Annotated in this window: 49 protein-coding genes and 1 tRNA gene (2 of these 50 only partly in view); 33 read left to right on the top strand and 17 right to left on the bottom strand. The window is 63.6% G+C overall.

The genetic code is table 11. The features are described from left to right. A protein-coding gene (locus NKJ80_RS10595; RefSeq protein WP_352497543.1) for a Na/Pi cotransporter family protein crosses the window boundary here: on the bottom strand, positions 1-1653 show its 5' portion. The gene continues 12 nt to the left of window position 1, outside the view; only the first 1653 of its 1665 coding nucleotides appear in the window; it begins with the start codon at positions 1651-1653; the stop codon falls past the left edge of the window. Positions 1654-2041: 388 nt separating this feature from the next. Between NKJ80_RS10595 and NKJ80_RS10590 the strand changes: the two genes are divergently transcribed. The 5 genes from NKJ80_RS10590 to NKJ80_RS10570 all read left to right on the top strand — a co-directional run bounded on the left by NKJ80_RS10590 (position 2042) and on the right by NKJ80_RS10570 (position 7894). Beyond that, positions 2042-2410, top strand: a complete 369-nt coding sequence (locus NKJ80_RS10590; RefSeq protein WP_023672444.1) for an RcnB family protein — start codon at positions 2042-2044, stop codon at positions 2408-2410. Between the two features lie 171 nt (positions 2411-2581). Then, a complete protein-coding gene (dnaG, locus tag NKJ80_RS10585; RefSeq protein WP_023683795.1) occupies positions 2582-4522 on the top strand; it encodes a DNA primase in 1941 nt (646 codons plus the stop codon). Positions 4523-4934: 412 nt separating this feature from the next. Further along, a complete protein-coding gene (gene rpoD / locus NKJ80_RS10580) occupies positions 4935-6959 on the top strand; it encodes an RNA polymerase sigma factor RpoD (RefSeq protein ID WP_023672446.1) in 2025 nt (674 codons plus the stop codon). Between the two features lie 191 nt (positions 6960-7150). Next, a complete protein-coding gene (locus NKJ80_RS10575) occupies positions 7151-7444 on the top strand; it encodes a GYD domain-containing protein (protein WP_023672447.1) in 294 nt (97 codons plus the stop codon). Between the two features lie 69 nt (positions 7445-7513). Continuing rightward, a complete protein-coding gene (locus tag NKJ80_RS10570) occupies positions 7514-7894 on the top strand; it encodes a thiol-disulfide oxidoreductase DCC family protein (RefSeq protein ID WP_023697082.1) in 381 nt (126 codons plus the stop codon). A gap of 45 nt (positions 7895-7939) precedes the next feature. On the opposite strand, the gene NKJ80_RS10565 is transcribed toward NKJ80_RS10570, so the two are convergent. After that, entirely contained in the window at positions 7940-8197 is a 258-nt protein-coding gene (locus tag NKJ80_RS10565) for a DUF2798 domain-containing protein (RefSeq protein ID WP_023672449.1), read from the bottom strand. Between the two features lie 272 nt (positions 8198-8469). On the opposite strand from NKJ80_RS10565, the gene NKJ80_RS10560 reads away from it, so the two are divergent. Further along, positions 8470-9147, top strand: a complete 678-nt coding sequence (locus NKJ80_RS10560) for a PadR family transcriptional regulator (RefSeq protein WP_023672450.1) — start codon at positions 8470-8472, stop codon at positions 9145-9147. A 101-nt stretch (positions 9148-9248) separates the two neighbouring features. Continuing rightward, positions 9249-9545 (top strand): HlyU family transcriptional regulator, encoded by a 297-nt coding sequence (locus NKJ80_RS10555; protein ID WP_352497542.1) that lies wholly within the window; start codon positions 9249-9251, stop codon positions 9543-9545. Between the two features lies 1 nt (position 9546). Here NKJ80_RS10555 and NKJ80_RS10550 read toward each other — a convergent pair whose 3' ends face one another. The 3 genes from NKJ80_RS10550 to NKJ80_RS10540 form a co-directional block, all read right to left on the bottom strand. Beyond that, complete coding sequence (locus NKJ80_RS10550) at positions 9547-12123, bottom strand: polynucleotide kinase-phosphatase (protein ID WP_352497541.1); 2577 nt, start codon at positions 12121-12123, stop codon at positions 9547-9549. After that, complete coding sequence (locus NKJ80_RS10545; protein WP_245260141.1) at positions 12120-13553, bottom strand: 3' terminal RNA ribose 2'-O-methyltransferase Hen1; 1434 nt, start codon at positions 13551-13553, stop codon at positions 12120-12122. The genes NKJ80_RS10550 and NKJ80_RS10545 overlap by 4 nt, the downstream gene beginning before the upstream one ends. A 110-nt stretch (positions 13554-13663) precedes the next feature. Next, positions 13664-14299, bottom strand: a complete 636-nt coding sequence (locus NKJ80_RS10540; protein WP_023672454.1) for an FMN-dependent NADH-azoreductase — start codon at positions 14297-14299, stop codon at positions 13664-13666. 109 nt (positions 14300-14408) lie between these two features. Between NKJ80_RS10540 and NKJ80_RS10535 the strand changes: the two genes are divergently transcribed. Then, a complete protein-coding gene (locus NKJ80_RS10535; RefSeq protein WP_352497540.1) occupies positions 14409-15365 on the top strand; it encodes a LysR family transcriptional regulator in 957 nt (318 codons plus the stop codon). Here NKJ80_RS10535 and NKJ80_RS10530 read toward each other — a convergent pair. Continuing rightward, the gene (locus NKJ80_RS10530) at positions 15298-15924 is read right to left on the bottom strand and encodes a TetR/AcrR family transcriptional regulator (protein WP_023701145.1); all 627 of its coding nucleotides are present in this window, start codon (positions 15922-15924) and stop codon (positions 15298-15300) included. The two genes, NKJ80_RS10535 and NKJ80_RS10530, sit on opposite strands and share 68 nt — an antisense overlap. A 66-nt stretch (positions 15925-15990) precedes the next feature. Between NKJ80_RS10530 and NKJ80_RS10525 the strand changes: the two genes are divergently transcribed. Continuing rightward, entirely contained in the window at positions 15991-16416 is a 426-nt protein-coding gene (locus NKJ80_RS10525; RefSeq protein WP_023672457.1) for a VOC family protein, read from the top strand. 94 nt (positions 16417-16510) lie between these two features. Then, positions 16511-17422 (top strand): arginase family protein, encoded by a 912-nt coding sequence (locus NKJ80_RS10520; RefSeq protein ID WP_023672458.1) that lies wholly within the window; start codon positions 16511-16513, stop codon positions 17420-17422. A 4-nt stretch (positions 17423-17426) separates the two neighbouring features. On the opposite strand, the gene NKJ80_RS10515 is transcribed toward NKJ80_RS10520, so the two are convergent. Next, positions 17427-18377 carry a S1C family serine protease gene (locus NKJ80_RS10515; RefSeq protein WP_023672459.1) on the bottom strand — a complete coding sequence of 317 codons (951 nt, stop codon included), beginning with the start codon at positions 18375-18377 and terminating at the stop codon, positions 17427-17429. Between the two features lie 169 nt (positions 18378-18546). On the opposite strand from NKJ80_RS10515, the gene NKJ80_RS10510 reads away from it, so the two are divergent. The 3 genes from NKJ80_RS10510 (at position 18547) to NKJ80_RS10500 (ending at position 21123) form a co-directional block, all read left to right on the top strand. Further along, positions 18547-19419, top strand: coding sequence for a S1C family serine protease (locus NKJ80_RS10510; RefSeq protein WP_352497538.1), 873 nt, complete (start codon positions 18547-18549; stop codon positions 19417-19419). Positions 19420-19427: 8 nt separating this feature from the next. Continuing rightward, the gene (locus NKJ80_RS10505) at positions 19428-20138 is read left to right on the top strand and encodes a helix-turn-helix transcriptional regulator (RefSeq protein WP_196813812.1); all 711 of its coding nucleotides are present in this window, start codon (positions 19428-19430) and stop codon (positions 20136-20138) included. Positions 20139-20256: 118 nt separating this feature from the next. Next, entirely contained in the window at positions 20257-21123 is an 867-nt protein-coding gene (locus NKJ80_RS10500; RefSeq protein ID WP_023744356.1) for an SDR family oxidoreductase, read from the top strand. 129 nt (positions 21124-21252) lie between these two features. On the opposite strand, the gene NKJ80_RS10495 is transcribed toward NKJ80_RS10500, so the two are convergent. Together NKJ80_RS10495 and NKJ80_RS10490 are read right to left on the bottom strand one after the other, a co-directional pair. Further along, positions 21253-21768: a TIGR00645 family protein gene (locus tag NKJ80_RS10495; protein ID WP_023672463.1), complete on the bottom strand. Its 516-nt coding sequence runs from the start codon at positions 21766-21768 to the stop codon at positions 21253-21255. Between the two features lie 326 nt (positions 21769-22094). Then, entirely contained in the window at positions 22095-24305 is a 2211-nt protein-coding gene (locus tag NKJ80_RS10490; protein WP_023689763.1) for an OmpA family protein, read from the bottom strand. A 202-nt stretch (positions 24306-24507) separates the two neighbouring features. Here NKJ80_RS10490 and NKJ80_RS10485 point away from each other — a divergent pair, with 202 nt between their 5' ends. Both NKJ80_RS10485 and NKJ80_RS10480 read left to right on the top strand, forming a co-directional pair. Next, positions 24508-24954 carry a YcgN family cysteine cluster protein gene (locus tag NKJ80_RS10485; protein ID WP_023672465.1) on the top strand — a complete coding sequence of 149 codons (447 nt, stop codon included), beginning with the start codon at positions 24508-24510 and terminating at the stop codon, positions 24952-24954. Between the two features lie 220 nt (positions 24955-25174). Beyond that, positions 25175-25519 carry a hypothetical protein gene (locus NKJ80_RS10480; protein WP_023672466.1) on the top strand — a complete coding sequence of 115 codons (345 nt, stop codon included), beginning with the start codon at positions 25175-25177 and terminating at the stop codon, positions 25517-25519. A gap of 268 nt (positions 25520-25787) precedes the next feature. Here NKJ80_RS10480 and NKJ80_RS10475 read toward each other — a convergent pair whose 3' ends face one another. Next, positions 25788-26498, bottom strand: coding sequence for an SIMPL domain-containing protein (locus NKJ80_RS10475; RefSeq protein WP_023672467.1), 711 nt, complete (start codon positions 26496-26498; stop codon positions 25788-25790). A 134-nt stretch (positions 26499-26632) separates the two neighbouring features. Here NKJ80_RS10475 and NKJ80_RS10470 point away from each other — a divergent pair. From NKJ80_RS10470 to NKJ80_RS10430, 9 genes are all read left to right on the top strand, one after another. Then, a tRNA-Ile gene (locus tag NKJ80_RS10470) sits at positions 26633-26708 on the top strand. An 835-nt stretch (positions 26709-27543) separates the two neighbouring features. Further along, complete coding sequence (locus tag NKJ80_RS10465; RefSeq protein WP_352497537.1) at positions 27544-28983, top strand: NAD(P)-binding domain-containing protein; 1440 nt, start codon at positions 27544-27546, stop codon at positions 28981-28983. A gap of 21 nt (positions 28984-29004) precedes the next feature. Then, positions 29005-30180 (top strand): acyl-CoA dehydrogenase family protein, encoded by a 1176-nt coding sequence (locus tag NKJ80_RS10460; RefSeq protein WP_023670851.1) that lies wholly within the window; start codon positions 29005-29007, stop codon positions 30178-30180. 13 nt (positions 30181-30193) lie between these two features. Next, entirely contained in the window at positions 30194-31549 is a 1356-nt protein-coding gene (locus NKJ80_RS10455) for an LLM class flavin-dependent oxidoreductase (protein ID WP_352497536.1), read from the top strand. A gap of 10 nt (positions 31550-31559) precedes the next feature. Then, positions 31560-31901, top strand: a complete 342-nt coding sequence (locus NKJ80_RS10450; protein WP_023670853.1) for a DUF3088 domain-containing protein — start codon at positions 31560-31562, stop codon at positions 31899-31901. A 4-nt stretch (positions 31902-31905) separates the two neighbouring features. Continuing rightward, positions 31906-33087, top strand: coding sequence for an acyl-CoA dehydrogenase family protein (locus NKJ80_RS10445; RefSeq protein WP_352497535.1), 1182 nt, complete (start codon positions 31906-31908; stop codon positions 33085-33087). After that, positions 33084-34439: an LLM class flavin-dependent oxidoreductase gene (locus tag NKJ80_RS10440; RefSeq protein ID WP_352497534.1), complete on the top strand. Its 1356-nt coding sequence runs from the start codon at positions 33084-33086 to the stop codon at positions 34437-34439. Before NKJ80_RS10445 ends, NKJ80_RS10440 begins: the two co-directional genes overlap by 4 nt. Before the next feature lie 74 nt (positions 34440-34513). Then, a complete protein-coding gene (locus tag NKJ80_RS10435; RefSeq protein ID WP_352497533.1) occupies positions 34514-35608 on the top strand; it encodes an LLM class flavin-dependent oxidoreductase in 1095 nt (364 codons plus the stop codon). Positions 35609-35659: 51 nt separating this feature from the next. Then, complete coding sequence (locus tag NKJ80_RS10430; RefSeq protein ID WP_352497532.1) at positions 35660-36520, top strand: NADPH-dependent oxidoreductase; 861 nt, start codon at positions 35660-35662, stop codon at positions 36518-36520. Between the two features lie 6 nt (positions 36521-36526). Here the strand turns inward: NKJ80_RS10430 and gcvA are convergent, their stop codons facing one another. After that, positions 36527-37537 carry a transcriptional regulator GcvA gene (gene gcvA / locus NKJ80_RS10425; RefSeq protein WP_352497531.1) on the bottom strand — a complete coding sequence of 337 codons (1011 nt, stop codon included), beginning with the start codon at positions 37535-37537 and terminating at the stop codon, positions 36527-36529. Between the two features lie 335 nt (positions 37538-37872). Here gcvA and NKJ80_RS10420 point away from each other — a divergent pair, with 335 nt between their 5' ends. Together NKJ80_RS10420 and NKJ80_RS10415 are read left to right on the top strand one after the other, a co-directional pair. Beyond that, positions 37873-39468, top strand: a complete 1596-nt coding sequence (locus NKJ80_RS10420) for an ABC transporter substrate-binding protein (RefSeq protein WP_352497530.1) — start codon at positions 37873-37875, stop codon at positions 39466-39468. A 94-nt stretch (positions 39469-39562) separates the two neighbouring features. Beyond that, positions 39563-41158: an ABC transporter substrate-binding protein gene (locus NKJ80_RS10415; protein WP_023733276.1), complete on the top strand. Its 1596-nt coding sequence runs from the start codon at positions 39563-39565 to the stop codon at positions 41156-41158. Between the two features lie 80 nt (positions 41159-41238). On the opposite strand, the gene NKJ80_RS10410 is transcribed toward NKJ80_RS10415, so the two are convergent. Next, on the bottom strand, positions 41239-42693 hold the full coding sequence (locus tag NKJ80_RS10410) for an FAD/NAD(P)-binding protein (RefSeq protein WP_352497529.1): 1455 nt from the start codon (positions 42691-42693) through the stop codon (positions 41239-41241). A gap of 197 nt (positions 42694-42890) precedes the next feature. Here NKJ80_RS10410 and NKJ80_RS10405 point away from each other — a divergent pair, with 197 nt between their 5' ends. Both NKJ80_RS10405 and NKJ80_RS10400 read left to right on the top strand, forming a co-directional pair. Continuing rightward, positions 42891-44249: an LLM class flavin-dependent oxidoreductase gene (locus NKJ80_RS10405; protein WP_352497528.1), complete on the top strand. Its 1359-nt coding sequence runs from the start codon at positions 42891-42893 to the stop codon at positions 44247-44249. Further along, positions 44246-45292 (top strand): rhodanese-like domain-containing protein, encoded by a 1047-nt coding sequence (locus NKJ80_RS10400; RefSeq protein ID WP_352497527.1) that lies wholly within the window; start codon positions 44246-44248, stop codon positions 45290-45292. Before NKJ80_RS10405 ends, NKJ80_RS10400 begins: the two co-directional genes overlap by 4 nt. Before the next feature lie 31 nt (positions 45293-45323). Here the strand turns inward: NKJ80_RS10400 and NKJ80_RS10395 are convergent, their stop codons facing one another. From NKJ80_RS10395 to NKJ80_RS10375, 5 genes are all read right to left on the bottom strand, one after another. Continuing rightward, on the bottom strand, positions 45324-46586 hold the full coding sequence (locus tag NKJ80_RS10395; protein ID WP_031215075.1) for an FAD-dependent oxidoreductase: 1263 nt from the start codon (positions 46584-46586) through the stop codon (positions 45324-45326). Between the two features lie 8 nt (positions 46587-46594). Next, positions 46595-47812 (bottom strand): acyl-CoA dehydrogenase family protein, encoded by a 1218-nt coding sequence (locus NKJ80_RS10390; protein WP_023670868.1) that lies wholly within the window; start codon positions 47810-47812, stop codon positions 46595-46597. Between the two features lie 14 nt (positions 47813-47826). Next, positions 47827-48864, bottom strand: a complete 1038-nt coding sequence (locus tag NKJ80_RS10385; protein WP_023824726.1) for an ABC transporter substrate-binding protein — start codon at positions 48862-48864, stop codon at positions 47827-47829. 9 nt (positions 48865-48873) lie between these two features. After that, complete coding sequence (locus NKJ80_RS10380; protein WP_023670870.1) at positions 48874-50058, bottom strand: LLM class flavin-dependent oxidoreductase; 1185 nt, start codon at positions 50056-50058, stop codon at positions 48874-48876. Positions 50059-50121: 63 nt separating this feature from the next. After that, complete coding sequence (locus tag NKJ80_RS10375; protein WP_023830917.1) at positions 50122-51732, bottom strand: ABC transporter substrate-binding protein; 1611 nt, start codon at positions 51730-51732, stop codon at positions 50122-50124. 313 nt (positions 51733-52045) lie between these two features. Here NKJ80_RS10375 and NKJ80_RS10370 point away from each other — a divergent pair, with 313 nt between their 5' ends. The 5 genes in view from NKJ80_RS10370 to NKJ80_RS10350 are tightly spaced (at most 20 nt apart) and all read left to right on the top strand, a layout consistent with a single transcriptional unit that may run on beyond the window. Then, the gene (locus NKJ80_RS10370; protein WP_023670872.1) at positions 52046-53032 is read left to right on the top strand and encodes an ABC transporter permease; all 987 of its coding nucleotides are present in this window, start codon (positions 52046-52048) and stop codon (positions 53030-53032) included. Then, positions 53033-54031, top strand: a complete 999-nt coding sequence (locus NKJ80_RS10365; protein WP_023670873.1) for an ABC transporter permease — start codon at positions 53033-53035, stop codon at positions 54029-54031. Positions 54032-54033: 2 nt separating this feature from the next. Then, on the top strand, positions 54034-55032 hold the full coding sequence (locus NKJ80_RS10360) for an ABC transporter ATP-binding protein (protein WP_352497526.1): 999 nt from the start codon (positions 54034-54036) through the stop codon (positions 55030-55032). Further along, positions 55010-55957, top strand: coding sequence for an ABC transporter ATP-binding protein (locus tag NKJ80_RS10355; protein WP_023670875.1), 948 nt, complete (start codon positions 55010-55012; stop codon positions 55955-55957). The genes NKJ80_RS10360 and NKJ80_RS10355 overlap by 23 nt, the downstream gene beginning before the upstream one ends. A gap of 20 nt (positions 55958-55977) precedes the next feature. Beyond that, positions 55978-56947 carry the 5' portion of an aldo/keto reductase gene (locus NKJ80_RS10350; protein WP_023670876.1) on the top strand. It continues 86 nt past the right edge of the window, so only the first 970 of its 1056 coding nucleotides appear in the window; it begins with the start codon at positions 55978-55980; its stop codon lies off the right edge, out of view.

The raw sequence follows: 56947 nt of genomic DNA, 5'->3' as shown, positions 1-56947 counted from the left end.
CAACCTGGAGCCGCCGAGCAGGCCGCGCTCTTCCAGCACCGGGTAGGCCATCGACGCCAGCAGCGAGTTGATCTGCTTCAGGTCGCGGATGGTGTCGAGGTGGATGGAACTTGTCTCGACGCTCTTGGCGGTGCCGTCGCGCAGGCGCACGAAATGGCTGGCGCTGGTTTCCTTTTCGCGGTCGCGCAGCCGGTCCTTTTCCAGCACCAACTGGCGGGCAGTCTCAGGGTCGCGCGACACCAGCACGTTGAAGGCAAGCCTGGCATTGGCCAGCACCGAGGTGTGGAAGGCGAGCAGCTCGCTCCAGCCCTCGGGCGTGAACTCCAGCCCGCGCTCGAACTTCTTCTTCACATGCACCAGCATGTTGCGCACGATGATGTCGCCGACCTGCTCGAGCTTGACGCAGGCGCCTATCAGCTCCTGGCAGCGCAGCGCCTCGTCCTCTGTGAGCGAGTTCCTGGTCAATTTGGCCAGATAGAGCTTGATCGCCGCGTGCTTCCTGTCGACGCGGTCGTCAAGGGCGGCCAGCGCCTTGATCTTGTCGCCGTCGGCGCTTTCATACAGCTCGATGATACGCTTGAGCATGATCTCGACCGTCTCGCAGACGCGGACCACCTCGCGGGTGGCGTTGGCCAGCGCCTGGCTCGGAACGTCGAGCGCGCCGTCGTTGAGGGCGGAGAGTTCGACCACATCGAGCTCTGTAGCCGGCGCCGGCTTGGTGCCCATTGCGACGATCTTCTCGGAAGCACGATAGATCAGGCTGGCAAGCGGCAGGCCGGCGAGCAGGATCAGCACATTGAACAGTATGTGGGCGTTGACGATCTGGTCGGGCACGGTGGCGCCGAGGAAGGCGACCGGTGGCTTCAGCGTCATGAACAGGATCAGCATCACCAGCGAGCCCATGCCGCGCATCAACAGATTGCCGATCGGCACGACGCGCACGCCAGGTTCGGCACTTCGGGTGAGCAGCGGCGCGATGATCGACGAGCCGAGATTGACGCCGAGCACCAGCACGATGCCGAGTTCGGGCGGGATGAAGCCGCGCCCGGCCAGCGTGACCATCAAAAGCACGGCGGCGATTGAGGAGTGGAAGAGCCAGGTAACGAGCGCGGCGAGCAGATAGGCGGTGACGTAGTCGCTGGAGAAATATTCGATGATGAGCGGCATCAGCGTGCTCTGGCGCAGCGGCTCCGAGGCCTGGCCGATCATCTCCAGCGACAGTACCAAAAGGCCGATGCCGACCAGGATGCGGCCGAACTGGCGCCAGTCGCGCCGCTCGGTGGCCATGAACATGACCGTGCCGGCGACGAGGCAGATCGGCACCAGCAGCGTCAGATCGAAGGTCAAGAGCTTGACCACCAGCGCCGAGCCGATCTCGGCGCCGCGCACAGCCAATTGGCCCGACATGCCCGAGACGATGCCGGCGCCGGCGAAGGAGCCGACGAGAAGCGTGACGGCGGTCGAGCTCTGCAGCGCGATGGACAGGCCGCAGCCGGCCAGCACCGCCATGATCGGATTGCGCATGGTGGAGCGCAGCCGGTGACGCAGCACGTCGCCATAGGCGCGCTCGACGCCTGTCTTGACCATGCGGGTGGCAAACAGCATCAGCGCCACCGAGCCCGCCAGATGCAGCAGAACGACGGAGCCGCTCATTTCGAAACCCGCACGCAGACAGCTACCGCGACGCGGAGGGCGCGCAGTGCAGGGATGAAAACGGGGCTGCGAATCATGGTCATGACAGTCTTGAACAATATCCGGAATATTTTAGCCGGGTAATAAAATCTTGTCGATTTCAAGAGCCGTCGCGGCGCGACAGGGCGTGTCGGAAAATGGACGGATGCGCAAATGGTTGCATGGCGGATCCCTGGTGATGGCAGCGGATCGTCCCGGTTTGCCGGACTCCCGGCAATCGCCTTTGCGATGATGTTCAAATATCCAGGATAAGCGCCGGATTTCATTGCGTAAATGTAATGCTAGTGTTCAGTTTCGGTTCATCCTTCGGGCGCTATTCCCTAGGCATCGACAACCAAGGAGCCCCGCTATGAAACGTGTTGTTCTTTCCGCCCTCGCTTTCTCGATGCTGGCCGCCACTTCGCTTACCGGCCAGGCCGCACCGGTGAACGCACCGGTCGCACCGCAGTCGAATTACACGCGGGTCGACTGGCAGAGGCCCGGCAAGCATGTCGATGTCAGGAAGCGCGTCGTGAAGAAGACGGTGGTCGTCAAGCGCAGCCATTGGCGCAATGGCCAGAAATATTCCAGCTGGAAGCGGCACCAGCCGATCCGCGATTATGGCCGCTACGGCCTGCATCGCCCCGGCCGCGGCCAGGAATGGATCCGCGTCGGCAACGACTATGTGCTGGTCAGCGTCCTGTCCGGCATCATCTTCGGCGCCATTGCCGCGCATTAAGCCCGGCCTCGCCGGCGCAATGCAGAGACTTGAAAGGAGGCGGCCCGAAACGGCCGCCTTTCTTTTGGCTGTAGAAACCGGGCTTTTTGGCTGTGGAAACCGGGTATGGTCCGCAATAAGGGTCGTCGGATTCCGCGAGCATGATTATATGAGGGACAAACGAGTTCCCCAATGCGCTTTCCGCCCGCCTTTCTCGATGAGATACGCGACCGTGTGCCGATTTCATCGGTCATCGGCCAGCGCGTCGCATGGGACAGGAAGAAGACCAACGCCTCGCGCGGCGACTATTGGGCCTGTTGTCCGTTCCATGGCGAAAAGAGCCCCTCCTTCCACTGCGAGGACAAGAAGGGCCGCTATCACTGTTTCGGCTGTTCGGTGTCGGGCGATCATTTCAAGTTCCTGACCGAGCTCGACGGATTAAGCTTTCCCGAAGCGGTCGAGAAGATCGCCGACATGGCCGGCGTGCCGATGCCGGTGCGCGACGAGCGGGAAGAACAGCGTGAGAAGGAACGCGCCAGTCTGACCGATGTCATGGAGATGGCGACTGCCTTCTTCCAGGAGCGGCTGCAAGGACCGGAGGGTGCAAAAGCCCGCGCCTATCTCAGGGATCGCGGGCTGACGCCGGCGACGCAGCAATCGTTCCGGCTGGGCTTTGCGCCCGACAGCCGCAATGCGCTGAAGGAACATCTTGCCGCCAAGGGTGTGCCCAAGGCCGACATCGAGGCCTGCGGGCTGGTGCGTCATGGCGACGACATCCCGGTCTCCTATGACTGGTTCCGCGATCGCATCATGTTCCCGATCCCGGATTCGCGCGGCAAGATCATCGCCTTTGGCGGCCGCGCCCTGGCGCCCGATGCGCTGGCCAAATACATGAATTCGCCCGACACAGAGCTCTTCCACAAGGGCAACGTGCTCTACAATTTCGCCCGAGCCCGCAAAGCGCTGGCGAAAGGCGGCACGGTGATTGCCGTCGAAGGCTATATGGACGTGATTGCGCTGGCGCAGGCCGGCTTCGAGAATGCCGTGGCGCCGCTCGGCACCGCGCTCACCGAAAACCAACTCGAACTTCTGTGGCGCATGGCGCCTGAGCCGATGCTGTGCTTCGACGGCGACCAGGCCGGGCTGAAGGCGGCGTGGCGCGCCGCGGATCTCGCGCTGCCGTCGGTGCAGGCCGGGCGGTCGGTGCGCTTTGCGCTGTTGCCGGAGGGCAAGGATCCCGACGATCTGGTCAAGGCAGAAGGGCCGGACGCGTTTCGTGCCGTGCTGGCGGAAGCGCGGCCTCTCGCTGATTTGTTGTGGATGCGTGAGACATCCGGTGGCGTCTTCGACACGCCGGAGCGGCGGGCGGGGCTGACAAAGACGCTGCGCGAACTGACCAGCCGCATCCGCGATGAGAGCCAGCGCTACCACTACCAGCAGTGGATGCGCGAGCGGGAGCTGACCTTCTTCAGCGCCCAGCGCGAAGTGCGGCAAGGTCGCCAGGACTGGAAACCGGGGCAGGGCAAAACGCCCGCACCCGGCGGACAGTTCGCCAAAGGCAGCGGGGCAGGCGCGCGCGCCGCGATCACCGAAAGCCTCGGCCGCTCCGCCATGGTCAAACGCGGTGGCGAGATGATGTCGGTGCGCGAGGCGACGATCATCGTAGCCCTCGTCAACCATCCGGCGCTGATCGACGAGAACTTCGCCCATGTCGAGTTCCTCGATCTCGCCAACACCGATCTGCAGCGGCTGCACGCCGCCATCCTCGATGCGATGGCGCACGACATGGCCAATGACCGTAGCGCGGTGATCGCCACCATCGAACGTGCCGGCTGCAGCGATATCTGGGGGCGCGCCGTGGCGCTGATCCAACGGGCCAGGCAATGGCCCGCGCTGGAAACCGCAGCGCTTGACGATGCCCGCGACGCCTTCAACCAGGCGCTGCACTTGCAGCGCAGCGCGCGCACCTTACATAAGGAGCTGAAACAGGCGGAAGCAGCGCTCGCCAGCGATCCCACTGACGAAAACTACCGGCACCTCATCGAGATTCAGGCGCAGTTCCGTGATGTACAAGCAACGGAAGCGCTGATCGAAGGCTTCGGTGTGTCCTCGGGCAGGGGTGGGCGCGTGTAGGTCGAAACCTGCGCAAGAATGGATGATGTACGTGCTGCGCGTCGAATCGACGCCTCTAAGTCGGGTAATTGATTCGCTTTTTTGATGCGAATCATGCGAGAGGCGCTTGACCTTCTGGCAGAATGACGGAATCAGGACGATTCGAAACCTTAACCCGTGCCGGCGTCGATGGAAATGCACTGACGCGAGGTGCTGATCACTGGACAGGCTGTCAGCCTGCCACAGATATCAGGGTTAATCTGGACTTAATGCATATCGCCCAAAAGTGAAAACCGGTTTTGGGGGCACGATATGAACAAACAAAAGAGTTGATTCGGTTACCGGCCCGGTTAAGCGCCACCAGCGCATGTAGTTTGACCGGTGCGGCAGCTACGCGGCTTCGATGCTCGGCCGCTAGGAGAAGATAAAGACTATGGCGACAAAGGAAAAGGAAGAGGTCGAGACCGAACGTGAAGGCGCCACCGATGGGCCTCTGCTCGACCTTTCCGATGATGCTGTCAAGAAGATGATCAAGGCCGCCAAGAAGCGCGGCTATGTGACTCTCGACGAACTGAACGCGGTGCTGCCGTCGGAAGAGACCGATCCGGATCGCATCGAAGACATCAATGCGATGCTGTCCGACATGGGCATCAACGTGGTCGAGGACGACGATCAGAGCGAGGAGCCCGAGGCCGCCGACAGCAATGCCGACGCCGAGGAAGACGCCAACGAGCTGGCCGAGCAGACCGGCACCGCCGTCGCCGCCACGACCACCAAGAAAGAGCCGACCGACCGCACCGATGACCCGGTGCGCATGTATCTGCGCGAGATGGGCTCGGTCGAGCTCCTGTCGCGCGAGGGCGAAATCGCGATCGCCAAGCGCATCGAGGCCGGCCGCGAGACGATGATTGCGGGCCTCTGCGAAAGCCCGCTGACCTTCCAGGCCATCATCATCTGGCGTGACGAGCTCAACGAATCCAAGATCCTGCTGCGCGAGATCATCGACCTCGAAGCCACCTATGCCGGCCCCGAAGCCAAGCAGGCGCCGGTGGTCGAGCGCATCGAGGAGGCGCCCAAGGCCGAGGACAAGCCGAGGCGTGGACGCGACGAGGAAGACGACATCACCAATGTCGGCGCCGACACGCGCGGCCTAGTCGATGACGACGAGGAAGACGAGGACGAGGCGAGCCTGTCGCTGGCGGCGATGGAAGCGGAACTGCGCCCGCAGGTGATGGAGACGCTCGACGTCATCGCCGACACCTACAAGAAGCTGCGCAAGCTGCAGGACCAGCAGGTCGAGAACCGTCTGGCCGCGACCGGCACGCTGTCGCCAAGCCAGGACCGCCGCCTGAAGGAGCTGAAGGACCAGCTGATCAAGGCGGTGAAGTCGCTGTCGCTCAACACGGCGCGCATCGAGGCGCTGGTCGAGCAGCTCTACGACATCAACAAGCGGCTGGTGCAGAACGAAGGCAAGCTGCTGCGCTTGGCCGAAAGCTATGGCGTGCGCCGCGAGGAGTTCCTCAAGGAATATCAGGGCTCCGAGCTCGACCCGAACTGGACGCGCTCGATCGGCAATCTGACCTCGCGCGGCTGGAAGGAATTCACCAAGAACGAGAAGGACGCGATCAAGGATCTGCGTTCGGAAATCCAGAATCTCGCCACCGAGACGGCGATCTCGATCCTGGAATTCCGCAAGATCGTCAACCAGGTGCAGAAGGGCGAGCGCGAAGCCGCTATCGCCAAGAAGGAAATGGTCGAGGCCAACCTGCGCCTCGTCATTTCCATCGCCAAGAAATACACCAATCGCGGCCTGCAGTTCCTCGACCTGATCCAGGAAGGCAATATCGGCTTGATGAAGGCGGTCGACAAATTCGAATACCGCCGCGGCTACAAGTTCTCTACCTATGCGACATGGTGGATCCGGCAGGCGATCACGCGTTCGATTGCCGACCAGGCGCGCACCATCCGCATCCCGGTGCACATGATCGAAACGATCAACAAGATCGTGCGCACGTCGCGCCAGATGCTGCATGAAATCGGCCGCGAGCCGACGCCGGAGGAACTGGCAGAAAAGCTCGCAATGCCGCTCGAAAAAGTGCGCAAGGTCTTGAAGATCGCCAAGGAGCCGATCTCGCTCGAAACCCCTGTGGGTGACGAAGAGGATTCGCATCTGGGCGATTTCATCGAGGACAAGATGGCGATCCTGCCGATCGATGCGGCGATCCAAGCCAATCTGCGCGAGACCACAACGCGGGTGCTCGCCTCGCTGACGCCGCGCGAGGAGCGGGTGCTGCGCATGCGCTTCGGCATCGGCATGAACACCGACCACACGCTGGAAGAAGTCGGCCAGCAGTTCTCGGTGACGCGCGAGCGTATCCGCCAGATCGAAGCCAAGGCGCTGCGCAAGCTCAAGCACCCGAGCCGGAGCCGCAAGCTGAGGAGCTTCCTCGACAGCTGATACCGGCAACAGACCAGCATTCGAAAAGGGCGCCGATGGCGCCCTTTTTGTTGCCCGGGTGAAGGCTCTTGTCGCACATCTCCGTCGGGAGGATACTTGCCTGGTCGGATGCATGTTCTGGGCGAAAAACCGGATGTCCGCCCAGGCTGATGTCCTCAGCCGTGCTCCGTGGCGCCGGAGGGAGGTGTGTGATGACAACCTACATCCTGCTGATGAACTGGACGGAACAGGGCGCCAGAAATATCCGAGAGTCGCCGAAGCGGCTCGATGCCGCCAAGAAGCAACTGGCCGACATGGGCGGCTCGTTCAAGGCGTTTTACCTGACTATGGGCGAATATGACATGGTGGCGATTATCGAGGCGCCCGACGATGCTGTGCTTGCTCGTTTCGCGCTGATGCTGGCAACGGGTGGCAGCGTCAAGACGCGAACGCTCAAGGCTTTCCCGGAATTTGCCTATCGCGAGATCGTCACTTCGCTTGGATAGCGCTGGGCGCGGGTCCGTGCGGCTCGGCGTCATATTGCGGGGCCGTGCCGTCAGGGTGATAGTCGCGCCATGTCCAAGCCTGCGCTGACCGTCTGGTACAACACACGCTGCCCCGTCTGCGATGGCGGCATCACCCGGCAGAAACGGCGGCTGATCGAGGCGATCAAGGCCGGGCGGATCGAATTCCGCGACATCAACCTCGAACCGGCGGCGCTCTCTGGCTACAGCGCCTCGCTGGAGGACATACGCCGCCGGCTGCATGCCACCGATGCCGAAGGCAGGCTGCTGGTCGGCGCCGATGTCGCGGTTGCCGTCTGGCGGGCGACGCCGGGCGAGGGCTGGCTGGCGACGCTCTTCGGCAATCCGGTCGCGCTGCCGCTGACGCGCTTGGCCTATGATCGTTTCGCCGATCTTCTCTATGCCTGGAACCGGCGCAAGGGCCGCTGGTAGCGAGGCAAGGCCCGCAGATATCTGCGGGCCTTACCGTCATGGGCGTTACCGGGACGCCGGCTCGCAAAGCCAGCCGACGATGCGGCGCACCGCCGGCAGCACCATGAGCAACGTTGGGAACGCTACCAGCCAGGACAGGCCCCAGGCAGTGAGCCAGACAGCCGGCAAATCAGGTTGCAGTCCAAGGCTTTTCAGCGTCGATATGAACGAGACGATGAAGGTCATCAGCAGCGACAGCACCAGCGGGCTGACGATCGCGGCATAGCGCGCCGGCAGCTTGCCGCGCTTACGGGTCGTGGTCATTTTTGGATTTTCCTGAAACATCCGGTCCGTCGCATTTGGCATCCATTGCGCCGGGTTTCCGGCGGAACTGCCCGGAAAGACCGGGGTGGATGCGTTGCTTGACGTCAGACGCTTACGGAGAGGTTTTGGCCCTCACGCGCTTTCTAGCTGCCGGCGGCGGCGAAATCAACCTTCTGGCGCCGCCTTTAGATACATCGTAAGATATATCTTGACTCGTCGGCGGGGCAAGCCTAATTAAGATGTATCGTAAGATATAACTCAAGGAGCAATTCATGCACAGACATCATCCCTTTGGCGAGCGCGCCGAGCGCGCATTCCTGCACATGGCAGGCAAATTTGGTGGAAGAGGGGGCGGCGGCTTTGGTCCGTTCGGCCACGGCGGACGTGGCGGTGGACGCGGCGGCCCGGGCGACATGTTTCGTGCCGGGCGCATGCTGGCCGACGGCGATCTCAAGCTGATCACGCTGTCGCTGCTGGCCGAGGCGCCGCGCCACGGCTACGACATCATCAAGGCGCTGGAAGAGCGCACCAGCGGCATCTACAGCCCGAGCCCGGGCGTCGTCTATCCGACGCTGACCTTCCTGGAAGAGGCCGGCTATGCGGCTTCAGCCGCCGACGGCAACAAGAAGGTGTTTTCGATCACCGAGGCGGGGCAGGCGCATCTCGCCGAGAACCGCGAGATGATCGACGGCGTGCTCGAGCATCTGGAGCGCTTCGGCCGCAAGATGGCGAAAGCGCGGGACTGGTTCGGCTGGAACGACGACGGCGAGGAAGGCGGACGGCGTGGTGGACGGGGTCGCTCGGAAGCCCGCGACGAGTTCCGCGCCGTGCGCCACCGGCTGCGTGCCGCGCTCGGCGATCTCGTCGACGCGCCGGCTGAAAAGCAGGCCGAGGCGATTGCAGTCCTGGAAGCCGCCGCTGAAGCCCTGGAAGCGCTATCGCGCGGTTGACCCCGGGCGAGAACCCTTGCCCGTTCGACTGAGGAACGGTACTGAAAATCATCCTGCACCGCGAGACATGGTGCAGGATGATTGCCGTTGGAGGAAGCCCCATGTCTTTTCTGAAACGTCTTTTCGGTGGTGGCGGCGGTGAGGCGGGCGGGTCCAAGAGCGCAGCACCGGCAAAGCAGGTTGAGCACAAGGGATTTTTGATCAGCGCCACGCCCTACAAGGCGGAGGGGGGCCAATACCAGACTTGCGGCGTGGTTTCGAAGGAAGTCGACGGCGTGATGAAGGAACACAAATTCATCCGCGCCGATCGCTTTGCTGGACTGGACGACGCCGTCGACATCTCGATCAAGAAGGGCATGCAACTGGTCGACGAGCAAGGCGAGAGGATGTTCGGGTAGCCTACAGCCTCGGATCGATTGGCTCGCTCTCCAGCGCCAGGACGCCGAAAACACACTCGTGAACACGTCGCAGCGGTTCCTTGGCGACAAACCGCTTCAGTGCCTCGTGACCGAGCGCGAACTCTCTGAGCGCCAGGCTGCGCTTGCCACCCAAGCCTCGTTCGCGCAGGCGCACGAGATTGTCCGGCGCATCGTATTCGGGGCCATAGATAATGCGAAGATACTCCTGGCCGCGCACTTTCAGCGCCGGTTGCACGAGCCCCTTCTTGTTTCGGCTGACGAAGTCGTGCGGCTTCACTACCATCCCTTCGCCGCCTGAGTCGGTCAGCGTCTCCCACCAGGCGACGGCCTCCGCACAAGAACCGGCATCGGCCAGGTCAACCATCCGCCATTGCGTTCGCGTTACCACGCCGCCCCCGGCAGCCAGACGGTCCGCAAGCGTCATGTGCCAAACGTGGTTCTGGTCGTACCAGACGCATCCCTCACTTGCCAGCAGGTGGAACGGCGCGACCTTCAGGTCGTCGACGCCCGAGACCGGCCACACGTAAGGCGCCCAGGCAGTGGCGTATCTGGCGGCACGCGCGGCGCGGTCCTCAATGCGAGCCTTGAGCGCGGCCGTATCCACGCCGCGTGCCATCGCACGGGCCAGCGCTTCGCGGCTGGCCTGGAGCCCAGCGGCCGCAGACGTTGCCACTGGGGCGTACTGGCTTTCAATCAGGCTGCTTGCCTTGGCCGACCATGGCATGATCTCGGTGTCCAGCAGCAACCAGTCGCTGTTCAATTCCTGCCATAGATCCGCAGCGTCGACGCTGGCGCGCAGGCGATTGAGCAGGCGCTCCGTCATGCCGCTGTCGCTGAAAAAGGAGCGTCCGGTCCGGGTCCAGATCGCGCCTGTCTCGTCGCCAGATACCCCGAACCGGTCGCGCGCCGTCTGCGCGTTTCGGCACAGAGCGATGACTGCCCGCGAACCCATGTGCTTCTCTTCGCACAGGATTTGGGTGACGCCACGCTCGCGGAAATGACTGAGAGCTTCCTCGGGGCGTTCCAGCCAGCCGGCTTGGCTGCTGGTCTCGGATGGCGACATTGTCGGCGGCAGATATACCAGCCACTGCGGCGACAGCGCGAAGCGGCTCATCACCTCAAGTGCCGCCGACGCGTTCTCCTCGGCCACGACAACCCTGCCTTTCAGTTCGGTCTCGATCCAGCGTCGCCCAGAGACATCCTGATAGTCGAGCACGCCGTCGGCATCGGCCTGTGCCGATTTGCCAAGGCCCGGTCCGCCGAGGGGACGCACGGGTTCGGACCAGGTCTCGACTGCCGGCACGTCGACCAGTTCGCGTTCCGGCCAGCGCAAGGCAGTCAGCTTGCCGCCGAACACGCAGCCGGTGTCGATGCAAAGCGTGTTGTTGACCCACTCCGCCGACAGCACCGGTGTGTGGCCGTATACTACGCTGGTTTTGCCCCGATAGGCGGCTGCCCAGTCGGCACGGACGGGCAGGCCAAATTCGTCGATTTCGCCCGTGGTTTCGCCATAGAGGGCGAACTCGCGCACCGCGCCGGAACCGCGCCCGATCATCTCTTCCTTGAGTCCGGCATGTGCCACGGCGAGGCGTCCGCCGTCCAGCCAGACGTGGCTGCGCAGGCTGTCGAGGAAGGCCGGCAAAGCCTCTCGCAGGCCGCGATCCTGAGCGTCCAACTGGTCGATGGTTTGCTGCAGGCCGTGGGCGATCGTGACCTTGCGGCCTTCCAGCCAGCGGCTGAGTTTGCGTTCGTGATTGCCCTGGACACAGTAGGCGGTTCCCGCCGCGACCATGCTCATGGCGATGCGCAAGACGTCGGGCACGTTGGGACCACGATCGACGAGGTCGCCGACAAAGACGATCTTGCGGCCTTCTGGCGGCGTTACAGTGACGGTCCGATCACCATGGCCGTCGGACCAGGCGATGCTGTAACCGAGCTGACAGAACAAGGTCTGAAGTTCGTCGGCGCAACCATGGACATCACCTATGACGTCGAAAGGACCACAATCGTCGCGCTTGTCGGTCCATAATGGCTGACGCGAGACCTTGGCCGCGTCGATACTGGCCTCGCCGGTGAGCTTCCAGACCTGACGGAAACCTTCGCGTTGCAGGCCGCCGAGGCCCTTGCGAATTTCGTTCGTCATGCGCTGGGCAACGCCGGCGCCGAAGGGACGATCGGCTCGTAGCGCGTTGCGGGCGACGCAAACATCAACACCCGGATCGATGACCACGGCGACCGGCAAAGCGTGCCATTTGCGCGCCAGCTCGACCCACGCCTTGCGATCAGCGGGTCGCACATTGGTCGCGTCGATGACGGCCAGCTTTCGATGCTTGAGCCGTTTGCCGGCGATTTCGCGCACCAAATCAAAAGCGTCGGCCGAGACATCCTGATCAGTCTCGTTGTCGCTGACGAACGCGCGGCAGCGATCCGACGAGATGATTTCGGTCGGCAGGAAGTGCCTGGCGGCGAAGGTCGACTTGCCCGATCCCGTCGAGCCGATCAGCACGACGAGGGCGAAGTCAGGGATGGTGAGGTCGGTCTTGTCTGGCTCTCTCATCGGGTGAACACCGCCATCTGCGTCGGCGCGCCGAGCACGGGGTCCACGGCTCCGATGCCACTTAAGGCGGCGCTATAGCCATAGATCTCGCCGATCCTGGCCGCCCAGGCTTCAAACCGAACCCGGCCCCATTCGAAACGGTGATCCGGATGGCGAAAAGCGCCGGCGGCCAGACTGGGGAACAAGGGGTTGTAGTCAGCGTTCGGCGTAGTCACGATCACGAATTTTGGCGCTGTCTCGCCGAAGATAATACGCTCGATCATTGGCAGCCGGTCTTCGTCGAGATGTTCGATGACCTCGACCAGCACCGCGACGTCGGCTTCCGCCCATCGGCTGTCGCGATATGTCAGCGATCCGTGCAGCAGCGTGACCCGGTCTTCAGGCGGTCCCCCGAACTCGTTCAGTTTGAGACGCTTGGCGGCCCATTCCAGTTCACGAATAGCGGGGTCGAGCCCGAACAGCTTGTGGACCCATTTTTCGCGCACGAGCCGATAGAGCAGCTTGCCTTCGCCACACCCCAAATCTGCAACACTGGTCCCTCCGGTCGTCCGAATGGCTTGCACCACGGCGTCCATGCGCAGGTCGTTCAGCCGGATGGGCGCCTCCAGCGCTTGCTCAGGTGCAGCCCGGGCTTCGGGGGGTAGGACCTCATTGGCCGTCTCCGGAGCCAGCCGCTCCAGGGCGATGCGGGCCAACGCACCTCGGTTGCGCAGATAACGGCGCACGATCAGGTCTTTGGCTGGGTGGTTTTCCAGCCAGCCCTCGCCCTTGGACAGCAGCTTGTCAATCTCGGCCTCGCCAACCCAGTAGTGCTTGGTGTCGTCCATCACCGGGATCAGGACATAAAGGTGGTTGAGCAGGCTGCTTAGGCGGCCGGTGCCAGTCAGCCTCAGATGACCGTATCGTGGTCCACCCGCGCCAGATCCGACAGTTTCGACCGGCGCCAGGTTGACGGTCCATCCCAGCGGTTCGAATAGATCTCGAACCAGGGCCTCGCCGCCACGCATCGGCAGCGGGGTCACCACAGCTTCGAGCGGGAGGTCGCTATCGGCCAGTTGCTGGCGCTCCTTCGAGATGCCGGTCATCGCTGTCCGCAGTACCTTGTTCAAAGCCACAGACAGAAAAGACGATGCCGTATAAGGTCGGTCGTTTACATATTGATCCAGCAAGCCCTCTGCCTGGCCTTTGCCCCGAACGAGCCCTATCGGATCGACATCGAGCAGAAGCACAGCCTCACAACGCTCATCGGTCGCCTCCGGATAGAACAGCCAGGCCTTGCCGAAGGATAGGTCAGTCTCGTGCAGACGTTCGGGATGCTTGTGCAGCAAGAAGCCGAGATCTGTGGCTGGATGATGGGTTGTCGCGACGGAAAGGAACATCAGCGACCGATAACGCAGACAGGCCGAATAACCAATGGCGTTGCGCGGCAATCTAGTAACGCGATAGATCCGTTTTCGACACGCAACCTATCGCGCCGCCTGACAAGGAAAAAGGCAGGCACCGAAGCGCCTGCCTTTTCAATGCGAATGACGGGGTGTGCTTACGCGGCGATTTGCGCGCTCGCGGTCTTGGCCACCACGGCATCGACCTTGGCGGTCGCATTGGCGAGCGCGGCGGTCACGGCGTCGGGACCCATGCCGACGCCTTCGATCCGGATGACGTCGACGTCGGTCATGCCGAGAAAGCCGAGCACGCCGCGCAGATAGGGGATGGCGTGATCGAACTGCACGGCCGCACCTTCGGAATAGATGCCGCCCGAGGCGAGTACGATATAGACCTTCTTGCCGGTGACGAGGCCCTTGGGACCACCCTCGCCATAAGAGAAGCTCTTGCCGGAGCGGGAGATGTGATCGACCCAGGACTTCAGGGTCGAGGAGATGTTGAAGTTGATGAAGCCGGTGGCCAGGATCACGGTGTCGGCTGCGAACAGTTCGTCAAGCACGATGTCGGAGACGCCGACGACTTCGGCCTGGCGCGGCGTGCGGGCTTCAACGGGGGTGTAGATGCCGGTCGCATAATCGGTGTCGATATGCGGCAGCGGGTTGGCCACGAGGTCGCGTACGACGAGCGTATTCGACGGGTCGGCGGCGACGAGCTTTTCAGCGAATTCGGTAGCGATACGGGTCGAGTGCGAGGCAGCGCCGCGCGGGCTCGAGGTTACAAGCAGGATAGACATAGCGGTTCTCTCCAGTGGGAATTGATTTCTCCCGCCTGATATGGGCCTACCGACCCATTCAAAAAACTGGTATATTTACTATACGATCCATCCATAAAGTAGGTATGCCGTGCAGCCCAATCCGACGCTCGACCAATTGCAGATCCTGGTTGCGGTCGCCGACACCGGCAGCTTCTCAGCCGCCGGCCGCAAGCTTAACCGCGCGCAGTCCGTCATCAGCTACGGCATCGCCAATCTTGAAGCGCAGCTTGGCCTGAAACTGTTCGAGCGCGAGGGCACGCGCGAGCCGCAGCTGACCGAAATCGGCCGGGCGATGCTGGAGGACGCCCGGCGCATGGTCGGCGTGCTGCAGCGCATCCGTACGCGTGCCGACGGTCACCATCAGGGGCTGGAGGCTGAAGTTGCGCTATCGGTTGACGCGGCGCTGCCCTCGCCGGTGCTGGTGCGGGTGCTGAAGGCGTTCGAGGCGCAGTTCCCGACCGTGATGATGCGACTGCATATCGGCACGCTCGGTCTGATCCCCGACCATGTCGTCAGCGGACAGTCGGATCTTGGCATCGGTGGCTTGCTGGGCGAGGTCGACGTGCATCTCGTGCGCATCGGCTTCATGTCGATCGTGCTGGCTGCCGCCCCCACCCACCCTCTGGCACTGCTGCCGAAACCGGTGGCGCTCGAGGATGCGCGAGAGCACACCCAGCTGGTTGTCAGCGACCAGTCGGAACGCACCAAGGGACGCGACTTCGGCGTCTTTGCCTATCGTACATGGCGGCTGACAGATGTGCGTATCAAGCATACGTTGATGCGCGAGGGGCTGGGCTGGGGCGGGTTGCCGCGCTGGCTGATCGCGGACGATTTGGCCAGCGGCAGGCTGGTCGAACTCGACCTTGAACCCTTTAGCGAGGTGCGCTCATCGCTCTATGCCATGCACCGCGCCGACCGCAGCCCGAAACCGGCGGCGGCCTGGCTGATCGACCAGTTCAAACGCCAGCTCGGCTGCTTCAACGAGTTCGACCCGGACGACCTGCCTGAGGATGAGCCGGAGACAGCCCATCGATCAGAGCCATGAGCACGGCGCGATAGTCTTTGGCCGAGGCGCCGGCCTCGACGGCAAGTGCTGCGCGGTCGAAGGCAGCCGCGAGCAAAGCGGTCAGCGCATCGGCCGGCAGTCTGGTCATCGACTGTTCGCGCATTGCCGCAACCAGGCCTTCGCGCAGCGACCGGTTGCCGTGGCGATTGTCGATCGCATCCATGGCGGCGCGGCCAAGCACGGCCGGCCCGTCGAGCAGCAAAAGCCGCGTGCGGCCGGGCGCGCGCATGGCGGCGAGATAGGCGTCCGAGCCGGCAATCAGCGCATTGCGGGCAAACAAAGAAGGCGGCGAGGCGCGCTCGATCTCTTGCGCCACCGCCGCCGCCTCCTGCTCGACCACGGCGGCAAACAGCGCCTGCTTGTCGGCAAAGTGGTGATAGAGCGCGCCGCGGGTGACGCCGGCGGCCGCAACGATCTCCGGCGTGCCGGTCTCGGCATAGGACTTTTCGATGAACAGTTTGCGCGCCGCAGCGATCAGGTCGGCGCGCGTCGCTTCGGTGCGGTCGCGGTTGGAGCGGCGCGGGGTTTCTCGTTGCATACATGCAGCCTGTATGTTATTTCGAATTACATGCAAACTGTATGTTGGCTGACGGGAGAAAGAAAGATGAAGACGACGAGCTATTATCCGGTGCTGATGACGGGCGACGTAGCCGGCACAAAAGCCTTCTATATCAATCACTTCCGCTTCAAGCCGCTGTTTGCGAGCAACTGGTATGTGCATCTGCAGTCTGCCGAGGATCGCCGGGTCAATCTCGGTATCGTCCAGGGCGACCACGAGACGATCCCCGAGGGGGGGCGCGGCCGCACATCGGGGCTGCTGATCAATTTCGAGGTGAGGGATCCTGATGCTGTCTATGAACGGATCGTTGCGGCCGGCCTGCCGATCCTGTGCCCGCTGCGCGACGAACCCTTCGGCCAGCGCCATTTCATCACCAGGGATCCCAATGGCGTGCTGATCGACGTCATCAAGCCGATCCCGCTCAGCCCGGAATTTCAGGCGCAATTCGCGGCGGGCGCGGCGGGCGCCTGAACAATGGCAGCAAATGTCGGCAGCGGCTCCGGCCGCTGTGGCCGGACCCGCACCATGCGGTCTATGTTGGTGATGTTGAAGCTGGGCCTGCCGCATGCGTGACATCTGCCTTGTTCGTGCGCCATCCAATCTCGGCCTTCGGCCCTTGGAGCCGGGCCATGTGCCCGGCACCTGGCGTGCGCCGCAGGCGCTGAGCGAAGCTGGTTTGATCGAGTCGCTGGCGCCGGGGCGGGTGGTCGATCTCGACAGACCCGCTTACAGTACCGAACCGCAACCGGGCACTAGGCTGCGTAATGGTCCGGCGATCCGCTGCTTCAACCTCGATCTTGCCGAGATCGTCACCGGTGCGCTTGGGCAAGGCGAGTTCCCGCTGATCATCGGCGGCGACTGCTCGATCCTGCTTGGCGCACTGGTCGCCGCGCGGCGCTCGGGCGCGGTCGCCCTGGTCCATGTCGATGGCCACAGCGATTTCCGCCATCCCGGCAACTACGATGTCAATGCCTCACTCGGCTCGGTTGCCGGCATGGATCTGGCACTTGCCACCGGACGCGGCGAGGCTTTGCTGGCGCAATGGCCAGGTGTTGTCGGTCCGCTCGTCGCCGACGAGGCGGTGGTTCAGATCGGCGAACGCGAGAGCCGCGATGCCGATTTTGCCTGGCCCGACATCAATGCGACCGCCGTGACGCGCATCGACGTCTTTGCCGCGCAGGAACTCGGCGCGGCTGGAGTGTTGCAAAAGACAAGAGCGACGCTGGCGCGCGCCGGCTGTCCCTACTGGCTGCATCTCGATGTCGATGTGCTCGACCAGACGGTGATGCCGGCGGTGGATTCGCCCGGCAGCCCCGGCATCGACCCCGATGAACTCGTTGCCATTCTGTCGGCGCTGACAGCGGACCAGCGCTGCACCGGCTTGGACATGACGATCTACGATCCCGACCTCGACCCGACCGGTGACCTTGCGCGACTGCTGGTGTCGCTGCTCGGGCGGGTGCTCAACCCTCGATAAGGGCTCAACTCGCCCTTGCTACCGGCGTCACCGTCACCTGGCTGACGCCGGTGCGGCGCACCACGGTGCACAGCGTCTCGCGGCCGATGCGTTCGGCGTCGAGCATGCGCACGAGGTCGTCGACGCCGGTGACCGGGCGACCGTCTATTGACGCGATGATGTCGCCTTCCCTGAGGCCGGCCTTCGCCGCGGGTCCGTCTTTCTCGACGCTGCGCAGCCGTACCGCCGTACTGGTGGTCACTTGCGACAGAAGGGCGGCGCGGCGCGGCAGGTTGGTGGTGTCGGCGGAGATGCCGATGAAGGCACGGCGCACGCGGCCGAAGCGGATGATCTCCGAAATGACGAAATTGGCGGTGTTGGAAGCGACCGCGAAGGCGATGCCTTGCGCGCCGTGGATCATGGCGGTGTTGACGCCGATGACCTCGCCTGCCGACGACACCAGCGGTCCGCCGGAATTGCCGGGATTGAGCGCGGCATCGGTCTGGATGACATCGTCGATCAGCCGCCCGGTCGAGGCGCGCATCGAACGGCCAAGTGCGGAGACCACGCCTGACGTTACGGTCCATTCGAAGCCGAGCGGATTGCCGATGGCAATGGCGATCTGGCCGCGCCGCAGCCGCTTGGAATCGCCGAGCGGCGCGACTTCGGTGAAGCTGCCATCGGCGCGCACCAGCGCGATGTCGGTGTCGGGGTCGCGGCCTAGCACACGGCCTTCGCTGGAGGCGCCGTCGGGCATAGAGACGCGCACCGTTTTGGCATCGCCAACGACATGGAAATTGGTGACGACCAGCCCGTCCGGGGTGATGACGAAGCCGGAGCCATGGCCACCTTGGCCACCGACGCGCTCGATGCGGCAGACGGCTGGGCCGATGCGGTCGACGGCGTCGGCGACTGTCGTCGAATAGGCGTCGAGCAGTGTGTCGTCGGTTTCGAATTTGTGGGCGGCGAGGGCCATTGGCGGGGCTCCGTGTTTTCAGGCGCGATGATGACTATATGTGCGGAGCGGCTCGAACTGCCGCGACCTGACCAGATGGCCAGTCAAACCAGTAACTAGCCGTCAGACGAGTACCTCCGGGCGCACTGCCGAGCGATATCTGGGGCATGAGAAAACCCAGGAGATCATCATGAGTGACTTCAACCTTAATGCATTTTCCGAGGCCATCGCCGATCTCGCCGCCAAGGCTGCGCCGGCAACGGCAAGTTTCGCCACCCATCACCATCGCACCGCCAGCGCCTTCCACTGGCGTGACGGCTATTTCGTCACCGCCGAGGAAGCTGTCGAGGCCGGTGAGGAGATCGAATTGACATTGGCTTCGGGCGAAGCGGTGAAGGCCGAACTGGTCGGTCGCGATCCGTCGACCGGCGTAGCGCTTCTGAAGCCGGCCGGCGCGGCCGCGGCGCCTGCGCTCGCCAAGGCTGATGGGGTGCGGCCGGGCAACGTCGCCATCGCTGTCGGCAGCAGTCAGGGCTCGGCGCTGGCCGTCTCGGGCTCGGTCGGCGAGGTCGGCCCCGCCTGGCGCTCGATGCGCGGCGGCAGCATCGATCGGCGCATCAATCTCGCCGTCAATGCCGGCGGCCGTTTCGAGGGCGGGCCGGTGCTTGACGCCAAGGGCGCGCTGATCGGCATGCTGCTGTTTGGGCCACGTGGTCGTGCGCTGGTCATGCCTTATGAGACGATCGAGCGGGCCGTGGCGACGCTGCGTGAAAAGGGCCATGTCGCGCGCGGCTATCTCGGCGCCGGCCTGCACCCGATCCGTGACGGCGCGGCGCGCGGCGCCATGGTCATGAGCCTCGACGACAATGGTCCGGCCAAAGCCGCCGGCCTTGCGCTGGGCGACATCATCGTGGCGTGGAATGGCGAGGCCGTGCACGGCCCGCGCGAACTGATCCGAAAGCTTGGGCCGGATAGCGCGGGCGCTGCGGTGACGCTCGGCGTGGTGCGCGGCGGCGAGCAGCGCGACGTCGCGCTGACCGTCGGTGAAAAACCGCTGAGCTGAGAGGGCCGATGGAAAGCGACACGCTGACAAGGCCGGAGGCGGGTGGGCCGGAGGTGGGTGGGCCGGAGGTGGCGGGCGGCGGACGCCAGCTCGTGGTGCTGATCGCGCTGCACGATGCCGCGCGTGCCGAGCGCCTGTCAGCTTCGCTTGCCATGGCGGACGATCTGCTTCCGGTCGTAGCCGGCAGCGGGATTGCCGACGTCGCTGTCTTCGATGACGCTGTTGCGAACAGTGCGGCCTGGCTCGATCGAGCCGATGGTGGCAACAGCGCAATCCCACGGGTGCTGCTATCCGCGAGCGCTGGCCGGCCGGAAAACCGGGTGCTTGCCGTGCTGCCTTTGGCGTCGGATGCGAATCTGGTCGCGGCTGCCGTCAGACTGGCGGCGGCCGGCTACCGGGTGTCCAGGGATGGGCGTTCGACGCCGGATCGTCATGGCGGTTTCGATCACATAGCGAGCGGAACTGAAACCGATAGCGGGCTGTTTGGCGAGGAATCTTTTGACGACGGCGCCGCCCTCCGACCAGCGCTGTCACCGCGCGAGACGGAAGTGCTGGCGCTGCTCGCCGAAGGCGCACCCAACAAGGTGATCGCCCGGCGGCTGAACATCTCCGTGCACACGGCGAAATTCCATGTCGCCGCGATCCTGATCAAGCTGGGTGCTGCGAACCGCACGGATGCCATCGCGATCGCAATGCGGCAGGGCCTGGTGCTGGTCTAACCCCCTTTTCCGTTTGAGCCTACGTTGCGTAACCCGTTGCAGGCTGCCGAGGCCTTGCGCAGTGCATTGCCGCCGCGCAATGGTTCGCGTCAGTGATGTAGCAGGGAGGTGCCAAGACATGTCGCTCAAGGGAAAGACGCTGTTCATCTCCGGCGGGTCGCGCGGCATCGGTCTTTCGATCGCGCTGCGCGCTGCGCGCGACGGCGCCAATGTGACGATCGCGGCCAAGACCGCCGAGCCGCATCCGAAGCTGCCGGGCACGATCTATTCGGCGGCTGAGGAGATCGAGCAGGCCGGCGGCAAGGCGCTGCCTGTTTTGTGCGACATCCGCGAGGAGGCGCAGGTGGCCGAGGCGGTTGCCAAGACCGTCGAAAAGTTCGGCGGCATCGATATCTGCGTCAACAATGCCAGCGCCATCCAGCTCACCGGCACGCTGGAGACCGACATGAAGCGCTACGATCTGATGCACCAGATCAACACGCGCGGCACCTTCCTGGTGTCGAAAATGTGCGTTCCGCACCTGAAGTTGGCTGAGAATCCTCACATTCTGAATCTGGCACCGCCGCTCGACATGAAGGCCAAATGGTTCAAGAACCATGTCGCCTACACCATGGCCAAGTTCGGCATGTCGATGTGCACGCTGGGGATGAGCGCCGAGTTTGCCAAGGACGGCATCGCGGTCAATTCGCTGTGGCCGATCTCGACCATCGACACGGCGGCGGTGCGCAATCTGCTCGGCGGCGCGACGGTCGCGGCGATGAGCCGCTTGCCCGACATCATGGCCGATGCCGCACACGCCATCTTCCTGCGGCCATCGCGCGAGACATCAGGCAATTTCTACATTGATGAAGAGGTGCTGCGGGCCGAGGGCGTGACCGATTTCGCGGTCTATGCGCCGGGCGCGACCGGGCCGCTGGCCGGCGACTTTTTCGTGCCGGACGCGGTATTTGCCAATTCGCCGACGAACGTCAAAAGCATCTACTGACGGAAATCACGGGCCGCCGGCGCTGCCCCCCATCCGCCTGCCGGCGTTTTTCGAAAAACCAAGCAATTGGCTTTTCGCCCGCTGTGCGGACCAGCCTCACCTCCCCATGAACGGGGAGAAAGGGGCTCATCACTCCTCGCCCTTCTTGCCTTTGCTCAGTCCCATCAGCCGGTCGATATAGGCCAGCATCAGCGCCGAGACGACGAAGGCGAGATGGATGATGGTCAGCCACATCAGCTGGTCGATCGTATAGGAAGACGAATTCAGGAACACCTGCAGCAGGTGGATCGAGGAAATGGCGACGATGGTCGAGGCGACCTTGACCTTCAGCGAGCCGACATCGATGGTACCCAGCCAGTGCACACCGCCATCCTGGTCGTCGAAACGGCTGACGAAATTCTCGTAGCCGGAGATGATCACCATCACCACCAGCGAGGCGACAAGTGCGGCGTCGATAAGGCCGAGCATCTTCAGGATGGTGTCGGTGTCGTCGAGTGTGAAGGCGACCATGACGAACTCGTAGAGTTTCTTGCCGAAGGACAGCGCATAGACGGCGAGCGCCAGGGCCAGCCCGATGTAGAAAACCACCAGCAGCCAGCGTGAGGCGAGGATGATCGATTCGATGGCGAGTTCGAGACGTTTCATGCAGCGGTTCCGGTGAGCTTTCTGAGGTCGACTGGGGTATTTCGGTCAGCTTGCCGCGGTTTGCAAGGCAAATTGCGGCGCAAAAAAACCCCGCCGGGAGGGCCGGCGGGGGTTCAATGCATCCCGCTGGAGTCGGGACGGGGCAGGGAACGCCCAGCCTTGAATCTGGGGAGGGCGGCCGCTCTATTCAATGAGCCGGTTCTAATACCAGTACAATTCTTGCTGACCGGGATTGCTGTCCGCAGCTCGACCCATCCCGGTCTGCCGGGATGGGTCCTTGTTGTCGATCTGATTCCAGAAAGCTGCTCAAGCCATTGGAAAGCAGATCAATTGTTACTCGCCACCGGTGCCACCAGCGAGGTGATGCGACGGATGCCGACACGGCGGTTCTCGCGGTTGGGCGCCGTGGTGTTGACCTTCAGGTATTCCTCGCCATAACCCTGAGTGGTCAGGTTTTCCGGCGGGATCCCGAAGGCATTGGTCAGCGCTTCGGCGACAGACTCAGCGCGCCGGTCGGACAGAGCAAGGTTTGCTTCCGGCGTGCCAACCGCATCGGTGTGGCCTTCGATCAGGAAGGTTTCGGCCGGGTTCTTCTTCAACAGTTTCTCCATGGCCGTGGCGACGCCTTCCAGTTTCTGCACTTCGGTGTCGGATATCGAGGCCGAGCCGAACTCGAAGTTCAATGTATCGAGGTCGACGCGACGGGCAATGTCGCGCACGCGCGCCGAACGCTTCACTTCGTCGATGGAATAGAGGCGCTGGACCTTCTCCACCGGCGGTTGTTCGAGGAACTCGTAATAATCGTCCGGGCTTTCGACATCTTCCGAATCGAGGATGTACTCGCGGCGCGGGATGGTGAGCCGCATCGGCGGCAGGTCGTCACCGGGATCGCGCCAGTCATTGTCGTCGTCATAGCTGCGCTCGTCGACATAGCTCAGCACATATTCGTGCCCATCCGGCGTGATGCGCGATCGCCTGATGACGTCGCCATTGCGGTTGCGGATGGTGACGATCTGGATGCCATTGTCGCGCTCGACGATTTCCCGAGAGCGATCGCCCGACAGTTCCTCATAGTAAACATTCCTGGCGCCGCGGTGCATGCGCGGAGCGTCATTGCTTTCCACGATCGTCTGGTTGTTGAACTGCAGGATGACGCGGTCGCCGAGTTCCTTGACGACGTCGACGCCTTTCGGACGCCGGCGGTCGCGGACGTTCTCATCGGGTGCACGCTCGACGCGTTTGCCTTTTTCCTCCGTCACCGGGGCGATCTTTTCTGGCTGAATTGCCTGCTGAGCTGACTTGTCGTCGGTGGGCGGCGGTCCCTGGTCGACCGGAGCCGGCTTCGGGGCTTGCGCCTCGGTGCCGCCCTGCGCGGGCTGCTCGCCCGTCTGGCCGCCAGCATTCTGGCCGTTCCCATTTTGGCCGTTCCCATTTTGGCCGTCGCCATTCTGGCTGTTGCCGCCCTGGTCCTTGCGGTGCTTGCGCCTGGCATCCTTCTGGCTGTCCAGGATGGGTGCTTCGTCGGGGTTGGCCGTGGCTTCGCCTTGCGCCGGCGTCTCACGTTGCGCGGGCTGCTCGGCATTGGCCGGTTGCTCCGCAGGCTGTGGTTCACCGGTCGCAGGCTGCTGTTCGCCCGTCACCGGCTGTTCGCCGACAGTTTTTTTGCCGTGCTTTTTCGCCTGATCCTTCGGCTGTTCACCTTCGGCGGGAGCCGCTTGCTGATCGGCCGGGGGCTGAATCGGCTCGGCCTGCGGCGCGGGCTCTCCGGCAGGCGCAACTTTGACGTCTGGCGCTTTGTCGGCAGGCGCGGCCTCAATCTGCTGATCCTGCTTGCGCTTTTTCTTGCCCGACTTGTTGTCGTTTGCCGGCGCCACCTGTTCGGTGGGCGCTGCCTGCTCGGCAGGCTGCTGGGCCGGCTGTTCAGCGGGCGCCGCTTCGATCTGCTGTTGGTCGCGCTTCTTCTTGCGTGGCTTTAGCGGCTGTTCTTCATTTGCCGGAGCTACCTGTTCGGCCGGTTGTTCAGCCGGTGCTGCCTCGATCTGCTGCTGGTCACGCTTCTTCTTGCGTGGCTTGAGCGGCTGCTCATCGGTCGCCGGCGCTGCCTGGGCGCCGCCCTCATCCGCAGGCGCCGCCTCGATCTGCTGCTGTTGATTGCGCTTCTTTTTGCGCGGCTGCTGTTCCTCGGCGGCAGGTGCGGCCTGTTCGGCCGGGGCCTGCTCGGTCTGCTGCTGATCCCGCTTCTTCCTGCGCGGCTGTTGTTCCTCGGCGGCAGGGGCGGGTTGCTCTGCAGCCGGTGCAGGCTGCTCGGCGGCCGGCGCTGCCTGTTCGGCCTGCTGGCGTTTCTTTTTGCGCGGCAGTTCCTGGTCGGTCTGCTGACCATCTGCAGCAGGGTCGTCCTGGACCAGGATCAGTGGCGCGGCCGTGTGCTGCAAGGGGCCGAAAACGGCGTTGCCCTGCAACGGGGATGCGCCCAACGGCGCGGATGCCATAAGCAGGCCAAGTGCCGTACCTGCCAGTACCCGTGGTTGGCGTTTCATCTTAAATTCTCCTTGTGGGGTCCCATCCCTGCCCAAACTGTCCTTGACCGGATTGGTTCCGGTTTGCAGGCATTACCCGCACCCAAGGACGATTGACCGGCGTTTTGAAGGCAACTTCATGTTTTTCCTATGGTGCGGCCGGAACTTGAAGTCACACAACAGCTTGACCTTGCCGCATGCGGAGGCCACATCTCGACCCATAATGGAAACGCCGTTCTGGAAGACCAAGACGCTGGAAGCGATGACGCCCACCGAGTGGGAATCGCTGTGCGACGGCTGCGGAAAATGCTGCCTGTCTAAACTCGAGGACGAGGATACCGGCGAGATCTACTGGACATCAGTCGGCTGCCGGCTGTTCGATGGGCAAAGCTGCCGCTGTTCGGACTATGCCAACCGGCTGGCGCGCGTGCCGGACTGTGTCGGGCTGACGCCGCAGAATGTGCGCACCATCACGTGGCTGCCGAAAACCTGTGCCTACCGGCTGGTTGCCGAGGGGCACGACCTCTATTGGTGGCACAGGCTGGTGTCGGGAAGTGCCGAGACCGTTCATGATGCCGGCATCTCCATGCGCGGCCGCGTCCGCGCCAGTGAGACCGATCTGGCCGAGCCGGACGATTATTTCGACTATATGCTCGACGACGAGCCCTGAGCATTCTGGAACGGACGTTGCCATAGGGCGTTCCGCGCCATTGGACGTTTTTGACGGTCAGGATCGTTTGCAGCGGTGGAAGGGGCGGTTGCTTTTGACCTGTCGGGCAGATTAACCGAAAATGAACGGCCGGTTCGCGAAGAGTTCAGATTGCAAGGAGCATTCTCCCCCCATCGGTTCGACCAAGACGGGCGCAAGCCCTCAACAAGGAGAGAAGACAATGTTCAACTCATTCAAGACGGCAGCCCTTTCGGGTCTCGTAGCTCTCGGCACCCTTGCCGCAGTGCCCGCCCAGGCGGACTCGATCTATCTCGGCTTCGGCAACAACCATGACCGCCGCGTCGGCGTCTACACCGGCGACGATGAGGACGGCTTTCGCCGTGACCGCAATTGGCGCCGCTGCTCGCCGGACCGCGCCCTCGACAAGGCCGAGCGCATGGGCCTGCACCGCGTCCGCATCGTCGATGTCAATCGCCGCGTGGTGAAGGTCGCCGGCCGCCAGTATGGCGATCGCGTAGTGGTCGTGTTCGCCAATGAGCGCGGCTGCCCGGTTATCTATCGCTAAGAGAACCAGACTGATCTTCTGCGAAGATCAGTCTGGGATACGACCTTCTGCGAAGGTCGATCCGGAGGCATGTTCCTCTGCCAGGATCAGCCTGGAGTACCTGGAGTAGCGGCATGACCCTTCTAGGGTCAGCCAGGAGCCCCTTTCCCTCCGCGGAAAGGTGCGGCTCGAAAAAACCCCGGAGGCCAGTCCTCCGGGGTTTTTCATGTCGGAAATCTGCGGTTCCGGCCGACGGGTTCAGCAGAACCGCGCCCAGCCCGGCGGCCTGCTACTTAAGCTCGAATGTCACTGTTACCTGCACGGCGTAGGCATTCTCGCCGGCCTGCACGGGAACCGCGGCGCCTGCCGCATCGAAGGCCTTTGCATTGATCGGCATCGGCGCCGGCGCAACGTTCTGGTCGGTGATTTCCAGCACCCGGCCTATGCTGACGCCGGCGGCTTCGGCCAGCGTCTTGGCCTTGGCCATGGCATCGGCGACCGCCTTCTTGCGGGCTTCGGTGACGGCAGCTTTCGGATCCTCGTTGGAGAACGAAATGCCTCCGCCCTGATTGACGCCGAGCGACACAGCCTTGTCGAGAATCTCACCTGTTTTGTCGATGTCGCGGATGCGCACCGAGAGTGTGTTGGTCACCTGGTAGGCGACAAGCTCGGCTTCCTGGCTGCCGTCCGGTTTGTTGGTGTAGTTGTAACGCGGGTTGATCTGGATGCCGGCGGTCTGCAGGTCGCGGTCCTTGATCCCTGCCGACTTCATTGCCGCGATCACGGCGGCCATGGCGTCGTTGTTGGCGTCGAGTGCCGCGCGTGCGGTCTTGGCCTCGCGCATGACGCTGAGCGTCAGCAGCGCCAGGTCAGGCGCCACGGTCGACTGGCCTTCACCCGACACGATGATGCGGGGCGGGGGCAGCGAATCGGCAGCGCTTGCCATCGCCGGAAAAGCGATCGCGGCGGCAAGTGCGAGCGGCAAAATATGTCTGGTCATGAAAATCTCCTCGGTGTGCGATCCAGTCGCGCCTGTCGACTAGGGCGCGAATATGGGCTGATTTGGGCGATCTCGGCCAGCTCGTCCGGAAAGCCTTGTGCCGCGCAAGGAAAAACACTAATCCAGCGCGCGTGGGGCCTGTAGCTCAATGGTTAGAGCCGGCGGCTCATAACCGCTTGGTTGGGGGTTCGAGTCCCTCCGGGCCCACCAGTTTATTATATATCAATACCTTACGCCTAATTATTTGAGTTTGAGTTGAGCGTTATCGGGTAAATCTATGGCTTCTGGGCAAAATGGTTTTGGGGCCCGTTCGTCAATTTTCTCCGTCTCGTTGATGGCACTGTCACACCTAGCTCAAGCCCCCTGGTTCGAAATACCCTGCAACGATGCGTGCGGCAATCCGGCGGCAACGACGTGCAATTAGGCGGGCTCTGAACTCGGCCGCAGTCTCAAAATGCGCTTGCCAGTTCGGTTGATCTGTGCGGATCTGGCAGCCAATTCCGACAGAATTCTCTTCCCCAGCCCGGACAGGTAAAGGCTGAGGCAACCATGAGAATGGTAATCGTTAATGTCCCCAACCGCATCGTTTTCCATCGGTCGTGCTTTGAGATAGATCTCAATCGCGACCGCGACGGCGCCGTGTACTTGACGCCGGTGCAGGCTCAAGGCGTGGTGAGAGCCGCCACCAATCGAAGTCTTCGAGGTCTCCTTTCGGGTGCATGACGCGTTTTTCCACACGTGGACTCGACCCCTACTTGGGTGAGTGTCGGAAACGCAGCGTACTCCTTTCAACGGGCAAGAATTGCAGCGGAATCCGACGCGGGCAACCGAGCGTTCAGATTGTGTCAGTCCTGCGCGCCAATTGTTCGCTTGTCATCACGGATTGCAGGTGGTGCCGAATATCCGGCACCAGCCCGGTGACGCTCCGATTGTGCCGTTGGATGCAAGTGAAAAAAACTACCGGGCAATCAAAGCAGACATTTCTGGACTGTTTGCCGACCGGGGCGGAGTTTGGTGTAACGCTTGAACTTCAGCCAGGACCGAAATGGCCTTACCGTCCGATCCAGATCACGACGCCCGCGAAACACTTCGACTGATCGGTCCCGATCCGCAAAATTGGGTGCCGGATCGGGAGGGCATCGACCACAATGTCTTTGTCGTTGGCGGCGGGCAGACGGGCGCGACCTTCGCCTTCGCGTTGAGGCGGGCCGGCATCGGCAAGGTCACGGTCATCGATGCGGCGCCGGATGAGGGCAAGGCCGGCATCTGGCTCACGCATGCGCGGATGAACCGGCTGCGAACACCAAAGGGCCTGCCGGGACCGGAACTCGGCCTGCCGGGCCTGAGCTTTCAGTCCTGGTACGAAGCGCGCCATGGTGCCGAAGCCTATGCCGGCTTCGACCGCATCGCGCGGACGGATTGGGCGAATTACCTGAAATGGTATCGCGACTTTCTCGGCATTGGCATTCGCTACGGCACGCGTCTCCTTCGCATCGAGCCGGCTGACGGGTATCTTCGCCTCCACCTCGATGCCGGCGGCACGCCATTGATCGAAACGGCGCGGAAGATCATTCTGGCCAATGGCTTTGGCGGCAGCGGCGGTCCAATGATACCGGCGGTGCTCGCTGCTCTGCCCCAGGGCTTTGTCGCACACAGTTCTGCGGCAATCGATTTTGCCTCGCTCAAGGGCAAAGCGGTCGCTGTCGTCGGGTCGGCGGCTTCGGCATTCGATGCGGCGGGGACAGCCCTTGAGGCCGGCGCGCAATCGGTGCGCCTGTTCGCGCGGCGCACCAGTATCGCCAGCGTGCCGATCAACCGCGTGCGGGGTTATCCCGGCGCCTATGACAACTATCCGCGCTTGCCCGATCCGGTGCGCTGGCGCCAGGCACTGCGCTTCCGCGAGGCCGGTTCGACGCCACCGCCCGATGCCGTGGAGCGGGTGGTGCGGCACAAGAATTTCCACCTGCATCTCGGTGCCCCCTGGACTAATGCGGATATCGACGGCGGCAAGGTCGTCACCGACATCGGCGCCGAGACGTTCGCTTTCGACTTCGTCATCGCCGGCACCGGCTATTTCGCCGACCCGACGCGCAAGCCGGAATTTAGCGATTTCGCCGCCTCGATCCGGCTGTGGCGTGACCAATACGCGCCGGCGGAAGGCGAACTGGATGAATTTTTCGGCGCCCATCCCTATCTCGGCCTCGGCCATGAATTCCTCGAGAAAGCGCTGGGGGAGGCGCCGTTCCTGAGGAACATCCACGTCTTCAATCCAGGCGGCTTCGTCAGTTTCGGCCTGCCGATAGGCGATGTTCCGTCGATCAGGCGCGACGTGCCGGCTGTCGTCGCCCGCATCAGCCGCGATCTCTTCCTTGCCGATCTCGACAGCCATGAGAGCCGCATCACCGGCAGCCATCCGGCCGAGTTCGGGGAGGAGGCCTACGCCTCTGCCGTCTGGCGGCCGGCACAGACCATTGCGGCGGAATAGACGCATTCCATGGACAAACGCATGACCTTCAGCCCTGACCTTTCCGACCCGTTCGTCGCCACGGCGGTCGAGCTGCGCACCATCTTCGATCGCGATGCGGTGGCGCGCGACAAGGCCGGTGGACGACCGGTCGAGCAGATCCGCCTGCTCAAGGAAAGTGGACTGCCGTCGGCGCAGATTCCCAAAAACTATGGCGGCAAGGGCGCGCCCTGGCTGTCGGTGCTGCGCGTCGTGCGCGAATTTGCCCGCACCGATGGTTCGCTAGCCCATCTCTACGGCTACCATCATCTGCCGCTCAACGGCGTGTTGTTTCGCGGTACGGACGCGCAGAAGGACCAACTGCTGACACGCTCGGCCCGCGAGAACTGGGTCTGGGGCAATTCCGGCAACGCCATGTCGAAGACCTCTACGGCCAGGCGCAACGGCTCGGGCTGGATCCTGAACGGCTTCCGGCCGTTCTCTTCCGGCTCGCACATCGCCGACTATATCCAGGTGGCATGGGAAGACGGCCAGGACCGCCTGGCAGCTGCGATCCCGGCCGATCGTGAAGGTATCGTCATCGAGGATGACTGGGATGGCGTCGGCCAGCGGCAGACGGGTTCCGGTAAAGTCACGTTCAAGGATGTGCATATCGGTGATGACGAACTGATCGGCTCGCCCGCCGTGCCGCTGACGCCGTTCCAGACGCTGATTTCACTCTTCCAGCAGGCGGTCCTGCTCAACCTCTTCGTCGGCAGCGCGCAAGGAGCGCTGAGCGAAGGCCGCGACTATACGGTCTCGCAATCGCGACCCTGGGTCTATTCCGGCTATGAGAACCACACCGACGATCCGTTCGTTCAGCGCAAATATGGCGATCTCTATATCCGCACGCTGGCTGCCGCCGAACTCGCCGATGTGGCGGCGCGCAGCCTCGATGCCGCCTATGGCAAGGGCGAGGCCTTGACCCTGGAGCAGCGCGGACAGACGGCGATCGACCTTGCCACCGCCAATGTCTATGCCGGGCAAATCGGTCTCGACGCATCGAGCGAGGTCTTCGAGGTGATGGGCGCCCGCTCGGCCACCAAGGCCAATGGCTATGACAGGTTCTGGCGAAATGTGCGCACGCACACGCTGCACAACCCGGCCGAATACAAGAAGCGCACCATCGGCACCTGGTTGCTGACCGGGGAATTCCCGGTCGGCGGGTTGTATCGCTGAGGAGGCGCGGAAAATGGCCAGGCGCAAGGACAAGCTCAAGCTTGGAGCGTTTCTTCTCTTCACCGGCCACCATGTGGCGGCATGGCGCCATCCACAGGCGGCCGAGGGGACCAGCCTCGGCGACTATGTCGAACTGGCCAGGCTCGCGGAAGCGGCCAAATTCGATGCGATCTTCTTTGCCGATGGCGTCGCGGCGCGGCTGAGCAATCTCGAGGCTGCCAGCCGCAAGGCGCATAGCGGCGTCTATCCGTTCGAGCCCATTACGCTGCTGTCGGCGCTGTCGGCGGTGACCACCAACATCGGCCTGATCGCCACGGCTTCGACCAGCTATTCCGATCCCTACAATCTGGCCCGCCAGTTCGCGTCGCTCGACCATCTGAGCGGCGGGCGCGCCGGCTGGAACCTCGTCACCTCGTCCGATCCGGATGCGGCATTCAATTTCGGCCACGATACGCATATCCAGCACGGCGACCGCTACGATCGCGCCGAGGAATTCGCCGATGTCGTGCTTGGGCTGTGGGACAGCTGGGAGGATGATGCCTTCCCGCGCGACAAAGTGAGCGGGCGCTATTTCGACAAGGAGAAGCTGCATGTGCTGAACCACAAGGGCCAGCACTTCGAGGTGCGCGGTCCGCTGAACACGCCGCGCACGCCGCAAGGCCATCCGGTCGTCGTCCAGGCGGGCGCGTCCGGCCCCGGTAAGGAGCTGGCGGCGCGCACCGCGGAAGCGATTTTCGCCGCGCAGATCACGCTCGATGAAGCCACCGCCTTCTATGCCGACGTCAAGGGCAGGCTCGGTAAGTACGGCCGTTCAGAGGATGATCTGAAAATCCTGCCAGGCATCTTTCCGGTCGTCGGCCGCAGCGAAGCCGAGGCGCAGGAAAAGTTCGAACAGCTGCAGGATCTCATCCAGCCGGAAGTGGGCCTCGGTCTGGTCTCGGCGCTGGCCGGCGGCTTCGATCTCACCGCCTATCCGCTCGACGGGCCGGTGCCGGAACTGCCGGAGACCAATGCCGGCAAGAGCCGGCAGGCGCTGGTCATCGATCTGGCGCGGCGCGAGAAGCTGACGATCCGGCAGCTCTATTTGCGCATCGCCGGCGCTCGCGGCCACTGGCAGGTGGTCGGCACGCCACAACAGATCGCCGACACGATGGAAGAGCGCTTTGAGAATTACGGCGCCGACGGCTTCAACATCATGGCACCGATCATGCCCGGCGGCTTGAAGGATTTCATCGAGTTGGTGGTGCCGGAACTGCGCCACCGTGGCCTGTTCCGTCGGGAGTATGAGGGCAGCACCTTGCGCGACAATCTCGGCCTGAAGCGGCCGGCAAACCGTTTTTCGCGGCATGCCGCGGCGGCGGCGGAATAGGAATGAGCCGATGGCGCGCGACACGCTCTTTCTCATCCAGCCGGGTTTCGCCGACCCGAAGCATCCGGGCCAGACCTTCGTCTGCCCCTATTCCAACAAGGTCGAAGGGCTGCTCGCAGCCTTTCCCGATCTTGCCGCCAGGCTGGACGTCGAGCGCGTGCCGTTCGCAAGGCCGAGGGGTAAGGTGATCGATGCGCTCGGCGAACGCCACCAGTCGCTGCCGGTGCTGGTCGTCGGCAGTGATCCGCCAGCCGACCTACCGACCGCCAAGGGCAAGGTCTTTGCCGACGACACAAGGCGCATTCTTGCGCTGCTTGCCGAGCGCCACGGCTTCCCGCATCTGCATGAGTGACCTGATGAGCTTCGATCCCGATACCTCCAATCCATGGATCGCCAAGGCGGTCGAGCTGCGCGACATCTTTGCCCGCGACGCGGTCGAGCGCGACCAGCTTGGCGGCAGGCCCGTCGAACAGATCCGCCTGCTCAAGGAGAGCGGCCTGCTCAGTATCGTCATTCCCAAGGAATTCGGCGGCGCCGGCGAACCCTATTCGACGGCGCTGAAGATCGGCCGCGAGTTCGCCAAGGTCGACGGCTCGATCGGCCACATCTACGGCTACCATTTCAGCGCGCTGATCGCCGCAAGGCTCAATTCGGACGAACCGCGCTCAGCCGATCTGCTGCGGCGTTCGGCTGCGGGCGACTGGTTCTGGGGCAATACCGGCAACAGCTTTTCCAAGACGCTGTTCGGCCGCAAGGATGGCGAGTGGACGATCGTCAGCGGCTTCAAGCCCTTCGCCTCCGGCTCGCATGTCGCCGACTATCTTTCGACCTCCTGGGAAGACGAGGTCAGCGGCGAGCGGAAGTTCGCGGCCATCCCCGCGGATCGTGAGGGCATCACCATTCTCGACGACTGGGACGGCATCGGCCAGACGCAGACCGGCAGTGGCAAGGTCGCCTACAAGGATGTTAGGGTCCATGACAACGAACTGGTGCGCGGCTGGGTCGACGCGTCGCTGCCGATCCGCACCATCGGCCCGCTGCAGCAGCAAAGCGTGCTGCTCAATGTCTTCATCGGCACCGCCCAGGGCGCACTGCTAGCGGCACGCGACTACACGCTCAACAGCTCGCGACCGTGGATGTATTCCGGCGTCGAGCGCCACATCGACGATCCATGGATCAAGCGGCAATATGGCGAGCTCTGGGTCAAGACGCGGGCGGCAACGGTGCTGGCTGATCGCGCTGCGGCGGCGATCGATCATGCGATCGCGCGCGGCAAGGCGTTGACCGAGCAAGAGCGCGGGGAAGCGGCGGTTGCAGTTGCCGCGGCCAACGTGCTGGCCGGCAATGTCGCGCTCGAAGTCACCACCGAGATCTTCGAGGTGATGGGCGCGCGCTCGGCGGTGCGCAAATACGGCTTCGACCGTTTCTGGCGCAATGCCCGCATCCACACCTTGCACAACCCCGCCGAATACAAGGCCCGCACCGTCGGCACCTGGTATCTAACCGGCGCCTATCCCGAGCCCGGCGTCTTTCGATGAGCGACCGGCAGCTCCACCTCAATGTCAACATCCTGCACGCCGGCTTCTCGCCGGCGGCATGGCGGATGGACGGGGTCGACCCCTATGCCGCCTTCACCGTCGACCACTATGTGCAGGTGGCGAAGATCGCCGAGCGCGCCAAGCTCGACGCTATATTCCTTGCCGATCAGGCGGCAATTTCGGATCGCATCGACTATCGGCCGATTACATCGCTGGAACCGACCATCGTGCTGGCGACGATAGCCGCCGCGACCGAGCGCATCGGCCTGATTGCGACGGCATCGACCAGCTTCAACGAGCCTTACAACATCGCCCGTCGTTTCGCGACGCTCGACCATGTCAGCGGCGGGCGCATCGGCTGGAACATCGTGACCACGGCCGATCCCGCCTCGGCCCGCAATTTCGGCCTGACCGGCGCGATAGATCATGGCCGGCGCTACGAGCGGGCCGCCGAATTCACCGAAATCGTCAAGGCGCTGTGGGACAGCTGGGAGGACGATGCCTTCATCGGCGACGTCGCCAGTGGGCGCTTCGTCGATGCCGCCAAGGTTCACGCCATCGAGCACGAGGGCGCGCATTTTTCGGTGCATGGGCCGCACAATGTGCCGCGCTCGCCGCAAGGGCATCCGGTGGTCATCCAGGCCGGCGGTTCCGATGACGGCAAGGAGCTCGCCGCGCGCCACGCCGAAGCGGTGTTTTCCGCGTCGCAATCGTTCGAGGAGGCGCTCGCCTACGCAAAGGAGCTGAAGGCCCGGGCTGTCGCCTATGGCAGAAGCGGCGGCCTGCCGCTCAACCTCGCCGGTCTGGCCACCATCATCGGCAGCACCGAGGCGGAAGCGGAGCGGCGGCAGGAAGAACTGTGGGACCGCATCCCGCTCGACTACAGCCTGACGCGGCTGTCGGGGGTGCTCGGCATCGACCGCGAGCGGCTGAGGCTCGACGAGAAGCTGCCTGACGTCATCCCGCTGCCGCCCAACGGCGGCCACACCTTCTTCAAGGCCACGCTGGCACTTGCCCGCAACAACGATTTCACCGTTCGCCAACTGATCCGGGCGCTCAACGGCAGTACCGGCCACCGCACCGTTGTCGGCACGCCGGAGCAGATCGCCGACGATATCGAAAGATGGTTTGTCGCCGGCGCCGCCGATGGCTTCAACCTGATGCCTGACGTGCTGCCGACCGGGCTGGAAGTCTTTGTCGATACGGTCGTGCCGATCCTGCGCCGGCGCGGCCTGTTTCGCAGCGACTATGAAGGGCGCACGCTACGCGACCATCTCGGCCTTATCAGGCCTGAAAGCCGTTTCGCGCCGCAGCCGCACAAGGCGTCAGGGTTGCTCGGGGCCACCCATTGAACGATCATCAAACGATAACGGCGCGGAAGGTACCGCCATTGACCTCCACGCCCGACAAAAATACAGGCCCGACAATGAGCGCTGATCCCGAATTTCTCTGGTACATCCCGAACCAGGTCGATCCCGGTCACCGCGGCGAGCCGGCCGTCGAGGACCACAACAGCCTGGAGACGCTGACCAGCCACGCAAAGGCGCTTGAGGAACACGGCTGGAAGGGCGCGCTGATCGGTACCGGCTGGGGCCGGCCCGACACGTTTACCGTCGCCGCCGCGCTCGCCGCGCGGACCACCTCCTTCGAGCCGCTCATCGCGATCCGCCCGGGTTACTGGCGGCCAGCGCACTTCGCATCCGCGGTCTCCACGCTCGACCAGCTGACGCGCGGTCGCGTGCGTATCAACATAGTGTCGGGCAAGGACAACCTCGCTGCCTATGGCGACAGCGAAGGCGAGCAGAACCATCGCTATGCCCGCACCAGAGAGTTCATGCGGCTGGTTCGCAGACTTTGGACCGAAGAGAACGTCACCTTTGCCGGCGAGCACTTCAAGGTCACCGGGTCTACCGTCATGCCCCGCATCCCTGTCCGTGGAAACCGTCGCCATCCCAGGCTCTATTTCGGCGGCGCGTCGGAGGCGGCCGAGCGCGTCTCGGCCAGCGAGGCCGATGTCCAGCTGTTCTGGGGCGAGCCGCTCGACGGCGTCCGGGAGCGGATCGAGCGGCTCAAGGCCTTGAGCCGGGAACTTGACCGGGACCTCCCACCTCTACAATTCGGGTTGCGGGTCACCACGCTGGTCCGCGACACCACCGGGCAGGCCTGGGCGGACGCCGAGGCGAAGGTCGCCGAAATGGCAAAGGGCCAGGGCGCCGGCTGGAATGATCATGGTCGGGCGGTAGCGGTAGGCCAGCAGCGTCTGCTCGATCTGCACACGCGCGGCGAGGTGCTGGACGACAATCTCTACACTGCGCCGGGCAAATATGGCGGCGGCGGCGCCGGCACCACCTGGCTGGTCGGCTCGGCCGCCGACGTGGCCAGTTCGCTCGGCAAGTACCGGGATCTGGGCATCACGCATTTCGTGCTCTCGGACACGCCGTATCTTTCCGAGATCAAGCGGCAAGGCGACCAGTTGCTCCCGCTATTGCGCAATAGGGTCCAAGCCGCGTTTGTTGAATGACGTGGGGTTGTCAGAACACCGAACGAGCCAGATCGCCAAATAGGGACGACAATGCCACAGCCGGCCGCTTTCAGCATCCGCCCTTCCGACGCCGACCTGCGCGGTGAAGCAGCACTAAGGCGGCGTTACCGGGCGCCGCAAGAGGCGAACACTGCAAACTGGAACGAAGCCCTCGAGGCGATCCTTTCACATCGCTCGGTCCGCAACTATCTCGCCAGGCCTCTGCCCGAAGGGACGCTCGAACTGATCATCGCTGCCGCCCAGTCGGCGCCGACCTCGTCCAATCTGCAGGCGTGGAGCGTCATCGCCGTCGAGGATCCGGCGCGCAAGGCGCGGCTTGCCGGACTGGCGGCGGTCAATCGCCATATCGAGCAGGCGCCGTTGCTGCTGGTTTGGCTGGCCGACCTGCCACGGCTGCGCGCCATTGCCGAGGCAAACAGCCGGGCGGGCGAGGGGCTCGATTATCAGGAGAGTTTTCTGCTGGCCGTGATCGACGCAGCACTTGCCGCGCAGAATGCCGTGGTGGCAATCGATGCGCTCGGGCTCGGCTCCTGCTACATCGGCGCCATGCGCAATCATCCTGAGGCCGTGGCGCAAGAGCTCGGCCTGCCGCCGGAAACCGTGGCGGTGTTCGGCCTGACCGTTGGCTGTCCCGATCTCCTGGCTGCGACCGACATCAAGCCCAGACTGCCGCAGCGTGTTGTGCTGCATCGCGAGCGCTATCAGTCAGGCTTCGATCAGGACGATCTCGCAGCGTACAACCTGACGCTTCGCACCTTTCAGCAAGAGCAGTCGATGCCCGTTGGCGACTGGACCGAACTGATGTCGAACCGCATCGGCAGCACTGCGGCGCTGAAAGGCCGTGATCGCCTGGGTGATGCGCTCAAGGCGCTGGGCTTCAAGCTTAAATAGCCAAGGCTATTCGGCGGCAAAGATGGCGATGCGCGCCGGCAGTGCTGCCGGCGGTGTGAAGTCGAGTGCGCCAACCCTTCGCGCCTCAGCCTTCAGCCAGCCATGGAAGCGCTCGACGGTCGCGAGCTTCGCCTTGTGTGGCGTCGTCGCGAAGTAATAGGAAAACTCGACCGGCTGCGGCGAGCCGAAAGGGCTGACCAGCCGCCCTGCCGCAAGGTCAGGCTCGGCCAGTCGGAATTTGCCGAGACCGATGCCCTTGCCGGCAACCGCGGCGTCGAGTACCAGCGAGGACTGGCTAAGCCGTATGCCGCCGTCGACAAGGCGGCCGGACAGGCCGTTGGATCGCAGCCAGCCCTTCCAGTCGGGGCAACTTGGATCGCGCTCCGGCCCGTCCTCATGCAGGATCGGCGCGTTACGCAGCCCTTCCGGTCCACGGAAGAGGCCGTGCGTGCGGGCAAATTCGGGGCTGCAGACAGGCAGCACCGCTTCCGAGAACAGCCGTTCCGTGATGAGGCCGCTATAGGCACCCGAGCCGTAGCGGATGACACAGTCGATATCTTCGCTGGCAAAGTCGGCAAGCCTTGTCGATGCATCGACCAGTACTTCGAGTCCGGGCACCGCCTCACGCAGCGCGTCGAGGCGCGGGATCAGCCATTTGCTGGCGAAGGAGGGCGCGACCGACACCTTGATCGGCGCATCCTCCTCGTCGCCGGAAATACGCGCGACCGATTCGACAACGACGTCGAAAGCCTCGGTGAGCCCGGGCATCAGCGCCTGACCGGCCGAGGTCAGCAAAAGCTCGCCCCGGTTGCGCTGGAACAGCGGTTGCCCCAGGTGATCCTCCAGCAGGCGGATCTGCTGGCCGATGGCGGCGGGCGTGACATGGAGTTCTTCCGCCGCTCGCGTAAAGCTCAGATGGCGGGCGGTTGCGACAAAGGCGCGAAGCGAGGTCAGCGGCGGAAGTCTCGCCAGCGTCGGTCGTAGCTTCCTCGGTTTGGCGCGAATGAGATCAACCATGAGGCGCATTCAACACGTTCGGACCCGGCGCGACGAGGGCGGGCTTTGCGCCAAAGCGCGCGGCGGAAAATTTCGTTTGCCGCAGCGTCGCGCCAGCGGGAACGGAAATCTAAAAAATCGCAATGTCTACTATTCTTGTAGAATAAGACGGGCAGCACCGATTTGGGTGTCGGTCGGCTTCGCAGGCCTGGAATGAACCAGTCGTGCAAAGCGGCGCTTTCGGCCGACGATAGAAAATCATTCTTCCGGTTTTGCGCGACGGCAGGGATCATTGCGTCGAGGCGCCGGAGTGCGTTCGGCCGCCGGATGCAATCCGTTTTCCGGAGCCCAAGACCATGTCTGTCAATCGTCGTCATTTCAACCAGCTCTTGCTGCTTGGCGGTGCGAGCTTCGCATTGCCCGGCTTTTCCTTTGCAGCCGAAGGCACGCCCGTTCAGGGCGGCACGCTCAACTGGGCCTACTATCCCGATCCGACGTCGCTGATCGCCATCAACACCTCGTCGGGCACCGGCCAGGCGATCGGCCCCAAGGTGAATGAAGGCCTGCTTGATTTCGCCTACGACCTCACCCCGAAACCGCTGCTGGCCACGGAGTGGTCGATCAGCGATGACGGCCTGCGCTACACCTTCAAGCTGCGCCAGGGTGTCAAGTGGCATGACAGCAAGGACTTCACCTCGGAAGATGTTGCCTTCACCATCTTCCGGCTGAAGGAGGCGCATCCGCGCGGCCGCATCACCTACCAGAACGTGACAGCGGTCGAGACGCCCGATCCGCACACCGCCATTGTCGTGCTTTCGAAGCCGGCGCCCTATCTGATCACGGCGCTGAGCAGTTCGGAATCACCGATCGTGCCGAAGCATGTCTACGAAACGTTCAAGCCGGCAGAACAGCCCAAGCTGGAACAGACGATCGGCACCGGCCCCTTCGTTCTCAAGGAATGGGTGCCCGGCAGCCATCTGATCTTCGATCGCAATCCGAACTATTGGGATGCGCCAAGGCCTTACCTTAACCGCGTCGTGCTGCATGTCATTCTCGACCCGGCGGCACGCTCGGCGGCTCTTGAAACCGGCGAGATCGATATCGGCGCCAATCCCGTGCCGCTGGCCGATATCGAGCGGCTGAAGGCCAACCCCGCTTTGGTCGTCGACACCAACACCTATGCCTATTCCGGCCCGCAGCAGCAATTGTTCTTCAACTACGAGAACGAAATCCTGACCAAGCGCGACGTGCGTCTGGCCATCGCCCACGCGATCGACCTGCAGAAGCTGGTCGACATTGCGCTCTATGGCTATGCGCAGGTATCGCCAAGTCCCATCAGCACGGCACTGCCCAAATGGTATGACCCCAGCATCAAGGCGCGCGAACCCGACCCCAAACTGGCGGAGAAACTGCTCGACGATGCCGGCCATCCGCGCGGCGCCGACGGCACGCGCTTTAAGCTCCGGCTCGCCTACAACGCGTTCCTGCCGGCGTCCTATGCCGATTTCATCAGGCAGTCGCTGGCAGTGGTCGGCATCGACGCCGAGATCCTGAAGCTCGATCTGTCGACGTTCCTGAAGACCGTCTACACCGACCGCGCCTGGGACCTGGTGGTTGAGTCGCTGTCGAACACCTTTGATCCGACGCTCGGCGTCCAGCGCGCCTACTGGTCGAAGAATTTCAAGATCGGCCTCGTCTTCTCCAACGCCAGCCACTATGCGAACCCCGAGGTCGACCAGATCCTCGAAGCCGCCGCAATCGAGCCCGACGAAACGAAACGGCGCGAGCTCTGGTACAAGTTCCAGCACATCATCCATGACGACGTGGTGTCGGTCGACCTCGTTGCGGCCGGTGCCCAGATTGTTGCCAACAAGAAGGTCAGGGATTTCGCACCCGGAGCGCAAGGCATCAACAACAGCTTCGCGCAGATCTGGCTCGCGCCAAACGCATAGGCGCTCGGATTGCCTTGCCTTGGATCGGTGCGTGAAACCACCGATCCCGACTTTTCCCCATAAAGACAAATCGCGCAAACGCGGAGTATCGACCATGACCATCAACCGACGCTTGTTCAATCAGTTCCTGCTGCTGGCCGGCGCGAGTACCGCCCTACCTGCCGGGGCCTTTGCCGAAGACGCCAAGCCGGTGGCGGGCGGCACGCTCAATTTCGTCTACTATCCCGAGCCCAACCAGATCGTTTCCATCAACACCAGCGCCGGTGGACCGGCCACCATCGGGCCGAAGATTTTCGACGGCCTGCTCGCCTACGACTACGACCTCAATCCAAGGCCGCAACTGGCCACCGAATGGTCGATCAGCGATGACGGGCTCGAATATGTCTTCAAGCTGCGGCCGGGGGTGAAATTCAGCGACGGCCATGATTTGACATCGCAAGACGTGGCCTTTTCGATCTCGCGGCTGCGTGAAGCGCATCCGCGTGGACGCATCACCTTCCAGAATGTCACCGACGTCGACACGTCGGATCCGCATGTGGTGAAAATCAAACTGTCTAAACCGTCCGCCGCGCTGATCTCGGGGCTGGCCGCGACGGAATCGCCCGTCGTGCCCAAGCACATCTACGAGAAGCTGAAGCCGGCGGACGATCCGTCCTTCGAGCAGATCATCGGCAGTGGACCGTTCGTGCTCAAGGAATGGGTCAAGGGCAGCCACATCATCGTCGAGAAGAACCCGACCTATTGGGATGCGCCAAAACCCTATCTCGACCGGATCATCTTCCGCTTCATCACCGATCCCGGCGCGCGCGCCGCGGCACTCGAGACGGGTGAAGTCGACATCGGCCCGAACCCGGTGGCGTTTGCCGATCTGGAGCGGTTCAAGGCGTTGCCGCAGTTCGTCGTCGATAGCACCGTCTTTGCCTATAGCGGCCCGCTGCACCAGCTGATCATCAACCTGGAAAACCCGATCCTGAAGGAGAAGAAGGTCCGTCAGGCAATCGCGCATGCCATCGATCTTGATGCGATCAATGCCATCGTGTTCTACGGCTATGGCCAAGTGTCGCCGACACCGATCAGCGTCGTCAACAAGAAGTATTTCGATCCCGATGTGAAGGCGGCGACCGTCGATACGGCGCTGTCGGAAAAACTGCTCGACGAGGCTGGCTTCAAGCGCGGAGCGGACGGCATCCGCTTCAAGCTCAGGCTCACCAACAATCCCTACAATCCGTGGGGCTATGCTGACTTCCTCAAACAGGCACTGGCCAAGATCGGCATCGACGCCGAGATCCAGAAATTCGACTTCGGCACCTATGTCAAAACCATCTACACGGATCGCACCTGGGACCTGTCGACGGAATCCTGCGGCAACATCTTCGACCCGAGCGCCGGTGCGCAACGGCTCTACTGGTCGAAGAACATCAAGATCGGGCTGCCATTCTCCAACGGCGCGCACTACGAGAACCCTGAGGTCGACCGGCTGCTGGAGGCCGCATCGGTGGAGCTTGACGAGGCCAAGCGCAAGCAGCTGTTCTTCAGGTTCCAGGAGATCATCGCCGACGAGTTGCCGATCATCAATCTGATCGCACCGCCGACCATCATCATTGCCCGCAAGACCGTTAAGAATTACGCGCCGGGTGCTGAAGGCCTGTCGGCCAGTTTCGCAGACGCATATATCGATCCGAACGCCTGAACCCGGCGGACATCAGCAAGAAAAGGGGCCGCGTCTCGACGCGGCCCTTTTCGTTTCTATGGTCTTGAGGTGCAGAACGGTCAGGCCAGAGCACGCAGCCTTGGGCTGGAGCCGACCAGAAGGCCGGCAAGGGCGATGGCTTGCGCCAGCTGTTCGCCGATGGAACTCGATTCCCAGGCGACGCCGCGCAGCGGATGACCGATGGCAAACAGATTGCCGTGGGTCCTGCCGTCGCCGGAAATCACCTGGCCGTCATGCGTGGCGTCGATGCCGAACCCGGTCGCATGCGGCCTGACGATGCCGTTCTCCAGCAGGCTCTGGACAAACGGATCGGCGATCCGCCGCCAGTCATGCTCCTGATGGCCCCGGCAGTTGACGACACCGTCGAAACGCAGCCGTTCGACCGCGCCGCTATCGCGCCAGCGGATCTCGGCGACAAAGCCGCCGGCTCGCGGATGGAGTGCCAGCACCCGTCCGGCGCCGCCCGCCCAACGGCCTTGGCTTTGCGCCAGTGCGACGCGCTCAAAGCTCGGCGGCGCCGCTCGATGCGCGGTGACGTCCCAGAAAGCGCGCAGATGGCGTGCGAACTTCAGGCGCTCCTTGTCGGTGGCGCCTTGCCACAGAGCCAGGATCCACGGCCGGATCGTCAAAGGCAGCCCTTGCCAGTCCAGCCCGGCGGCCTCGATGGCCCGGCGTTCGGCCTTTACCAAGGCAAGAAGCGCTCTCGTGGTTTTCGGCAGCGGCCGCCCGGTAAGAAAATCGCGCCACGCTTCGGTATTGCGCCGAGGCTCGACGATCTGTCCGCGCCGCGACACGACGCGATAGCTGCCCTTGAAGCCGCGCGCCTCCATGCTGGCGACGACGTCGACCATGCTGAGACTCGAGCCGATCAGCAGCAATTGCCTGCTGTCGGCAAGCCGGTCGAGCGCCGCCGGATTCCAGGGGTTGGCGACATAGCGGGGATCGCCGACGATGGCTGCTTCCGTGGCGGACGGCTCGCTCTGGAACACGCCGGTCGCCAGCACAACCTCGTCGGCCAGCAATTGCTGGCCATCGCTTGTGCCGACACAGACGCCGGATGGACCGGTCAGCATGTCGATTGCCGATGCCTTGACGTGGCGCAGCGAGGAACGCGGGTCTGCTTCCCGGATCGCCCTGGTCAATTCGGACTGGACATAGCTGCCGAACAGCCAACGCGGCGGGCTGGAGTCCGGGACATCTTCCGGCGGCATCCAGCCGTGCTCCGGCCCATTCGCCAGGAGCCAGCGGACGAGGTGATCTGGGTCGTCCGGGTGCAGCGAGAAGATGCGCGCCGCGCCGTTGACGAGGTGTTGTGGGTCGATGGTGCTGTAGGCGACGCCGCGGCCGAGCTCGGCCCGTCGCTCGATGATGGTGATCGCCAGCGGCTCGGTCGAACGGTCGAGCAGCTTGATCGCGGTAACCGCGCCGGCAAAGCCGCCGCCAATGATGATGATTGAACGAGGGATCGAGCGCGAAGTGCTGATTGAAGGCTGGGAGGACGGGGTATGACGCATCAAGGACCTTTGTGACGCCGACGGTGCGTGGCTCTAGCCGATCACTGCGGCGGCGACCATCGTGCTGTGCCCCAACCCGATGTCAAAAAACAATAATTGCCAGTCGGCGAAAGGCATTCTTTCGCGCAGTGGGGTTGGCAGGCGCTAGAGATGAAAACCATAGCGCGACCAGCCTGAGAACGCCACGAGAGCCGACCATGACTGAAGATCGAAAGATGAGGCTTGGCGCCTTTGTCCGAGGGCCTGGCCATCATGTCGCTGCCTGGCGCCATCCCGATGTGCCGGCCAATCCGGGCCTGAGTTTTCAGCACTACGCGGACGCCGCGCGCACCGCAGAGCGCGGCCTCTTCGACATGGTGTTTCTTGCCGACAGCCTCAGCGCGCGCAATGGCGAGCAGCCGATCGAGACTTTTGAACGCACCGGCCATGTCGTGCATTTCGAGCCGCTGACGTTGTTGTCGGCGCTCTCGACGGTGACGCAGAGGATCGGGCTCGTCGCGACCGCTTCGACCACCTATTGGGAGCCTTTCCATCTGGCGCGCCTGTTTGCCTCGGTCGACCATCTGAGCGGCGGCCGGACAGGCTGGAATGTCGTCACCTCGGCCGACGCGCCGGCGGCGTCGAATTTCAGCCGTGACCAGCATCCCGTCCATGCCGACCGCTACGACCGCGCGGAAGAGTTCGTTGCCGTGGCGCAGAAGCTCTGGGACAGCTGGGACGACGATGCCTTCGTCGCCGACAAGGCTTCAGGCGTCGCCATCGACCGGCATGGCATCCATGCCCCTGACCATGTTGGCCGGCATTTCCGCGTCAAGGGACCGCTCAACGTTGCCCGCCCGCCGCAGGGCCATCCCGTTATCGTCCAGGCCGGATCTTCGGATGCCGGCCAGCAGCTGGCAGCCAGGACGGCGGAGGTGGTTTTCACCGCCCATCCCGCCGTCGACTCGGCGCGGGGTTTCTACAGCGAGCTGAAGGGCCGGCTGGGCTCGTTTGGCCGCTACGCCAACAGCTTGAAGATCATGCCCGGTGTCTTTCCGGTCGTCGCGCCGACACGTGCTGAAGCCGAGGGCAAGTTCGACGCCATCCAGCGCCTGGTCGATCCGGTGGTCGGCGTGGCGCTGGTTTCCGGACTGCTCGGCGGCGTGGATCTCTCCGGTTATCCGCTCGACGGACCATTGCCGGAACTCGGCAGTTCCGATGCGGTGAAAAGCCGGCTGAAAGTCGTTTCCGAATTGGCCGCGAGCCGGAACCTGACGATCCGGCAATTGTACCTCGCCGTTGCCGGTGCACGTGGCCATTTCCAGATCGTCGGCACGCCAAAGGATGTCGCCGACATGATGGAAGAGTGGTTCACCGGCGGCGCGGCCGACGGCTTCAACGTCATGCCGCCGATCCTGCCGACGGGCCTCACCGATTTCGTCGATCTCGTCATCCCGGAGCTGCAGCGGCGCGGCCTGTTCCGCACCGCTTACGAAGGCAGCACGCTGCGCGAGAATCTCGGCCTTGCGCGTCCGGTCCGTGGCGTTGCCGAACATCAGCAGAGGAAAGCCTCATGAGCGCGAGCACGATCGATTCGAAAATTTTTCGCCAATGGCTGGCCGATGGCGAGGAACTGGCGGTGCTGGATATCCGGCACAGAGCGGCAGTCGGATACGCGTCGCCGCTGTTTGCCACCAATCTGCCGGCGGATCACGTCGAAGCGGAGATCGACCGCTTCATCCCGCGCAAATCGGTGCGCACCGTGCTGGCCGATGACGGCAGCTGCGTTGCCGAGCAACTTGTCGAACGGTTGTCCGGGCATGGTCGCAGCCAGCTTTTCGCACTGGCCGGTGGAATTCCGGAATGGACGAAAGGCGGTTTGGAAGGCTTGCCGACCTTCGACACGCCGGGCGTCGATTTTTCGCTGGCGATCCGAGACGCGAAGGGAACGCCGGTCATCACCGTTGATGAACTAGTGGCACTCAAGGGCCAGGGCGCCGACGTGATCGTCCTCGACAGCCGGACGGTGGCGGAGTTCGACAAGGACCATGTGCCCGGCGCCATCAGCGTGCCGGGTGCCGAACTGGTGCTGCGTTTCGCCGATCTGGTGCCGTCGCCGGACACGCGGGTGATCGTCTCCTGTGCCGGCTTGCCGCGCGCCATCATCGGCGCACAGACGCTGATCGACGCCGGCGTGCCCAACAAGGTTGCTTATCTGCACGACGGCACCAAGGCATGGCGCGAAGCGGGCCTTGCGCCCGAAATCGGCAGGACTGCCGCTTATGGTCCAGCCAGCGAGGACGCGAAGCGCTTCGCCGGAGAACACATCGCAAGACTTACCGAAGGCGACAGCTTTCCGCGCATCGATGCCGCGACCGCGGCGGCATGGGCGAAGGACGACAAGCGGACGACCTACCTGCTCGACGTGCGCACGCCGGAGGAGTTCGCCGAAGCGCATATTCCGGGCTCGATCGCGTCGGAGGGCGGGCAGTTGCTCGGCGTCGCCTACCGAACCATCGCCGTGCGCGGCGCTCGTGTCGTGCTCATCGACGACCTGCTCGGCGTCCGCGCCGCGATCCTGTTGCATGACTTCCAGTCGGCCAGCCTGGACGCGGCGTAGAGGAAGAACTGTCGAGTGATTTTGGAGGCCGCTATTCGGCGGCTTCCTTTTGACGGCGGCGGCCTGAGAGGACATTCTTCTGCATCGCCGTCAGCGAAGACCGCACCGCATTGGCGCCGTGTTCCAGCATCCTCGCCTCATAGTCCGACAAGGCTTCGAGGAGTGGTTTGTCGCCGCGTCTGGCGGCCACCAGTTCCGGCACCAGCAGCCCGGCATCATAGATCGCGGTGTTGCCGCCGAGCGCGCGGAAATAGGTCATGGCATGGATGGCGTCCCCGAGCAGCGTCACCCGTTTCGTCGGCCACGGATCGACAGGCTCCGAGCTGTGGACGTGCAACAGCGCCACCGTCGACGGGTCGGTGTAGCGAATGAGGTTGAGGATGTCCTTGTGCCAGTGGCCGATCTTCGAGATCAGCAAGTCGAGCAGTTCGGCGCCGGAGAGCCTTGCCAGCGCATCGTCCGTGGCGAGCTCATCCTTTTCATACGCGGTGTTCCACCAGACATAGCTGGTGGTGTTGTTGAAATGGAAACCGGCAACGTCCTTGTGGGTGTCGTCGTCCAGCCCGATCAGCCCATATCTACGATAGGCCTCGACATTGACGCGATGGCTGGTGACCATCAGCCCGTGACCTTCCGACGGCCGGATGCCGGCATTGTAGTCGAGCAGCAGCGGCGAGATCTGGTGAAGGGCTGCGGCATGCAGCGTCATCTTGCCGGCGAGGCGTCTGACACCGGTGTCGAAGCTTCGCGCCTGCGGCACCAATTGCTGGCGCACGCGCGAGCGGGCGCCGTCGGCGCCGACCAGCACATCGGCATGGATTGTCGAGCCGTCCTCGAAATGCGCTGTTACCGAACCGTCCGGCTGCTCCTCGTAGCGTGAAAAGACCTTGCCATGGCGCACGACACCGTCGAGGCCGGACAGCAGCACCTGGCGCAGCGTGATGCGGCTCACCGACTTTTCGATATGCGTGTCGTCAACCTCGCCCTGCGCATTGCCGCCACCCCAGGCATCCTCGCCCAAGGTTTCGAAATTCTCGTCGAGCAGGATGTTGCGGTCCGGCGCCTGGCCGAGCGTGGCGACAAAGGCTTCGTAGAGTTCCGGCGGCAGATTGGCGATCAGCGAATCGATGCCGCGCTGGCGGATGCGCAGGCGGAAACCCTGGACATAGTCGGTGCGGGCGCGATCCTTCTCGAAGACGGCGACGCCGATGCCGTTCTTCTTCAGGCCCTGCGCCAGTGTCAGGCCGCCAGGGCCTCCACCGACGATGGCGACTTCGACATGTTCGGATGCCATGACGCCGCTCACCCGACCGCCTTGAGCCTGGGTTTGACAGCAACAGCCGGCGGCTCGGCTACCTGAGGGGCAGCGTGGCGGCTGAGCGCCGCTTTGGCGGCGATCGTGCGGATCATGTGGTTCTGTGGTGCATGCGAGCGCGCGGTCAGCGTATCGCGATGGTGGCGCTCGAGCTGGAAATCTCTGTTGAGGCCGGGATTGCCGGCAAGCTCCAGCGCCAGCGAGGTGACGGCAACGGCATTGTCGATGACGACATGCCTGACCGTCATGCCGTCGGTGCCGACCGGTCGGCCGGCATCGACATCTTCGGCGAGCGAACGCAGCAGCCGCGTGCTGGTCGCAAGCCGAACCTCGATGTCGCCCAGCCCCGCCTGGATGTGCGGCACCGTCGATAGCGGCGCGCCGAGGCTCGCCGGCGCGTGCGTGGTGACGAAGGAGGCCAGCCGGTCACGGGCCGCGCGGGCCGCACCATGGTAGACAGCGCCGATCAGCGAAAAGAAGAACGCTGTCGGCCCTTCTTCACGCCTCAGCGGTTCAGACGCCGGCTGTGCCTCGGTAATGTCTTCGGCAGGCACCACGACATTGTCGAGGATGACATCGTCGCTGGCGGTGGCCCGCATGCCGGCGGCATTCCATGTCTTTTCGACGCGCAATCCCGGCGCATTGGTCGGCACCAGGAACGAGGCGAGGCGCGGTTGCGGCTCGTCGGTCAGCGCCAGCAAGTTCACCCATTTCAGAATGGGAATGCCGGTGACGTAATTCTTGTGGCCGGATATCCGCCAGACATTGCCGTCGCGCCGGGCAATGGTTTCGGGCGGCTTGCCATGAGCGGGCGAGCCGATCCCCGGCTCGGCCTGCGCGGCGTTGATCAAAGCAGGGCCGAGGCGGCCGGCCTCGACAATCCGCTGCACCAGATGGCGCGGCCATTTGCCGGATTTCCGCAGCGCGTACTGGCTGTTGTAATGCATGGCCAGCACCAGCGCCGTCGACGGCTCGCCACGGCCGATCTCGGCGATCACTGCCTGGGCTTCCACCAGCCCGCCACCGAGGCCCCCATGCTCGCGCGCCGTCACCAGGCCAAGCAGCCCGGCCTGGTGAAGCCGGTCGAAATTGGCGAACGGAAAATCCCCGGTCGCGTCGTGATGCGCGGCGGTCATCGCGAAGTCGTTGGCAAGGCCGGCTGCCGTGTCGAGGAGTTGTGGAAACTCGGGAATGGTCGAGGTCATGAGCTGGCTTCCTCTCAGGCGGCGGCGCGAATGGTCACCAGATCGAGCGGCCGGCGATCGACCCATTTCTCGACGTCGAAATCGCTGGCGAGAAAACCCCAGTCGCACAGGAAATCCTTGTAGTGGGAAACCGCCGCGATGAGCTCGGGCTGCAGCCCGAGGCCGAGATGTTTGTGGACATCCGGACCGTTGGCCGCCAGCACCTGCTCTTCGGTGGCGCCGGATTCGCGGGCAACGAAGCGCCGCGTCTCGTCGGGATGCGCCTCGGCCCAGGCGCTGGCGCGCAGGATCGTCTCGATCAGCCGAGCGATCAGATCGGGGCGTTCTTTTGCCAGCAAATCGTCGACGGTCAGCACGCGCGGCGAACCGGAATTGATGCGGATATTGGGCTCCGGGTGGAAGCCGAATTCGGCGACCTGGATGGCGCCGATCAGATTGGCGACATTGATGCCGGCCGTGCCCTTGACATAGATGGCGTCGACGTCGCCACGGATCAGGGCTGCTGCCTCCTCGCCATAGGCCTGCTTGCGCTTGAGGCCGAACAACGATGGCCCTTCCTGGCTGTCGAGCACACTGTCGGTCAGCGCGATGTCGACGATCTCGACGTCGGCATGGCTGAGGCCCTCGAGCGACAGCGCCGATACCAGGCCCTTCAGCGCCGTCGCCCGCATGAAGTCGACGATGCCTTCGGGACGCCGGGCGATGCCGAAGCGGCGGCCTTTCAGGTCTCTGGTCGTTTTGATGCCGGAGCCGGGCAAGGCGATGATGGCCTGGAACTCGTCGGTCCAGGTGATGCCGACGAGACGCGTCTTGCGCCCTTCGGAACGGGCACGGATCGGCGGCACGTTGCCGCCGTGGCGGAACGACCAGTCGAGCGTGTGGTTGAAATGGCTTTGGCGGATATCGCGGTTGGGCGAGTCGATGATCGACTTCAATTCGATCCCTTCCTTGCGGAAGGTTTCCTCGAGAAGCCCGAGTTGTGCCGCAAGTCCGACAGGCGTCGGCACCGGGCAGCGTGTGTACCAGATTTCGGAGATCGCAGTCGTGGTCATGATTGCTCCTCAGACGTTGCGCAGGCCGGCCTGCTTCATCAGCGGCAGGATGTTCTCGCCGAAGAATTCGAGATCCGGCTTGAAGTCGAAGAAGGACAGTTGCAGTCCGTCGATGCCGGCGTCCTTGAGCTTGACGAACTGGTCGACGATCTGCTCGGGCGTGCCGATGAGATAGATGTTGCCGCCGACCTTGGCGTAGGGATCGTCACGGCCTTCTCGACCTTTCCAGGCCTGGGCGTCGCTGTTGAAGGTCTGGAAGCCTTTCGGCGTGCGGCTGTCGGCATGGGCGACGATCTGGTCGGCGACCGCCCAGGCTTCCTTCTCGGTCGGTCGGCTGATGACCAGCGGGTTGAGCAGCGTGCGCACGGTGCGGCCGACACCGAGGGCCGCGTCCTTTACCTTCTTGGTATGCGCCGGCAGCGCCTCCAGCGCGCTGGCTATGTCTGAGCCGGCCGGGCTGGTGACGAAGACGATGTCGGAGTAACGGCCGGCAAAGGAAATGCCGGCGTCGGAGCCGGTGGCGTTGACCAGGATCGGCCGGCCGTAATTCGGCTTCGGCGTGACAAAGCCGCCGTTGAGCTTCCAGCTCGATTCTCCGGAGAAGGAGAAATTCTCGTCGTCCTGCCACAGCCGCTGCAGCACTTCGACAAACTCGGCGGCGAGTTCGTAGCGGCGGTCATGCTCGATGCGGTTCCAGCCGAACATCTCGTGTTCGACGGCGCGATGGCCGGTGACCACATTGATGCCCCAGCGGCCGCCGGAGATGTGGTCGAGAGTAGCGCCGAATTTCGCCAGATGCAGCGGATGCCACGGGCCGTAGAGAACATGCATGGTCGAGATCAGCATGATCCTCTTGGTGATCGCGGCCATGGCTGCGATGGACACGAAACTGTCAAGCGCCTGGCCGTTGAAGACACCGCCATAACCACCCTTGGGCAGCCATTGGCTGAGGGCAAAGACAAGGTCGAAGCCAAGCTCTTCCGCCCTGAGCGTCAGGTCGCGATTGTAGTCGAAGCGCCAGTCGGTCGAACGCTCCAGGGTCGAGTTGGTCCAACCACCGGCCTGGATCGGCAGGAACAGCCCGAGCAGCACCGGCTGCTGAAGCGCTTTCGACAGCGGGCTGTCGGGATAATCGGTGGGCGCCCTGAAGAAGGGCGTGCCGACGATGGAACCAGGCTTATGGGCGAGCGTCATGGCGAACTTTCTCGGATGGAGGCAGGGAACCCGTGCGTGAAGACCGCGCACGGGTTTGGCGGATCAGGCGACGATGTGGGCTGTTGCGAGGGAGCCGGCATTGCCCTCGGCGCCCACCGTGTGGTCGGCGATGCGCTTGTTGTAGAGGGTGATTTCCGGCTGGCTGACGATGCCGATGTCGGGCAGGTCCTCGACCAGGATCTGCTGGATCGCGGCCCATTGCTCGAAGCGCTTTTCGTGGTCGACCTCGACAGCGGCCGCTTCAAGGAGTTCATCGACCTTGGGGTTGCTGTATTTCGAGCCATTCGAGAACGGCACGCCCGGCTTGAAATTCTTCGACCAGTAGAGGCGCTGCACGCCGACCGTCGGGTCGAACAGATTGCTCATGCCGTTGAAGGTGAAGTCGAAATCGCGGTCGGTGTAGATGCGCTTGGTGTAGGTGGCGAAATCCTGGCTGCGCACGGTGACCGCGATCCCGACCGCGGACAGCGCCTGCTTGATGTAGTCGGCGCCGCGCTTGTAGGTCTCGCCGCTCGGGACATAGTCGTGGACAAGGTTGAGGCGGGTGCCGTCGGCACCGCGTTGCAAGCCTGCTTCGTCGAGCAGTTTCTCGGCGGCAGCAATGTCGACCGGATAGGTCTTCAGGTCGGCGACGAACCACTTCTTCAGATTGGGATTGATCGGGCCCGGAATGGTCGCGCCATAGCCGTAGTTGATGGTGTCGCGGATGATGTCGCGGTCGATGACATGGGCGAAGGCGCGGCGGACGCGAACATCCTGGAAATAGGGTTTCTCCAGGTTGAACTCGACCCGGCTGATGCCGTTGGAATACTGGTAACCCTGCTTCTCGAAGCCGATATGCGGCAGCGTTTCGAAGCGCTGCAAATCGCTGTACGGGATCGGCGTTGCCGGCGCCAGGTCGATCTCGCCGGTCTCGAGCGCCAGTGCGCGTCCCGAGGCGTCCGGAATGAAACGCACGATCAGCCGGTCGAGATAGGGGCGCGGTGCATCCCAATAGCCGGGGTTGCGTTCGTAGACGATGTGGCTGCCGCGGACCCATTCCTTGAAGACGAATGGGCCGGTGCCGATCGGAGCCGTGTTGACCGGATTCTCGGCGGCCTTGCTGCCGTCATAAAGATGCTTCGGCACGATCGGCGTTTCGGCCGCGGCCAGCGCCGTGATCAGGTAAGGTGCCGGCTTCGACAGAACCAGCGTCACGGTCAGCGGATCCGGCGTCTGGATATCGACAAGGTTGAGGAAGGTGTTGCGGCCGCGCGGATGAACCTCCTTAATCGTGGCGATCGAATAGGCGACGTCGGCAGCGGTGAATGGCTGGCCGTCATGCCACTTCACGCCTTCGCGCAGCTTGAATGTGTATTGCAGGCCATCGTCGCTGACCGACCACTGCCTGGCCAGCGATGGCCGCGGCGTGAGATCGAAATCATAGGTCAGCAGGCCCTCGGTGGTCTTTGCCGAGACGTAGACCGAATTGAATGCGGTGTGGGCGATCGTCGTCAGCACCGGCGGCTCGGCCGAGAGCAGCAGCGTCGCCGTCCCACCCTGTTTCGGCTCGGCTGCGTAGGCATTGCGCGATGCGGGCAACAGGGTGGCTCCGAGCACTGTCGCCGAAAGGCCGAGGAACCTGCGGCGGTTCGGAGTGAGGAAATGAGACATGGTGCCCTGGTCCTTTTTTGCTGCCGGCATCAATCGGCCGGTCGTCGGCAGCCGGGTGAAAAATCCATCGTTCCAAGAGCCGGCCCGTTTGTGAAAAGATTTGGCCGCCGCGCTCCCGCACTTAAGATTTCATACTTCAAATGGCTTTTTTTGTAGCATGAAACAAAATTCTATTCTGCAGTTTCGCCATTTGCAGAACAAAATTTCTTAGATCAGGTTTGACAACGTCTATAAATCTTGTCAACTAAAAAGCACGGAACTTCCGGGAAACAGTAAACCCGCATCGTCAGCCACAGCCGGGATAGCGAAAACGATGTCGACCCTGACGCGCATTGGCAGAACCTTCCGGCGCACGGCCATCCAGGCGGTGCCAACCGTTCTGGGCATCGTCATCCTGAACTTCTTCCTGCTGCAGCTTGCGCCGGGCGATGCTGCCGACGTCATGGCCGGCGAGGCCGGTTCGGCCACGGTGGAAACCATGGCTGCGCTGCGCGAGCGCTTCGGGCTCGACAATCCGCTGCTCGTCCAGCTGTTCAACTATCTCTACAACCTGGCGCATTTCAGTCTCGGCTTTTCGCCGCGCTACGGCATGCCGGTCGCCGACCTGATCGGCCAGCGGCTGCCGGGCACACTGTTGCTGATGGCGGTGGCGCTGAGTATCGCCATCGCACTCGGTCTCGTCCTCGGATCGTTGATGGCGGTGTTTTCGGGACGCCTGCCGGATCGTCTGCTTTCGGTCGTTTCGCTGCTGTTCTATTCGATCCCGGGCTTCTGGATCGGCTTGATGCTGATCGTGCTGTTCTCGGTCAAGCTCGGCTGGCTGCCGAGCGGCGGTTCGGGAACCATCGGCAGCAATCTGACCGGTCTCGCCGGCCTGTGGGACAAGGTGCGCTACATGATCCTGCCGGCGCTGTCGCTGGCACTGTTCTACGTGGCGATCTATGCGCGGCTGACGCGTGCGGCGATGCTGGAAGTCCAATCGCAGGACTATGTGCGCACCGCCGCCGCCAAGGGCTTGTCGCCAACCATCATCACCATCCGCCATGTCCTGCGCAACGCGCTGATCCCCATCACCACCATGGCCGGCATGCATGTCGGCGGCATGCTTGGCGGCGCCGTGGTTGTCGAGACCGTCTATTCCTGGCCCGGCCTCGGGCGCCTCGCCTTCGAGGCGGTCATGGGCCGCGATTTCACGGTGCTGCTCGGCATCCTGCTGCTGTCGTCGCTGCTGGTCATCGTCGCCAATGCGACGGTCGATCTGCTGCACGCCTGGCTCGATCCCCGCATCGGAGTGCGCTGAATGGCTTCAACCGATTTCGTCGCGGGCGACGCCCGCTCCCGCCGCGCCTATGCCGAGGCTCGCGAGCCTGCGGCACCGGCTGAACCCGAGGCGAAGAGCTGGAGCAATCTTCACGCGCCCGACGCGCGCTCCGCCTCTGCGGCGTCGGTACCGATTGCAGCCGGCGGCCGGGCGCTGAGGATTTTCCTCCGCAATCCCAACGCCATGTTCGGCGTGGTGTTCCTGTCGCTGGTCGTGCTCGCAGCATTGCTGGCGCCCGTCGTTTATCCGGCCGATCCGCTGTCGATGGTGGCGCGGCCCTTCCTTTGGCCGGGGCAGAATCCTGGCTTTCCGCTGGGCACCGATTCCATGGGCCGCGACGTGCTTTCCGGCATTCTGCACGGTGCGCGGATTTCGCTGTTCGTCGGCCTGGTGGCGACAGCACTTGGCCTGAGCTTCGGCATCCTTGTCGGCGCCACCGCCGGCTATTTCGGCGGCTGGATCGATGACGTGCTGGTGCGCCTGATCGAGATCTTTCAGACCATACCGAGCTTCGTGCTTCTGGTCGTCATGGTGGCGATCGCGCAACCGACGGCGCTTGTCGTGACGGTGGCGATCGCCGTCATCACCTGGCCGACGGTGGCGCGGCTGACCCGCGCCGAATTCCGCGCCATTCGCGAAAAGGATTTCGTCATGGCCGCGCGCAGCCTCGGCTATGGCCATGCCCGCATCATCTTTCGGGAGATATTGCCAAACGCGCTGCCGCCTTTGATCGTGACCTCGTCGGTGATGGTGGCAACCGCAATCCTGATGGAATCGGCGCTGTCCTTCATGGGCCTCGGCGATCCCAATGTCGTCAGTTGGGGTTCGATGATAGGAGCGGGCAGGGAGTTGATCCGCACCGCCTGGTATCTGACAGCACTGCCGGGGCTTGCGATCGTCTTCACCGTGCTGGCGCTGAACTTGATCGGCGACGGCCTCAACGACGCGCTCAACCCGCGCTTCTTGCAGGAGCGCTAGAGATGGCCGCTGCTTTGCTCAAGGTCGACAATCTGACGGTTCGCTTCCCGAGCACCGAGCCGGTCAGCCGGCTGAGTTTCGAGGTCGGCGAAGGCGAGACGCTGGCGATCGTCGGCGAATCGGGCTCCGGCAAATCGCTGACAGCACTTGCCCTGATGCAGCTTCTGCCGCGCTCGGCGAAGATCCCCAATGGAAGGATCGAGTTCGCCGGCAGGGATCTGCTCGGTCTCGACCAGAAGGCGATGCGGAACCTGCGCGGGCGCGAGATCGCCATGATCTTCCAGGAGCCGATGACGTCGCTCAACCCGGTGCTGACCATCGGCCGGCAGATCACCGAGGTACTGACGCTGCACGAAGGCATACGCGGCAAGGCAGCGCGGAACCGTGCCATCGAGCTTCTCAATCTGGTGCGTATTCCCGATCCGCAGCGGCGCATCGACGACTATCCCCACCAGCTTTCCGGTGGCATGCGCCAGCGAGTCATGATTGCCATTGCCGTTGCCTGCCGTCCGCGCCTGCTGATTGCCGACGAACCTACGACGGCGCTGGATGTGACCATCCAGGCGCAGGTGCTCGACCTGCTCGATACGCTGCGCCGCGAACTGTCGATGGCTGTCGTGCTCATCACCCACGATCTCGGCGTCGTCGCGCAGTGGGCCGACAAGGTCGTCGTCATGTATGCAGGACGCAAGGTTGAACAGGCGCTGCCCGGCGCGCTGTTCAGAACCCCGCTCCATCCCTATACGCGCGGCCTGCTGGCCGCTTCGCCAAGGCTGAAGACCAATCTGCACTACCGCGACGCCAGGCTGACGGAGATACCCGGCAGCATCGTCTCGGCCGCTGGCGAGAAAGGCTGCCCGTTCCGGCCGCGCTGCGCGGTGGCGCGCGATAGCTGCGGCCATTTCGTGCCCGACCTCGTCGAGGTGAGCGAGGATCGCCTCGTCGCCTGCCCCTACAGCTTCATTCCGGAGGTTGCGCATGGCGCTGCTCTCGGTCTCTGACCTCTCCACGCATTTCCATGCTCAGGGTGGTGCGTTGCGCGCCGTCGACGGCGTCTCGCTCGAGGTCGGACGCGGCGAAACGGTTGGCCTCGTCGGCGAAAGCGGCTGCGGAAAATCGAGCCTCGGCAAGACGATCATGCGGCTGGTCGATCCGACCAGCGGCAAGATCGAGTTCAACGGCACCGACATCACCGTTCTCGACGCCCGCCGGCTGAAGGCGGCGCGCCGCAACATCCAGATGATTTTCCAGGATCCGTTCGCGTCGCTCAACCCGCGCCACACGATTGGCGACATCCTGACCGCGCCGCTGAAAGTCCATAGCATCGGCAACAAGGCCGAGCGGCGCAAGATTGTAGAGGATATAATCGAGCGCGTCGGTCTGCCCAAGGATTCGCTTGGCCGCTACCCGCATGAATTTTCCGGTGGTCAGCGCCAGCGCATCGGCATCGCCCGGGCACTGATCCTCAATCCGGAACTGGTCGTCTGCGACGAGCCGGTGTCGGCACTCGACCTTTCGATCCAGGCCCAGATCCTCAACCTGCTGGTCGACATGAAACGGCAGCTCGGCCTGTCCTACCTGTTCATCTCGCATGATCTGTCGGTGGTCCGCTATTTCGCTGACCGGGTGCTGGTCATGTATCTCGGACGCATCGTCGAAAGCGCCGACAATGCGACGCTGTGGACCTCGCCAAAACATCCCTACACGCGCGCACTGATGGACGCCGTGCCGGACCCGGTGCGCCGGCGTCAGGCAGCGCCGATCCATGGCGATCTGCCGAGCCCGCAGAACATCCCCAGCGGTTGCCGTTTCCACACGCGCTGCCCGCTGGCGACGGATCTCTGCCGTTCGCAGGAGCCTGCATTCCGGGCGATCGCGGCGGGGCATCACGTCGCTTGCCACTACGCCGAACCAACCCTCAACTGAAAGTTCAACGGAGCAAAACAATGTCCGATTACCGCTATCTCGGCCGCAGCGCCCTGAAGGTTTCCCCGCTCAGCCTTGGCACCATGATGTTCGGCGGGCCGACCGAGGAGACGGTCGCGCACCGCATCATCGACAAGGCGCGCGAGCAAGGCGTCAATTTCATTGACACCGCCGACGTCTACCACAATGGCAAGTCCGAGGAAGTTGTTGGCCGCGGCATCAAGGCGACGCGCGATCATTGGGTGGTGGCGACCAAATTCGTCAACTCGCATGACAAGGGTCCCAATCTCGGCGGCCATTCACGCAAATGGGTGATCCAGACCGTCGAGAACAGTCTGAGGCGCCTGGGAACAGACTACATCGACCTGTTCTATTTCCACCGCGCCGTCTTCGATGCGCCGCTGGAGGAGCCGGTGCGGGCCATCGCCGACCTGATCCGCCAGGGCAAGCTGCGCTATTTCGGCGTGTCGAACTTCCGTGGCTGGCGCATCGCCGAAGTCGCGCATCTCGCCGATGAACTCGGCATCGACCGGCCGGTGGCCAGCCAGCCGCTCTACAACATCGTCAACCGCACCGCCGAGGCCGAGCAACTGCCGGCGGCAGCCTATTTTGGTCTTGGTGTCGTCTCCTACAGCCCGCTGGCGCGCGGCGTGCTGACCGGCAAATACGAGCCCAACCAGGCGCCAGCCGCCGACACTAGGGCCGGGCGTGGCGACAAGCGTATCGCCGAGACCGAGTGGCGCCCGGAATCGATCGAGATCGCCAGGCAGATCGCGGCGCACGCAAAGTCGCGCGGTGTCTCGGCCGCCGATTTCGCGCTGGCCTGGGTGCTCAACAACCGGCTGATCACGGCGGCGATCGCCGGTCCGCGCACTGAGGAACAGTGGGACAGCTACGCCAAGGCGCTGGACTTCAGGCTGACCGCCGAGGACGAGGCCTTTGTCGACCGCCTCGTCACCGCCGGCCATGCCTCGACGCATGGGTTCAACG

It is taken from the genome of Mesorhizobium sp. M0030, assembly GCF_040323695.1.
Lineage (GTDB): Bacteria > Pseudomonadota > Alphaproteobacteria > Rhizobiales > Rhizobiaceae > Mesorhizobium.
The sequence above is the reverse complement of the archived record's forward strand: the minus strand, read 5'-3'. Positions and strand labels throughout refer to the sequence as shown.

Excerpts from the sequence above, each read along its gene's own strand:
- NKJ80_RS10590 (WP_023672444.1), top strand. The coding sequence starts at position 2,042 with ATGAAACGTGTTGTTCTTTCCGCCCTCGCTTTCTCGATGCTGGCCGCC.
- dnaG (WP_023683795.1), top strand. The coding sequence starts at position 2,582 with ATGCGCTTTCCGCCCGCCTTTCTCGATGAGATACGCGACCGTGTGCCG.
- rpoD (WP_023672446.1), top strand. The coding sequence starts at position 4,935 with ATGGCGACAAAGGAAAAGGAAGAGGTCGAGACCGAACGTGAAGGCGCC.
- NKJ80_RS10575 (WP_023672447.1), top strand. The coding sequence starts at position 7,151 with ATGACAACCTACATCCTGCTGATGAACTGGACGGAACAGGGCGCCAGA.
- NKJ80_RS10570 (WP_023697082.1), top strand. The coding sequence starts at position 7,514 with ATGTCCAAGCCTGCGCTGACCGTCTGGTACAACACACGCTGCCCCGTC.
- NKJ80_RS10565 (WP_023672449.1), bottom strand. The coding sequence starts at position 8,197 with ATGACCACGACCCGTAAGCGCGGCAAGCTGCCGGCGCGCTATGCCGCG.
- NKJ80_RS10560 (WP_023672450.1), top strand. The coding sequence starts at position 8,470 with ATGCACAGACATCATCCCTTTGGCGAGCGCGCCGAGCGCGCATTCCTG.
- NKJ80_RS10555 (WP_352497542.1), top strand. The coding sequence starts at position 9,249 with ATGTCTTTTCTGAAACGTCTTTTCGGTGGTGGCGGCGGTGAGGCGGGC.
- NKJ80_RS10550 (WP_352497541.1), bottom strand. The coding sequence starts at position 12,123 with ATGAGAGAGCCAGACAAGACCGACCTCACCATCCCTGACTTCGCCCTC.
- NKJ80_RS10540 (WP_023672454.1), bottom strand. The coding sequence starts at position 14,299 with ATGTCTATCCTGCTTGTAACCTCGAGCCCGCGCGGCGCTGCCTCGCAC.
- NKJ80_RS10530 (WP_023701145.1), bottom strand. The coding sequence starts at position 15,924 with ATGCAACGAGAAACCCCGCGCCGCTCCAACCGCGACCGCACCGAAGCG.
- NKJ80_RS10525 (WP_023672457.1), top strand. The coding sequence starts at position 15,991 with ATGAAGACGACGAGCTATTATCCGGTGCTGATGACGGGCGACGTAGCC.
- NKJ80_RS10520 (WP_023672458.1), top strand. The coding sequence starts at position 16,511 with ATGCGTGACATCTGCCTTGTTCGTGCGCCATCCAATCTCGGCCTTCGG.
- NKJ80_RS10515 (WP_023672459.1), bottom strand. The coding sequence starts at position 18,377 with ATGGCCCTCGCCGCCCACAAATTCGAAACCGACGACACACTGCTCGAC.
- NKJ80_RS10510 (WP_352497538.1), top strand. The coding sequence starts at position 18,547 with ATGAGTGACTTCAACCTTAATGCATTTTCCGAGGCCATCGCCGATCTC.
- NKJ80_RS10505 (WP_196813812.1), top strand. The coding sequence starts at position 19,428 with ATGGAAAGCGACACGCTGACAAGGCCGGAGGCGGGTGGGCCGGAGGTG.
- NKJ80_RS10500 (WP_023744356.1), top strand. The coding sequence starts at position 20,257 with ATGTCGCTCAAGGGAAAGACGCTGTTCATCTCCGGCGGGTCGCGCGGC.
- NKJ80_RS10495 (WP_023672463.1), bottom strand. The coding sequence starts at position 21,768 with ATGAAACGTCTCGAACTCGCCATCGAATCGATCATCCTCGCCTCACGC.
- NKJ80_RS10490 (WP_023689763.1), bottom strand. The coding sequence starts at position 24,305 with ATGAAACGCCAACCACGGGTACTGGCAGGTACGGCACTTGGCCTGCTT.
- NKJ80_RS10485 (WP_023672465.1), top strand. The coding sequence starts at position 24,508 with ATGGAAACGCCGTTCTGGAAGACCAAGACGCTGGAAGCGATGACGCCC.
- NKJ80_RS10480 (WP_023672466.1), top strand. The coding sequence starts at position 25,175 with ATGTTCAACTCATTCAAGACGGCAGCCCTTTCGGGTCTCGTAGCTCTC.
- NKJ80_RS10475 (WP_023672467.1), bottom strand. The coding sequence starts at position 26,498 with ATGACCAGACATATTTTGCCGCTCGCACTTGCCGCCGCGATCGCTTTT.
- NKJ80_RS10465 (WP_352497537.1), top strand. The coding sequence starts at position 27,544 with ATGGCCTTACCGTCCGATCCAGATCACGACGCCCGCGAAACACTTCGA.
- NKJ80_RS10460 (WP_023670851.1), top strand. The coding sequence starts at position 29,005 with ATGACCTTCAGCCCTGACCTTTCCGACCCGTTCGTCGCCACGGCGGTC.
- NKJ80_RS10455 (WP_352497536.1), top strand. The coding sequence starts at position 30,194 with ATGGCCAGGCGCAAGGACAAGCTCAAGCTTGGAGCGTTTCTTCTCTTC.
- NKJ80_RS10450 (WP_023670853.1), top strand. The coding sequence starts at position 31,560 with ATGGCGCGCGACACGCTCTTTCTCATCCAGCCGGGTTTCGCCGACCCG.
- NKJ80_RS10445 (WP_352497535.1), top strand. The coding sequence starts at position 31,906 with ATGAGCTTCGATCCCGATACCTCCAATCCATGGATCGCCAAGGCGGTC.
- NKJ80_RS10440 (WP_352497534.1), top strand. The coding sequence starts at position 33,084 with ATGAGCGACCGGCAGCTCCACCTCAATGTCAACATCCTGCACGCCGGC.
- NKJ80_RS10435 (WP_352497533.1), top strand. The coding sequence starts at position 34,514 with ATGAGCGCTGATCCCGAATTTCTCTGGTACATCCCGAACCAGGTCGAT.
- NKJ80_RS10430 (WP_352497532.1), top strand. The coding sequence starts at position 35,660 with ATGCCACAGCCGGCCGCTTTCAGCATCCGCCCTTCCGACGCCGACCTG.
- gcvA (WP_352497531.1), bottom strand. The coding sequence starts at position 37,537 with ATGGTTGATCTCATTCGCGCCAAACCGAGGAAGCTACGACCGACGCTG.
- NKJ80_RS10420 (WP_352497530.1), top strand. The coding sequence starts at position 37,873 with ATGTCTGTCAATCGTCGTCATTTCAACCAGCTCTTGCTGCTTGGCGGT.
- NKJ80_RS10415 (WP_023733276.1), top strand. The coding sequence starts at position 39,563 with ATGACCATCAACCGACGCTTGTTCAATCAGTTCCTGCTGCTGGCCGGC.
- NKJ80_RS10410 (WP_352497529.1), bottom strand. The coding sequence starts at position 42,693 with ATGCGTCATACCCCGTCCTCCCAGCCTTCAATCAGCACTTCGCGCTCG.
- NKJ80_RS10405 (WP_352497528.1), top strand. The coding sequence starts at position 42,891 with ATGACTGAAGATCGAAAGATGAGGCTTGGCGCCTTTGTCCGAGGGCCT.
- NKJ80_RS10400 (WP_352497527.1), top strand. The coding sequence starts at position 44,246 with ATGAGCGCGAGCACGATCGATTCGAAAATTTTTCGCCAATGGCTGGCC.
- NKJ80_RS10395 (WP_031215075.1), bottom strand. The coding sequence starts at position 46,586 with ATGGCATCCGAACATGTCGAAGTCGCCATCGTCGGTGGAGGCCCTGGC.
- NKJ80_RS10390 (WP_023670868.1), bottom strand. The coding sequence starts at position 47,812 with ATGACCTCGACCATTCCCGAGTTTCCACAACTCCTCGACACGGCAGCC.
- NKJ80_RS10385 (WP_023824726.1), bottom strand. The coding sequence starts at position 48,864 with ATGACCACGACTGCGATCTCCGAAATCTGGTACACACGCTGCCCGGTG.
- NKJ80_RS10380 (WP_023670870.1), bottom strand. The coding sequence starts at position 50,058 with ATGACGCTCGCCCATAAGCCTGGTTCCATCGTCGGCACGCCCTTCTTC.
- NKJ80_RS10375 (WP_023830917.1), bottom strand. The coding sequence starts at position 51,732 with ATGTCTCATTTCCTCACTCCGAACCGCCGCAGGTTCCTCGGCCTTTCG.
- NKJ80_RS10370 (WP_023670872.1), top strand. The coding sequence starts at position 52,046 with ATGTCGACCCTGACGCGCATTGGCAGAACCTTCCGGCGCACGGCCATC.
- NKJ80_RS10365 (WP_023670873.1), top strand. The coding sequence starts at position 53,033 with ATGGCTTCAACCGATTTCGTCGCGGGCGACGCCCGCTCCCGCCGCGCC.
- NKJ80_RS10360 (WP_352497526.1), top strand. The coding sequence starts at position 54,034 with ATGGCCGCTGCTTTGCTCAAGGTCGACAATCTGACGGTTCGCTTCCCG.
- NKJ80_RS10355 (WP_023670875.1), top strand. The coding sequence starts at position 55,010 with ATGGCGCTGCTCTCGGTCTCTGACCTCTCCACGCATTTCCATGCTCAG.